Annotated in this window: 39 protein-coding genes (1 of these 39 running past the window's edge); 16 read left to right on the top strand and 23 right to left on the bottom strand. The window is 70.3% G+C overall.

The genetic code is table 11. The features are described 5' to 3' along the window. The 4 genes in view from WI697_RS04115 to WI697_RS04100 are tightly spaced (at most 11 nt apart) and all read left to right on the top strand, a layout consistent with a single transcriptional unit that may run on beyond the window. Positions 1 to 3,946, top strand: partial view of a non-ribosomal peptide synthetase gene (locus tag WI697_RS04115; RefSeq protein WP_345957492.1) — the 3' portion only. It extends 749 nt beyond the left edge of the window; the window shows 3,946 of its 4,695 coding nt (coding positions 750-4,695); the start codon falls outside the window, past its left edge; the stop codon is at positions 3,944 to 3,946. Next, positions 3,943 to 8,292, top strand: a complete 4,350-nt coding sequence (locus tag WI697_RS04110) for a type I polyketide synthase (protein ID WP_345957491.1) — start codon at positions 3,943 to 3,945, stop codon at positions 8,290 to 8,292. Before WI697_RS04115 ends, WI697_RS04110 begins: the two co-directional genes overlap by 4 nt. Positions 8,293 to 8,300: 8 nt before the next feature. Continuing rightward, complete coding sequence (locus tag WI697_RS04105) at positions 8,301 to 13,973, top strand: condensation domain-containing protein (protein WP_345957490.1); 5,673 nt, start codon at positions 8,301 to 8,303, stop codon at positions 13,971 to 13,973. An 11-nt stretch (positions 13,974 to 13,984) separates the two neighbouring features. Further along, positions 13,985 to 14,779 carry a thioesterase II family protein gene (locus WI697_RS04100; protein ID WP_345957489.1) on the top strand — a complete coding sequence of 265 codons (795 nt, stop codon included), beginning with the start codon at positions 13,985 to 13,987 and terminating at the stop codon, positions 14,777 to 14,779. Here WI697_RS04100 and WI697_RS04095 read toward each other — a convergent pair. The 3 genes from WI697_RS04095 to WI697_RS04085 are packed head-to-tail and all read right to left on the bottom strand — an operon-like array spanning position 14,748 to position 17,673. Beyond that, entirely contained in the window at positions 14,748 to 16,094 is a 1,347-nt protein-coding gene (locus tag WI697_RS04095; RefSeq protein WP_345957488.1) for a TRAP transporter large permease, read from the bottom strand. The genes WI697_RS04100 and WI697_RS04095 overlap by 32 nt on opposite strands. Beyond that, positions 16,091 to 16,618, bottom strand: coding sequence for a TRAP transporter small permease (locus WI697_RS04090; RefSeq protein ID WP_345957487.1), 528 nt, complete (start codon positions 16,616 to 16,618; stop codon positions 16,091 to 16,093). The genes WI697_RS04095 and WI697_RS04090 overlap by 4 nt, the downstream gene beginning before the upstream one ends. Next, entirely contained in the window at positions 16,615 to 17,673 is a 1,059-nt protein-coding gene (locus tag WI697_RS04085) for a C4-dicarboxylate TRAP transporter substrate-binding protein (protein ID WP_345957486.1), read from the bottom strand. The genes WI697_RS04090 and WI697_RS04085 overlap by 4 nt, the downstream gene beginning before the upstream one ends. 142 nt (positions 17,674 to 17,815) lie before the next feature. Between WI697_RS04085 and WI697_RS04080 the strand changes: the two genes are divergently transcribed. The 7 genes from WI697_RS04080 (at position 17,816) to WI697_RS04050 (ending at position 24,280) form a co-directional block, all read left to right on the top strand. Next, on the top strand, positions 17,816 to 18,517 hold the full coding sequence (locus WI697_RS04080) for a TetR/AcrR family transcriptional regulator (RefSeq protein ID WP_345957484.1): 702 nt from the start codon (positions 17,816 to 17,818) through the stop codon (positions 18,515 to 18,517). Between the two features lie 102 nt (positions 18,518 to 18,619). After that, a complete protein-coding gene (locus WI697_RS04075) occupies positions 18,620 to 20,308 on the top strand; it encodes an AMP-binding protein (protein ID WP_345957483.1) in 1,689 nt (562 codons plus the stop codon). A 31-nt stretch (positions 20,309 to 20,339) separates the two neighbouring features. Beyond that, positions 20,340 to 21,497 carry an FAD-dependent monooxygenase gene (locus tag WI697_RS04070; protein WP_345957482.1) on the top strand — a complete coding sequence of 386 codons (1,158 nt, stop codon included), beginning with the start codon at positions 20,340 to 20,342 and terminating at the stop codon, positions 21,495 to 21,497. Beyond that, positions 21,494 to 22,015, top strand: coding sequence for an acyl-CoA thioesterase (locus WI697_RS04065; RefSeq protein WP_345957481.1), 522 nt, complete (start codon positions 21,494 to 21,496; stop codon positions 22,013 to 22,015). The genes WI697_RS04070 and WI697_RS04065 overlap by 4 nt, the downstream gene beginning before the upstream one ends. Positions 22,016 to 22,022: 7 nt before the next feature. Then, complete coding sequence (locus WI697_RS04060) at positions 22,023 to 23,291, top strand: alpha/beta fold hydrolase (RefSeq protein WP_345957480.1); 1,269 nt, start codon at positions 22,023 to 22,025, stop codon at positions 23,289 to 23,291. A gap of 24 nt (positions 23,292 to 23,315) precedes the next feature. Then, complete coding sequence (locus WI697_RS04055) at positions 23,316 to 24,020, top strand: VOC family protein (protein WP_345957479.1); 705 nt, start codon at positions 23,316 to 23,318, stop codon at positions 24,018 to 24,020. Beyond that, on the top strand, positions 24,020 to 24,280 hold the full coding sequence (locus tag WI697_RS04050) for a hypothetical protein (RefSeq protein WP_345957478.1): 261 nt from the start codon (positions 24,020 to 24,022) through the stop codon (positions 24,278 to 24,280). Before WI697_RS04055 ends, WI697_RS04050 begins: the two co-directional genes overlap by 1 nt. A 43-nt stretch (positions 24,281 to 24,323) precedes the next feature. On the opposite strand, the gene WI697_RS04045 is transcribed toward WI697_RS04050, so the two are convergent. Continuing rightward, positions 24,324 to 25,082 (bottom strand): TetR/AcrR family transcriptional regulator, encoded by a 759-nt coding sequence (locus tag WI697_RS04045; protein WP_345957477.1) that lies wholly within the window; start codon positions 25,080 to 25,082, stop codon positions 24,324 to 24,326. Between the two features lie 148 nt (positions 25,083 to 25,230). Between WI697_RS04045 and WI697_RS04040 the strand changes: the two genes are divergently transcribed. Then, positions 25,231 to 25,983: a maleate cis-trans isomerase family protein gene (locus WI697_RS04040; RefSeq protein WP_345957476.1), complete on the top strand. Its 753-nt coding sequence runs from the start codon at positions 25,231 to 25,233 to the stop codon at positions 25,981 to 25,983. Here the strand turns inward: WI697_RS04040 and WI697_RS04035 are convergent. From WI697_RS04035 to WI697_RS03950, 18 genes are all read right to left on the bottom strand, one after another. Continuing rightward, on the bottom strand, positions 25,941 to 27,746 hold the full coding sequence (locus WI697_RS04035; RefSeq protein ID WP_345957475.1) for an ABC transporter ATP-binding protein: 1,806 nt from the start codon (positions 27,744 to 27,746) through the stop codon (positions 25,941 to 25,943). The two genes, WI697_RS04040 and WI697_RS04035, sit on opposite strands and share 43 nt — an antisense overlap. Then, positions 27,743 to 29,536, bottom strand: a complete 1,794-nt coding sequence (locus WI697_RS04030; protein WP_345957474.1) for an ABC transporter ATP-binding protein — start codon at positions 29,534 to 29,536, stop codon at positions 27,743 to 27,745. Before WI697_RS04030 ends, WI697_RS04035 begins: the two co-directional genes overlap by 4 nt. A 9-nt stretch (positions 29,537 to 29,545) precedes the next feature. Next, positions 29,546 to 31,918, bottom strand: a complete 2,373-nt coding sequence (locus tag WI697_RS04025; protein ID WP_345957473.1) for a TonB-dependent receptor — start codon at positions 31,916 to 31,918, stop codon at positions 29,546 to 29,548. Between the two features lie 196 nt (positions 31,919 to 32,114). Then, positions 32,115 to 32,423, bottom strand: a complete 309-nt coding sequence (locus WI697_RS04020) for a hypothetical protein (RefSeq protein ID WP_345957472.1) — start codon at positions 32,421 to 32,423, stop codon at positions 32,115 to 32,117. Between the two features lie 98 nt (positions 32,424 to 32,521). After that, the gene (locus WI697_RS04015) at positions 32,522 to 33,688 is read right to left on the bottom strand and encodes an SH3 domain-containing protein (RefSeq protein WP_345957471.1); all 1,167 of its coding nucleotides are present in this window, start codon (positions 33,686 to 33,688) and stop codon (positions 32,522 to 32,524) included. 53 nt (positions 33,689 to 33,741) lie between these two features. Beyond that, positions 33,742 to 35,988 carry an SUMF1/EgtB/PvdO family nonheme iron enzyme gene (locus WI697_RS04010; RefSeq protein ID WP_345957470.1) on the bottom strand — a complete coding sequence of 749 codons (2,247 nt, stop codon included), beginning with the start codon at positions 35,986 to 35,988 and terminating at the stop codon, positions 33,742 to 33,744. 11 nt (positions 35,989 to 35,999) lie between these two features. After that, positions 36,000 to 37,277 carry an FtsX-like permease family protein gene (locus WI697_RS04005; RefSeq protein ID WP_345957469.1) on the bottom strand — a complete coding sequence of 426 codons (1,278 nt, stop codon included), beginning with the start codon at positions 37,275 to 37,277 and terminating at the stop codon, positions 36,000 to 36,002. Further along, entirely contained in the window at positions 37,274 to 38,011 is a 738-nt protein-coding gene (locus WI697_RS04000; protein WP_385997727.1) for an ABC transporter ATP-binding protein, read from the bottom strand. Before WI697_RS04000 ends, WI697_RS04005 begins: the two co-directional genes overlap by 4 nt. Positions 38,012 to 38,025: 14 nt before the next feature. Then, positions 38,026 to 40,077, bottom strand: a complete 2,052-nt coding sequence (locus WI697_RS03995; RefSeq protein WP_345957467.1) for a vWA domain-containing protein — start codon at positions 40,075 to 40,077, stop codon at positions 38,026 to 38,028. Positions 40,078 to 40,084: 7 nt separating this feature from the next. After that, on the bottom strand, positions 40,085 to 40,789 hold the full coding sequence (locus WI697_RS03990; protein ID WP_345957466.1) for a hypothetical protein: 705 nt from the start codon (positions 40,787 to 40,789) through the stop codon (positions 40,085 to 40,087). 7 nt (positions 40,790 to 40,796) lie between these two features. Further along, positions 40,797 to 43,793: a tubulin-like doman-containing protein gene (locus tag WI697_RS03985; protein ID WP_345957465.1), complete on the bottom strand. Its 2,997-nt coding sequence runs from the start codon at positions 43,791 to 43,793 to the stop codon at positions 40,797 to 40,799. Between the two features lie 302 nt (positions 43,794 to 44,095). Then, positions 44,096 to 45,115, bottom strand: a complete 1,020-nt coding sequence (locus tag WI697_RS03980) for a FecR family protein (RefSeq protein ID WP_345957464.1) — start codon at positions 45,113 to 45,115, stop codon at positions 44,096 to 44,098. A 122-nt stretch (positions 45,116 to 45,237) separates the two neighbouring features. Next, positions 45,238 to 45,750 (bottom strand): RNA polymerase sigma factor, encoded by a 513-nt coding sequence (locus WI697_RS03975; RefSeq protein WP_345957463.1) that lies wholly within the window; start codon positions 45,748 to 45,750, stop codon positions 45,238 to 45,240. An 87-nt stretch (positions 45,751 to 45,837) separates the two neighbouring features. Further along, the gene (locus WI697_RS03970; protein WP_345957462.1) at positions 45,838 to 47,661 is read right to left on the bottom strand and encodes a glycoside hydrolase family 3 protein; all 1,824 of its coding nucleotides are present in this window, start codon (positions 47,659 to 47,661) and stop codon (positions 45,838 to 45,840) included. Between the two features lie 8 nt (positions 47,662 to 47,669). Beyond that, on the bottom strand, positions 47,670 to 47,984 hold the full coding sequence (locus tag WI697_RS03965) for a type II toxin-antitoxin system RelE/ParE family toxin (protein ID WP_345957461.1): 315 nt from the start codon (positions 47,982 to 47,984) through the stop codon (positions 47,670 to 47,672). Beyond that, positions 47,985 to 48,236, bottom strand: a complete 252-nt coding sequence (locus WI697_RS03960; protein ID WP_298647444.1) for a type II toxin-antitoxin system ParD family antitoxin — start codon at positions 48,234 to 48,236, stop codon at positions 47,985 to 47,987. It lies immediately after the preceding gene. Positions 48,237 to 48,327: 91 nt separating this feature from the next. Further along, complete coding sequence (locus WI697_RS03955) at positions 48,328 to 48,498, bottom strand: hypothetical protein (protein WP_345957460.1); 171 nt, start codon at positions 48,496 to 48,498, stop codon at positions 48,328 to 48,330. Between the two features lie 118 nt (positions 48,499 to 48,616). Continuing rightward, complete coding sequence (locus WI697_RS03950; RefSeq protein ID WP_345957459.1) at positions 48,617 to 48,967, bottom strand: hypothetical protein; 351 nt, start codon at positions 48,965 to 48,967, stop codon at positions 48,617 to 48,619. A 214-nt stretch (positions 48,968 to 49,181) separates the two neighbouring features. Between WI697_RS03950 and WI697_RS03945 the strand changes: the two genes are divergently transcribed. Continuing rightward, entirely contained in the window at positions 49,182 to 50,213 is a 1,032-nt protein-coding gene (locus tag WI697_RS03945) for a GNAT family N-acetyltransferase (protein ID WP_345957458.1), read from the top strand. Between the two features lie 261 nt (positions 50,214 to 50,474). On the opposite strand, the gene lanM is transcribed toward WI697_RS03945, so the two are convergent. Next, positions 50,475 to 53,675, bottom strand: coding sequence for a type 2 lanthipeptide synthetase LanM (gene lanM / locus WI697_RS03940; protein WP_345957457.1), 3,201 nt, complete (start codon positions 53,673 to 53,675; stop codon positions 50,475 to 50,477). Between the two features lie 94 nt (positions 53,676 to 53,769). Here lanM and WI697_RS03935 point away from each other — a divergent pair, with 94 nt between their 5' ends. The 3 genes from WI697_RS03935 (at position 53,770) to WI697_RS03925 (ending at position 56,198) form a co-directional block, all read left to right on the top strand. After that, positions 53,770 to 54,777 carry a GNAT family N-acetyltransferase gene (locus WI697_RS03935; RefSeq protein ID WP_345957456.1) on the top strand — a complete coding sequence of 336 codons (1,008 nt, stop codon included), beginning with the start codon at positions 53,770 to 53,772 and terminating at the stop codon, positions 54,775 to 54,777. A gap of 858 nt (positions 54,778 to 55,635) precedes the next feature. Beyond that, entirely contained in the window at positions 55,636 to 55,908 is a 273-nt protein-coding gene (locus tag WI697_RS03930) for a CopG family ribbon-helix-helix protein (RefSeq protein ID WP_345957455.1), read from the top strand. Further along, positions 55,896 to 56,198 carry a type II toxin-antitoxin system RelE/ParE family toxin gene (locus WI697_RS03925; protein WP_345957454.1) on the top strand — a complete coding sequence of 101 codons (303 nt, stop codon included), beginning with the start codon at positions 55,896 to 55,898 and terminating at the stop codon, positions 56,196 to 56,198. Before WI697_RS03930 ends, WI697_RS03925 begins: the two co-directional genes overlap by 13 nt. The last annotated feature ends 1,473 nt before the right edge of the window (positions 56,199 to 57,671 follow it).

Here is a 57,671-nt window from a genome sequence, read left to right as displayed (position 1 = left end):
CCGTGGCGACCGGCCGCGCCCGGCCGAACAGAGCTTCGCCGGGGCGGCCACCGGCTTCCGTATCCCCGCCGCTCTCGCCGCCGCGGCCGACCGTTTCGGCCGCGCCTGCGGCGCCAGTCTGAACATGGTGCTGCTGGCCGCCGTCACCGCGGCCCTCGGTCGGATCGAGGGGCTGGACCGCTTCGTGATCGGCGCCTCGGTCGCCGGCCGCACACGGCCCGAGGCCGAAGACCTGATCGGCTTCTTCGTCAACAACCTGATGATCCGTGCCGATCTCGCCGCCGCAGGCGATTTTGCCGGCCAGGTCGCCGCAATGCGCGACGAGGTGCTTCAGGCCCTCGACCATCAGGCGGTGCCGTTCCAGAAGCTGGTCGAGGCCCTGGCCCCCGAACGCGACCTGGACCGCAACCCCCTCTATCAGGTCGCCTTCACCTTCCAGAATGCACCGCTCGACCGGGCGGATGACGGCCCGCTCCGGCTCACCCCGCTGCCGGTGCCGGCGGCCGCGACCCATATGGACCTCGAAATCCTGGCCTGGCCCGAGGCTGACGGGATCTGGTGCCATGTGATCTATTCGACCGATCTGTTCCGCGAAACCACGGTGCAGCGGATCGGCGCGGCGGTGACCCGGCTGCTGGAGGCGGGGCTTGCCGATCCGGCGGCCCCGCTCGCGCGCCTGCCCCTCGCCGATCCGGCCGAAGCCGGGGCGGCCGCCACCCTCGATGGCGGCCCGGCGCTGGCGGGCGAGACCGCCGAAGACGATCTCTTCGCCCGGCTCGATGCCGCCCTTGCCGCCCGCGGCGATGCCCCGGCGCTGACCGGCGCCGATGGTACGGTCAGCGCCGCCATGCTGCGCGAGGATGCCGCGCGCTGGGAAGCGGCCCTCGGCCGGGCGGGGATCACTGCGGGCGAGGTCGTGGCTCTGATGCGCGATCCCGGCCGCGACTATCTGGGCGCCCTGCTCGGCTGCCTCCGCGCCGGGGTGGTGGGGGCGCCGCTCGACCCGCGCCGCCCGCCGCTCTCGGTGCGCGACATCGCGGCCGAAACCGGCATCCGCGCCGTGGTGGCGCCGGCTGCGATCGCGGCGGAACTACCGGGCCTCATCCATCTCGATCCGGCGGACCTGCCGCCGGTTCGGGGTGGCACGCCGGCCGCCCCCCATCCGGATGCACCGGCCGTGCTGATCCACACCTCCGGCTCCACCGGCCGGCCCAAGGCGGTGGCACTGGCACGCGGCGCCCTGCTCAACCGCCTGATCTGGGCGATCACGGAACTGCCCGCCACCCCTGGCGATCTCGCCTGTCTCAAGACGTCACCCGCCTTCGTCGACAGCCTGGCCGAGGTGCTGCACCCGCTGCTCGGCGGCTTTCCCGCCCTGGTTCCGGCGCCGGACGAGGCCCGGGATCCGGCAGCGCTGTGCGCGCTGATCCGCCGGCACGGGGTCACCCGGCTGGTGATCACCCCCTCGGTGCTGGCGGCCATGATCGATGCCGACGACGTCGCCGGCCATGGGGGGGCCGGCCATGGAGCACCCCCCTGGCCGCTCCGGGTGCTGCATGTCAGCGGCGAGCCGCTCGACCGGCCCCTGCTCCGACGCCTGCATCCAAAACTTGCTGACGGCACAATTATACTCAACCTTTACGGGTCGAGCGAAGTCACCGCCGATGCGACCGTGGCCCGGATCGACCCGGCCTCCGACGAGACCGACATCCCCATCGGCCTGCCGCTGCCCGGCTGCATCGCCCGGATCCTCGATCCTGAAGGTCAGCCGGTCCCGCCGGGCATGGTGGGCGAACTGCACCTCTCGGGCCGGGTGCTGGCGCTCGGCTATCACGGCGACGCCGCCCGCACGGCCGGCGTGTTCCGGAGCGGTCCCGGGGGCATGGAACTCGCCACCGGCGATCTGGTCAGCCGGCGCCCCGACGGCCAGCTGGTCCATCGCGGCCGGCGCGACCTGCAGATCAAGATCCGCGGCGTGCGGATCGAACCGGGCGAGATCGAAGCCCGGCTGGCCGATCATCCGCGGGTCCGCGACGCGCTGGTTGCCGCGGTGGAGGTGCGGCGCGAGGCCGATGCCGGCCCCGCCGCACCCGACCTCGCGACGCCCGCCGCACCCGACCGGCGGCTGGTCGCCTATGTCGTGCCGGCGGACAAGGGTGGCGATCCCGATACCACCGGCCGCGCGGTCGACCGCTGGCGCCAGGTCTATGACGACCTCTATGGCGCGGTACGCGATGCCGGCACGGCGGTGCTCGACGATTACCGGATCTGGGAGAGCAGCTATGACGGCCGGCCGATCCCGGCGGCCGACATGGAAGAATGGGTGGCGGCGACGGTCGCCCGCATCCGCGCGCTCAACCCCGCGCGGGTGCTGGAGATCGGCGTCGGCCAGGGCTTCCTGGCCGCACGGCTGGCGCCGGACGTGCCCTGCTATGTCGGCACCGATGTCAGCCGCCCGGCGCTGGATCTGCTGCGCGGCCTGGCCGGCAGCCGGCCCGACCTCACCCATCTGCGCCTGATCGAGGCAGAGGCCGCCGATCCCCTGCCGGCGGATGCCGTGCCGCCGGACGGCTTCGACGTGGTGGTGCTGAACTCGGTCGTGCAGTACCTGCCCTCGATCGCCCATCTCGACCGGGTTCTGGCCGCCCTCGCCCCCGTGCTCGCCCCCGATGCCCGGATCCTGCTCGGCGATCTGCGCAATCTGGCGGGGCTGCCGGCCTTCCATGCCGATGTCCTGCGCCACCGGGCGGAGGACCGGCTTGATGGTCCCGCCCTGCGCGACCGGGTCACCGCCCGGATCGCCGCCGAGCCCGAACTGGTGCTGCACCCGCGGGCGGTGCCGGTTCTGGCCGGCCGCCACTGGCCGGCCTCGGCGGTGGCGACCCTGCCCCGCCGGGGCCGGGCCGACAACGAACTCACTGCCCATCGCTACGATGCTGTCATCCATCTGAATGCCGCCGCGACTGTGGCGCCGGAGGGCGGTGCCATTGCCTGGGCGGGGCTTGATGCGCTTGAAACCGCCCTGGTCCGAGGGGCCGGTGCGGACAGGCTGATCGTGACCGGCATCCCCCATCGCCGGCTTGCCGCCGGCCGGATCGCCCATGATCTGGTCGATCCCACCCGCGACCCGGCCAGCCTGCCGGCCGATGCCGCCCGCTGGCGGCAGGCGGTCGCGGCCGCCCTCGGCGCCCTGCCGGATGCAGATGGCGGCACCGATCCCGAAACCCTGCACGATCTGGCCGCCCGCCATGGCTGGCGGCTGGATCTGCAGCTCGATCATGGCGAGGGGGCGGACGGCACCCGCTTCACCGCCATGTTCCGGCGCGCCGCCGGCGACGGCCGCCGGGACGACGACCTCCCGCCGGTCGCTCATGCAGCGATCCGGCCGGAGGCGTCGCCCGCCCTCGACGGTCTCGCCAGCCATCCCGAACGGCTGGCCGATGCCGCCGATCTGAAGCTGGCGCTGCGCGACCATCTGGCACGCACGCTGCCGCCGGCCATGGTGCCCGATGTGGTGGTGCTGCTGGATGCCTGGCCCCGCACGGCCACCGGCAAGATCGACCGGCGCCGACTGCCGCCCCCCACCGCCCGCGCCCATGCCGCCACCGGCCGGCTGGTCGAGGCGGGGTCCACGACCGAAAAACGTCTGGCGGCGATCTGGCGCGCGGTGCTGGGCCTCGACGAGGTCGGCATCGACGACAACTTCTTCGGCCTGGGTGGCAATTCGCTGCTGCTGGCCGAGGTTCAGGCGCGCATTGCCCGCGAGACCGGCCGGGATCTGCCGCTGGTCACCCTTTTCCGGCACCCGAACATCCGTGCGCTTGCCGCCGGGCTGGACCGCAGCGAAGCCGGGGCCGATGCCGCGACCGGCGAGGCCATGGCCCGCGCCCGCGCCCGGCGTGCGGTCCGGCTGCGCCCCACCCTCCGCCGCGGAGCCCCCCGATGACCGACAGGATCGACATCACCGAGACCGGTGGCCCCACCGAAGCGATCGCGATCATCGGCATGGCCGGCCGCTTCCCTGCGGCCGGCGATATCGATGCGCTGTGGCGTCTGCTCGAAGCCGGCGGCACGGCGATGAAACCGGTACCGGCGGACATCCTCGCCCGCTCGATCCATGCCCGCATTCACGACCGCCCGGGCTATGTGCCGGTGATGTCGGGGCTGGACGATCCCGATTGCTTCGACGCCGGCTTCTTCCGGATGCCCCCGCGTGAGGCGGCCTTCATGGACCCGCAGCAGCGCCTGCTGCTGGAAACGGCCTGGGCGGCGTTCGAGGATGCCGCGCTCATCCCCGGCGACCGCGACGGCCTGCGCACCGGTGTCTTCGCCAGCGTCAACATTTCAGGCTATCTGATCGCCAATGTCATGCCGCGGGTCCATGACGGCAGCATCGATCCGGTCGAGGTGGTGATCGCCAACGACAAGGATTACGCCGCCACCCGCATCGCCTATGAATTCGGCCTGAACGGCCCGGCGATCACCGTGCAGACCGCCTGTTCCTCGTCGCTGGTCGCCACCCATCTCGCCTGCCAGAGCCTGCTGGCCCGCGATTGCGACCGCGCTCTGGTCGGCGCCTGCACGGTACTGATTCCCAACCGGCTCGGCTATCTCTATACCGAAGGCGGCATCCGCTCGCCCGACGGCCTGTGCCGGCCCTTCGACGCGGCCGGCGACGGTACGATTTTCGCCAGCGCCGTTGCAGCGGTGATGCTGCGCCGGCTGGATGATGCCGTGGCGGCCGGCGATCGGATCATCGCGGTGATCCGCGGCAGCGCGGTCAACAATGACGGCGCCACCCGGGTCGGCTTCGCAGCCCCCGGCGTCGACGGCCAGGCCGCGGTGATCGCCGAGGCCCTGGCGGTCGCGGATGTCGATCCGGCCGATATCGGCTATATCGAGGCCCATGGCACCGCCACCCGGCTGGGCGATCCGATCGAAATCGCCGCCCTCGATCAGGCCTGGCATGCAGCCGCCGCCGAGCCGCAGGCGCTGGCGCCGGGGCTGGTGCCGGTCGGCGCGCTCAAGGGCAATCTCGGCCATATGGACACGGTCGCGGGGCTGGCCGGGCTGATCAAGACCGCGCTGGTGCTGGATCGCGGGCTGATCCCGGCCACCCCCCACACCACCCGTCCCAACCCGGCGCTCGATCTCGACCGCCGGCCCTTCCGGCTGGTGCCGCAGCCGATCCCCTGGCCGCGTGGCCGGGCGCCGCGCTATGCCGGGGTGTCGAGCTTCGGTGTCGGCGGCACCAATGCCCATGTCGTGCTGGAAGAGGCACCGCCGCCGCCCGCCCGCGCGCCCGCCTCGCCCGTCCAGCTGCTGACGGTCTCGGGCACCGACGCCCGCGCCGCCGATGCGGCCGTGGCCCGCCTCGGTGCCTGGCTGGCCGGTCGGCCGGAACTGCCGCTCGCCGATGCGGCCTGGACACTCCGTCATGGCCGCAGGGCCTTCGGCCATCGCCGTGCCCTGGTCGCGCGCGACCGGGCCGCGGCCGCAGATGCCCTCACCGCCGGCCGGGTGATGGCCGGTACGGCAGCAGCCGGCGGGCCGGTCGCCCTGATCCTGCCCGGTCAGGGCAGCCAGTATCCCGGGCTGATGCGCGGCCTGCTGGCGACGGATCCCGAAGCCGACCGGATTTTCCGGCCGCTCGCCCGGGCGGTGCACGATGCCGGCGGGCCGGATCTGGTCGCCCTGATCGCCGGCGGCGACGCGCCGACCCTGGCCGATACCCGCAACACCCAGCCGCTGCTGGTCGCGGTGGAACTCACCCTCGCCCGGCTGCTGGAGGCGCGCGGCCTCGGCTTCGACCGGGTGACCGGCCACAGCATCGGCGAGCTGGCGGCGGCGGCCCTTGCCGGCATCTTCACCGATGCCGATGCCTGCCGGCTGGCGGTGGCCCGCGGCCGCGCCATGGCCGCAACACCCGAGGGCGCGATGCTGCATCTGGCAGCACCCGAAGCACAGGCACAAGCGCTGATCGAAACGGCCCGCCGCGGGCTCCCTCCGCAGGCGATCCTGGACATAGCGGTGATCAACGCCCCCGATGCCGTGGTCGCGGGCGGCAGCCCGGCGGCGATCGCGGCACTGGAGACTGCCGCCCGTGCAGCCGGCATCGACACCACCCGGCTGCGCACCAGCCGCGCCTTCCACACCGCACTCATGGAACCCGCCCTCGACGCGATGGCGGCGGCGGTCGCGGCAACGCCGCGTCGGGCGCCGGTGCGGCAGCTGATCTCGTCGGTCGACGGCCGGCCGCTCGATGCCGCGCGCGCCACCGACCCCGGCTGGTGGGCCGGGCAGATCCGCCGGCCGGTGCGCTTCGCCGCGGCCCTCGCGGCACTGGGCGATGCATCCCTGCTGGTCGAGGCAGGCCCCCCCTCGGGCGCCGCCGCCTTCGCGGCCGCGGTCGGCGCAGCCCCGGTCGTCACCCTGCTGCCCGCGGCCAGGGCCGCCGCCGGTGACCCGCTCGCCGACCGGACCGCCCTGCTGGAGGCGGCCGCCCGGCTCTGGGTCGCCGGTCACGACATCGCCCTCGATCCGGCAGAAGACACAGCCGGGCCACGGCCGGTCTCTCTGCCGGGCTATCCCTTCGCCCGCATCCGCCACTGGCTGCCCAGCCCCGAAGACGCCGCCATCGCGGCGCTGGAGGCGGGTGAAACCGGTGTGGCGCCGGAGATGCCGGCACCGGCGTCCGCCCCGGCGGCCGTCCCGGCCCAGCCGCGCCCCGATCTCGCCAGTGCCTGGGCGGCCCCCGAAGGCCCGGTCGAAACCGCGCTGGCCGCCATCTGGTCGGAACTGCTCTACATCGCGCCGATCGGCCGCGACGACGATTTCGTCGAACTGGGCGGCAATTCGATCATGGTGCTGCGCATGGTCCGCCTCGCCGCCGAGGCGGGGCTGGCGCTCACCGCCAAATCGGTGTTCGAGGCCCGCACCATCGCCGGCCTGGCCCGGGTGGTGCAGCCGATCGGCAGCGCCGACGAGACGCCGGTCGACGGCCCGGTCACCGCAACCCCGGGGCTTGCCGCCTGGGCCCGGCGGGCAGAAACCGGTGCAACGGAGACTGATGGCACGCTGCATCTCCGCCGGCTGGACCTCGCCCGGCCCGTCGATCATGCCACCCTGATCACGGCGATGACCGGGCTCGCCCGCCATCATCCCATGCTCCGCCTGACCCGCCGGGACGGCGCGCCTGTGATCACCGCCGATCCACCGCCCGGCGCGCAGCTGGTGACCGGCCCCGTGGCCGATGACATTGCGGCCATGGCCGGTGCTGCGCGGGCGGCGGCCGGGCCGGTGCTGCTCGCGACGACGCCCCGGCCCGGCCGGCTCTGGCTGGCGGTGGATGCCGCCATCGCCGATGCCGCCTCCGCCGATCTGCTGGCCGCCGACCTCGACCGGCTGCTCGACCAGCCGGCGACCCGGCTGCCCCCCGCCGGACCGGGCTTCCCGGCCTGGGCCGCCGCCGCCGTGCCGGCCGCCCGGCAGGATACGGCGCTGCGCGCCGCACTCGACAGCCTCGCCGCCACCACCGGCCCAGTGCCCATACCCGTGCGCCCCATACCCGTGCAACCGGCACCGATCGGGCCGCAGGCCGTGGCCGATCTGTCCCTGGATCCGGAGATCAGCGCCAGCCTGGCCGGCGCCGCGGCACAGGCCTATCGCACCACCACCGAGGAACTGGTCTGGGCCGCCGCGGCATCGGTTCTGGCCGGTGATCTGCTCTGGGTGGCCTCGGCCGGCCGCGAGGCGGCGATCGACCTCTCGCGCGCCGTCGGCCCGTTCGCAACCAGCGTCGCGGTGGCGGTTCCGGCCGAGGTCGCCGCCGCCCCCGACAGTGCCATCCCGGCCGCCAAAGAGGCGCTGCGCAGCGCACGTGCCCGGCTCGGCTTCATGGATCTGCTCGACGACCTGCCGCCGCGGCTCTCGCCCGCCGGCCGGTATTGCGACCCGCGCCTCTCCTATCTGGGGCCGGTCGATGCCGCCCCACCGGGCCGGGTCGTCACCGCCATCGCGGCCGAGCTGGTTCGGGACCCGGCCGCGAGACGCGGTCATGCCCTGGAACTGCTCGCCTGGTCGTCCGGGGGCCGGCTGCATCTCAGGCTGGCCGCCACCGACCGTGACGCCGTGGCGCTGGACGCGCTCGGCCGGCAGATCCTCGACCGGCTGGCCGATCTGGTCGCCCATTGCCTGGATCCGGCGGCCGGCCGGTTCACGCCCTCGGATTTCGCCTCGGCCGGGCTCGACCAGTCCGGTCTCGACGACCTTCTCGCCAGCCTTGCCGAGTGAGCCGCATCATGTCGACGACACCCGCCGCCCCGACCACCTCCCCCGCTGCCCCCGCCAGCCCCGCCGGCCGCCCGGATGTCGAGGACATCCACCCGGTCACGCCCCTGCAACAGGGCATGCTGCATCACGTGCTGCAGGAACCGGGGGCTGCGATGTATCTGCAGCAATATGCCGCCCTGGTGACGGGGCCGTTCGACCCCGACCTCTATGCCCGCGGCTGGCAGGCCGCGATCGATCGCCATGCGGCGCTCCGCGCCTCCTTCCACTGGCAGGGCTTCGACCGGGCGCTTCAGGTGGTGCGCCGCAAGGCGGTGCTGCCGGTTACGATCGCCGACTGGTCCGACGATGCCGACCCGCTCGCCCGCCTCGACGCCTTCCTGGCCGCGGATCGGGCACGGGGCTTCGCGCTCGACCGCGCGCCCCTCATCCGTCTCGCCATCGCCCGGATCGGTGCCGAAACCCATGCGGTTGTGACGACGCTGCATCACGTGATCGCCGATGGCTGGTCGCTCGGCCTCGCCTTCGGCGATGTCGCCCGGGTTTATCAGGACGGGGGCACCGCCGCCCTCCTGCCGCCTGCACCGCCGCTCAGGCATTATGTCGACTGGCTGGCTGGCCGCGATACCGCCACTGCCCGCGATTTCTGGGCGCGCACGCTTGACGGCGCCACCCCCGCCCGTCTGCCCTTCGACCGCGGCCCGGCCGCCACGGCTGCCGATCCCGAGGATCACGGCCTGGTCGAGCGCAGCCTTTCTGAGGCCGAGACCACGGCCGTCACCACCGCGGCGCGCCGGATCGGCATCACCGAAGCCAGCCTGTTCCAGGCCGCCTGGGGCCTGCTGCTCGCCCGCCACGACGCCCAGCCTGCCGCCCTTTTCGGCATGACCTCGACCAGCCGGCCGGCGGAGATCCCGGGCATCGAGCAGATCTTCGGCCCCCTGCTCGCCATTCTGCCGGTGCCGGTCAGGATCGACGAAGAGGCGCATGCGGCGGACTGGCTGCGGCGCGTCCAGACGCTGCTGGTCGAGCTGCGCCAGCATGATCATCTGCCGTTGACCGCCATCCGCGACGCGGCCGGCATCGCCCCCGGGACCGAACTGCTGAGTTCGATGACCGTGTGGGAGAACATGCCGCTCGCCTCCCTCGACCCCTTCGCCGCCCGCGGCATCCGCTTCACCGAGCGGGCGACTTTTGAGAAAACCAGCTACCCGCTGATGCTCGCCGGCTTTCCCGGCCCGGAAATCCGGCTGCGCCTCGCCCATGACCCGCGCCGGATCACCGGCGCCGAGGCCGGGCTGCTGCTCGACCGGCTGCTCGGGCTGGTCCGGGCGCTCATTGCCGATCCGGATCGCCGGATGGCGGAGATCGGGCTGGAAGCGGCCGGGACCGCCATCATCGACGGCGGGCCGGCGCTGGTGCGGGCAGAGGACGACCTTTTCGACGACCTCGCCCGCAGCCTCGGCGCGCGGGGTGCGGCACCGGCGCTGATCGGGGCCGACGGCACGATCAGCGCGGCGGATCTGCTCACCGATGCGGCGGCCTGGGATACCGCGATGACCCGGGCCGGGCTGAAGACCGGCGACATCCTGGCGCTGGCCCTGCCCCCCGGCCGGGCGCTGGCCGGTGCCCTGCTCGGCGCGCTCGGCCGGGGAGTGATCGCGGCCCCGCTCGACCCCGCCCGGCCGGCAGCCTCGATCGCGAGCCTCGCACGCGACGCCGGCATCCGGGTGCTGGCCGGCACCGGCGACGTCCCGGGGCTCACCCGGCTCGACCCGGCCGCGATCCTGGCCGACCGGCGGGCGCTCGCCGGCCGCGCCGCCGCCCCGGTCCGGCCCGACGGCCGTGCACCGGCCGTGCTGATCCATACCTCCGGCTCCACCGGCCGGCCCAAGGGCGTGCTGCTGGCCCGCGATGCGCTGCTCAACCGGCTGCGCTGGGCGATGGACACCCTGCCCGCGATGCCGGACGACCTCGCCTGCCTCAAGACGTCGCCCGCCTTCGTCGACGGGCTGGCCGAACTGCTCCACCCGCTGGCCGCCGGCTTCCCGGCCCTGGTGCCGGCCCCCGAAACCGCGCGCGATCCCGCAGCCCTGCTGGCAGAAATCCGCCGGCACGGCGTCACCCGCCTGGTGCTCACCCCCTCGGTCGCCGCCACCATGCTGGCTGCCGACGCCGCGCCGGAAACGCCGTGGCCCGTGCGGATCATGCATCTGAGTGGCGAGGCATTGCACAGTTCACTCGTCCAAAAGCTGTACGACCGCCTCGCGCCCGACGCCGTGCTGCTCAATCTTTACGGGTCGAGCGAGGTGACCGCCGACGTAACCGCAACCCGCCTCCCGCGCACGAGCCGGGGGCCGGTGCCGATCGGCCGGCCCCTGCCCGGTGCCCGGCTCAGGGTGCTGGACCCGGCGGGCCGGCCGGTCCCTGCCGGGGCGGTGGGAGAGCTGCATGTCTCGGGCATCGTGCTGGCGCTCGGCTATCATGCCGATCCCGACCGCACGGCAGAAGCCTTCCGCCACACGGAAAGCGGCATCCGCCATGCCACCGGCGATCTGGTGGCGCTGGACGGCGACGGCCGGCTGCTCCATCACGGCCGCCGGGACGGTCAGATCAAGATCCGCGGCCTGCGGATCGAGCCGGGCGAGATCGAGGCCCGGCTGTGCGACCATCCCGAGGTCCGCGAGGCGGTGGCCGCCGCCATCGACCTCGGCCCGTTCAGTGCAGCCGATACGGCCGACAATGCCCCCGACCGCCGGCTGATCGCCCATGTCACGACCAGGCCCGGGCCGGATGGCGATACGGATCCTGCCGCCGATCACCGCCTTACCATCGATCACCGTCTTACCGTCGATCATTGGCGCACGGTCTATGACGGCGAATATGCCGGCATCGCCCGCGACGGCACCGACCCGCTGGCCGATTTCCGCATCTGGCGGAGCAGCTATGACGGCAGCCCGATCCCGGCGGATCAGATGGCCGAATGGGTGGAGACGACCACCGCCCGCATCCGGGCGCTGGCGCCGCGCCGGGTGCTCGAAATCGGCTGCGGTCAGGGCTTCCTGCTCGCCCGCATCGCCCCGGGGACAGAGGCCTATCTCGGCACCGACATCTCGGCCGCCGCTCTCGATACCGTCGGCACGCTCAAGGCCGGGCGGCCCGATCTCGGCCATGTCCGACTTGTCCTCGCCGAAGCGGCCGCGCCGCTGCCCGCGGAGCTGGTACCCGATGGCGGCTTCGATCTGGTGGTGGTCAACTCGGTCGTGCAGTACCTGCCGGGCGTCGATCATCTGGCACGCATGCTCGCCGCGCTGAAGCCGGTCATGGCACCGGACGGGCAGATCCTTCTGGGCGATCTGCGCAATCTTGCCGCCAATCCGGCGCTGCGGACCGACATCCTGTTCCGCACCGCGCCCGATGCCCTGGACATCGCCACGATCCGCGACCGGATCGCCGCGGCCGGGGCCGCCGAGGCGGAACTGGTGCTGCATCCGGCAGCGGTCGCGCGGCTGGCGGCCGGAATCCTGCCCGATGCCGACGTCCAGGTCATGCCGCGGCGTGGCCTGGCCGACAACGAACTCACCGCCTGCCGCTTCGACGCGCTGATCCGGTCAGGGGGTGCCGCTACCGCATCGCTGCCCGCCGCCACCCCCTGGCGGGGCATGGCGGCGCTCGCCGCAGCGCTCGCCGCCGGGCCGGACTCCCTGGCCGTGACCGGCGTCCCTCATCGCCGGCTGGCGGTGCCGCAACGGGCCGCACGGCTGCTCGGCCAGGCGACGGATGCCGGCAGCTGGCGGCGTCTGGTCGCCGATGCCGATGCCGATGCCGACAGCCGCGGCACCGATCCCGAAAGCCTGCATGATCTGGCCGACAGCGCGGGCTATACGCTCGATCTCCAGCTCGATACCGACGGTCTGCGGTTCCGGGCGGTGTTCCGGCGCGGCGCCGACACCCTGCCGGTGGTCTGGCCGGCCGCGGAAGATCCCCGGCCGCTCGACGACCTGGTCAGCCATCCCGAACGGCTGGCGGCGGCGGAACGGCTGACGCTTGCGCTGCGCGCCCATCTGGAGACGGCTCTGCCACCGGCCATGATCCCCGATCTGGTGCTGCTGCATGACGACTGGCCGCGCACGCCCACCGGCAAGATAGACCGCAGGGCGCTGGATGCCGCCGCACGCAGCGCCATCCGCCGCCGTGGCGGGGCGGGTTCGCCACCCGTCACCGCCACCGAACGCCGGCTTGCCGGCCTCTGGGCGGGTCTGCTCAAAACCGCCGGGGTCGCGCGGGAGGATGACTTCCTGGCGCTTGGCGGCAACTCGCTGCTCGCCACCCAGCTCGCCTTCAGCGTCGGCCGGGCCTTCGGCATCGATTTCCCGCTGAAGACGGCCTATGCCGTGCCGGTGCTGGCCGATCAGGCAGCCCTGATCGACCGGATGACGTCAGGCGGCAGCAGTGCCGCGGCCGCCACCGCCATCGTCGATCCGCGCGCGGATCTGTCGCTGGCGGACGACCTCTCCCCGCCGCCCGGGCCGGTTGCATCCTGGCCCGCCGGCCCGGCCCGGATCCTGGTCACCGGCGTTCCCGCCCTGGTCGCAGGCTGGATCCTGGCCCGTACCCTCGACGATCCGGCCGCACGGGTGACGGTGCTCGAAGACGCCGCCAGCGACGCCGCCGCCACCCGCGCGCTCACCGCCCGCCTCGGCGCCTGGGGGCTGTGGACGGCCGACCGCGCCCGGCGGCTGACGGTGATCGCCGGCAGTCCCGGCCGGCCCGGTTTCGGCCTTCCACCCGAAAGGCGGGCGATGCTGGCCCGGGACATCGATGTCGTACTGCACACCGGCGCCCGCATCCACTTCGCCGAGGATTATGCCCGGCTGCGCACCGACAACGTGCTCGGCACCCGCGAGGTGCTGGCCTTCGCGGCTGCGGGCCGGCCGAAGCCGGTACATTATCTGGGCAGTTTCGGCGTCGTCGACCACACGGCCCCCTGGACGGCCCCCTTCGACGAGGCCGGCGATCCGGGCGGGCCCGACGGGCTCGGCACCGGCTATCTCACCAGCCGCTGGGCGGCGGACCATCTGCTTCGCCGGGCGATCGCCCGCGGCTGGCCGGTGATGCTGCACCGCGCCACCACCATTGCCGGCGACCGGCTGGCCCACCGGGTCGATCCGGGCGAGATGACCTGGCGGCTGATCCGGGCCATGGCGCTGGTCGACGCGGTGCCGGAAAGCGGCCGGGTGCTGGATCTGGTCCGCCCCGACGACCTCGCCGATGCCTTCCTGGCCCTGGCCAAGGCCGGGCCCGGGAAGCAGGCCGCACCGGATGCCGGCCGCATCACCCATCTCTCGGGTGGGGCGCCGCTCGACTGGGGGGATGTCGCAGAGGTGTTGCGCGCCCGCGGCTTCCGGGCCCCGCGCATCGCCACCGCCGACTGGACCGCCCGCGTCCGCCGGCTGGCGGCGGCCCGTCCGGGCGATACCGCCCTCGCCGAACTGGTACCGCTGCTTTCCGACACCGACCACATCGACCGCCAGCGGCCGGTCGATGCCAGCCGGACCCATGACCGGCTGGCGGCATTGGGCCTCGGCCTTCCGGCACTGGATCAGGCCGGCCTCGGCCAGTGCCTCGACGCCCTCGCCGGGGCCGGGCTTCTGCCCGCCGCCGGCATCCGTGCCGCCGAATGAGGGCCGATATCATGACCTGGTTCCGTCATATCCGCCGCCATCCCGCCCCGGCCGCCCGGATGGTGGTTCTCCACCATGCCGGCGGCACGGCCGATCTCTGCCGTCCGACCGGCGCCCCGGCTGCGCACTGGACGGCCGGCGTGCCCGGGCAGATCGAGATCTGGCCGGTCGAACTGCCCGGCCGCGGCACCCGCTTCGCTGAACCGCCGGCCGGGTCGATGGCCGAGCTTGCCGCCGATCTGGCCCGCGAGGTGCTGCCGCTCACCGATCTGCCGCTGGTGGTGATGGGCCACAGCATGGGCACGGTGGTGGCGTTCGAACTGGCCCGCCGGCTGGAGGCGGCGGGCCGCGGGCCCGTGCTTGCGATCATGAGCGGCCGCCAGGCACCCCATCTGCCGGCCCCGGACGGTCGCCATCGTCTGCCCCGCGACGGGCTGGTGGCCGAAATGCGCCGCCTGGGCGGCACCCCGCCCGAAGTGTTCGAGCATGCCGAACTGCTGGACTGGGTGCTGCCGGTGCTGCGCGCCGACTACCGCCTGCTCGAAACCCACCGGGTCGATCCCGCGCCCAAACTCGCCTGTCCGATCCTGGCGATCGCCGGCACTGAAGACGCCGACGCCACCCCCGACCGTCTTGCCGCCTGGGCCGGCGTCACCACCGGCCCGGTCGACGTGGTGCAGGTGCCGGGCGGCCACTTCCAGATCCTGGAGCAGGGCCTGGCGATGCAGGCGCCGCTCAGGCAGGCGCTGGCCGGCATCACCGCCGGCCCCCGTCTCACATCATGCCGGGGATCAGCAGCGAGATGATCGGGAAGCCGAGCAGCAGCCCGGTCACCACCGCCTCCAGCACCAGGAAGGGGGCGATGCCGGCAAAGACCTCGCGCAGATCCACCGCATGGCTGCGCGGCACCGAGGCATTGACCATGAAGGCGTTCAGCCCCATGGGCGGCGTCACCAGCCCGATCTCCAGCAGTTTCACCACGATCACCGCATACCAGATCAGGTCGTAGCCCAGATCCGACACGATGGGCAGGGTGATCGGCACCATCAGCAGCAGAATGCCCGAGGGATCGAGGAACATTCCCAGGATCAGGAACAGCACGATGATCGCCGCCATGATCTGCCAGGGCTCCAGCCCGGCATGCTGGGTCCAGCCGATCAGGCCGGAGGTCAGGTCCGAGGCGGCGACCAGGGTGATCAGCACCTTGGCGCCGAAGGCCATGACGAAGAGCTGGGCCGATTGCGAGACCGCCTCCTCCAGCGCCTCGTACATGTCGCTGAGGCGGAGCGCGCCGCGGGCGATGCCGATCAGGGTGGCCGCGATCACGCTCACCGCCGCCGACTGGATGGTGGTGAACAGGCCGGTGAAGATGCCGACCGCGATGATCGCGAACAGCAGGGTCGCCGGCCAGAGGCCGAGGATCGCCCCCAGCATGTCGCGGCCCGAGACCCGCACCGCCCGCCCGGGCGCCGCTTCGGGGCGCAGCCGCACCCAGATCTGCACCGTGATCACATAGCCGAGCAGGGTGAGCAGCCCCGGCAGGATGCCGGCCAGCAGCAACTGGCCCACCGAAACCTCGGCCAGGATCGCGAACAGCAGGAAGGGGATCGAGGGCGGGATCATCGAGCCGACCGTGCCGCCCATCGCCACCGTGCCGGCGGCGAGCCGCCGGTCATAACCGTTGTCGATCATCTCGGGGATCGAGATCCGGCCCATGGCCGCGGCACAGGCGAGGCTCGATCCCGACAGCGCCGAAAACCCGCCGCAGCCGAAGATGCAGGCAACCGCCAGCCCGCCGGGCATGCGGCCCAGCAGCACCCGCATCGACCGGAAAACATCGGTGGTGATGCCCGATTTATGCGCCACGGCACCCAGCAGGATATAAAGCGGGATCGTGCTGAGTTCATAGCTGTGGACGAAGCGGAAGGGGACGTCGGCCAGCACCGACATCATCGGCCGGAGCGCGGCTTCGGGATCGAAGGCCTCGCCCGGATACCAGCCGTAAACCAGGAACAGCCCGGCCACCGCCCCCAGGATCAGGGCGAAGGCGATGGGAACACGCAGCCCCACGAAGCCGAGCACGGCCAGAAAACTGGCACCGATCGCATAGGCCGGGTTCATCTCCCGCTCCCCCCTTCCCTGGCCTGCCCTGCCGCCCCTGCCGTCACCGCCCGCAACAGCTCCAGCAGGCAGGCAGCCAGGCCGCCCGCCAGGCCGATGACCACCAGCAGCCGCCCCGGCCAGGCCATCAGTTCAAGCTCGCCGATATAGAGCGAGCCGCTGAGCCAGGCCCGGTCGAAGGCGATCCAGGCCGCCCAGCCCAGGATGCCGTAGGCGGCGATGCCGCAGAGCGCCGCGAAGATGTCGAGCGCCCGCTGCACCCCCGCCGGCAGGGCCCGTGTCAGCGCCTCCACCGCCACATGGCGCCGGCGGCGGACCAGCAGCCATTGCGGCAGGAAGGCCACGACCACCATGGCCTCGGCCACCAGAAGATCCTCGTCCGGCGGCACCACCCCCACCAGTGTGCCGGCCACCGCGATGCCGACATAGATCACGCTGAAGGCAAGCGCCGCGACGCCGATCGCGCCCAGCGCCTTTTCGGCGAGGTCGAGCCAGGCCACCGGCCGTGCGGCGGCGGTGCTCATTTGCGCGTCCACGGATAGCCCTCCGTCGCCAGCTCGGCCTGATACTTCGCCTGCAGCGCCTTGAACTGGTCGAGCACCGCCGGATCGCCCTTTTCGAGGAAGGCATCGACGGTGATCTTCCCCGCCTCCAGCAGCCGGGCGTGATCCTCGGGCGAGAGGGTGTGGAAGATCACCCCGTGGCTGCTTTCAAGCTCGGCCCGGGCCGAGGCGATCGTCTCGATATTCAGCCGGGCGCCGGCGGTGGACAGCGCGTCTGCGGCCTTGAGCAGCGCCGCCTGGCGTTCGGCCGGCAGGCGGCGGAAGCTGCGCTCGTTCATCACCACGCCGAAGGCCAGATTCTGGCCGAAATCCAGGATGGTGACATGCTTCGCCACCTCGAAATGGCGGAAGGGGATGATGGCGTTGACATAGGTCTGCGCGCAGTCGATCAGCCCGCGATCCAGCGACTGGTAGACATCGGTGAAGGCGACCGAGACCGGGATCGCGCCGAAGGCTTCGAATGCCAGCGAATGCGGCGGGTTGGCGCGGACCTTCCGGCCCTTGAGATCGGCCAGGCCGGTCACCGGGCTGGTGCAGATCAGCACCACCGGCGTGGTGGTGAAATTGGCGATCAGCCGGACGTTCTGATCGGCGAATTCCCGTTTGATCGTCGGGTTGGTGGCCGCCAGTTCCTGCATCACCTTCATGCCGACCCAGGGATCGGAACTGCCCATCGGCAGATCGCCGACCCGAAAGTTGAACAGCTCCGCCGGCGTGCTGACGCCGACCACGGTCCCCATATCGGCAACCCCGTCGCCCACGCCGCGCAGCACGTCGCGCAGTGCGATCAGCGCAGCACCATACGTGATCCGCACATTCAGCTCGCCATCGGTGGCCTCACGCAGCTGGTCGGCGAATTTCACCAGCACGATGCCCTGAACGCCGCGTTCGGTGCCGTATTCGCTGTAGGTGAGCGTCTGGCCCGCCGCGGCCGGCGCCGCCAGGCCCAAGGTCGCCAGGGTGAAGCCGGCCGTCACCACCGCAGTCCTGCGGAGGCGTTTGTATGTGCCCATCATCTTCGTTTTCTCCCGTCAGGTTCCGCGAATCTACGTTCGCGTGAAACTTTTAACTATCTCGTTTAAAATCTGCGAGGATGTCAACAGCCGCGACACGGCGCGGCGCAATTTCCCACCCAGAGAGAGACGAGGCCGGACAGGGATGAGCGACACGGACGGAAGCGAAGCCGGCACGGTGCGGGAGCGGCGCAAGGCCCTGCTGGAGCGTGAAATCAAGGACAAGGCCTGCACGCTGTTCGCGCGCAAGGGCTTCGACGGCACCAGCCTGACCGACATCGCCGATGCGGTGGGGTTGAGCCGGGCGGCGATCTACTACTACTTCGAGAACAAGGAGGCGCTGCTGGAAGCGATCGTCGCCGAGGTGTCGGAACGCCCGATCCAGACCCTGCTTGGCTGCCATGACCGCGCGGCTGCGGGCCCGGCGGAAGAACTCCGCGACATGGTGCGCCGCCATGTCGTCAGCGTCATCGACCGCCAGGTGCTGATGCGGATGATCGCGGTCACCGAGGCCGCCCTGCCGCCCGCGCTCGCCGCGCGCCATGCCGCATCGAAGCGCCGCTATCTGGAAGATTGCCGCCGGATCATCCGCGACGGCATCCGGGCCGGCCTGTTCCGCCCGGTCGACGACCGGGTGGCGGCCCTCGCCGTGATCGGCATGGCCGCCTGGACGGCGCAATGGCACAGCCCCGACCGGCCGCCGGCCCCGGCCGAACTGGCGGAGATCTTCGCCGACATGGCGGTCCGCGCGCTCGAAACCGACCGCAGCGACAGCCCGGCCGGCTCGATCGATGCCCTGCTCGACGGCATGCGCAACCAGATCGGACGGCTGGAGCAGATGCTCTGATCGGCACGATTCTACGAGTCTGAAGAATAATCTACGTTATCGTTGATTCCTGACACCGGAGAGCGCTATGGTCTGATCAAAGAACAGACACGGGAGGAAACCATGCCCAGCGTCCGGACCCCGATCCCGGGTGTCGTCTATCCGTCGGCGGCCGACACCGCCCGCTACGATGCGCTCGGCCTCTTCGACACCCTCACCATGCCCGAAGCCTGGGAGCAGATGGCGGCACGCCATCCCGACCGGGTGGCGGTCACCGATCCCGACGGCAGCTGGACCCTGGGGGAGCTGGATGCCCTGTCGACCCGCCTCGGCGGCGCCCTGCTCGGACTGGGGCTGCGGCCGCTCGACCGGGCGATCTTCCAGATCGCCAACAGCCGCGAGCTGGTGCTCTCTCTGCTCGGCTGCCTGAAGGCGGGCGTGATCCCGGTCTGCACGCTGACCGCGCATCGCGCCCTGGAGATCGGCTATCTGGCGCAGCATTCCGGCGCCCGGGCACATTTCATCTGCACCGACGAGGCCAAATTCGACGCCGCCGGCTTCGCCGAGGACATGCGGCAGGTGGCACCCGGGCTCGACGACGTGATCGTCGCCCGTGGCCCGACCGGAAATCGCCCGGGCTTTCACGGCCTTCAGGCGCTGATCGAAACCACCGACCTCGCCACGGCGCGCGAGCGGCTGGCCGGGGTGGAGCGCGATCCGGCGCAGGTGGCGGTGTTCCAGCTCTCGGGCGGCACCAGCGGCGTTCCCAAGATCATCCCGCGCTTCCACAACGAATATCTCTGGCAGATCCGCAGTGCCGGCGCCTTTCACGGGCTGGATCACCGGACGGTGTCGTTCTCGGCCGCACCGATGATGCACAACGCCCCCATCGTCTGCTACTGGGGCTCGACGCTCTGGGCGGGTGGCGAGGTCGTGTGCATGCCGCATCCCACGCCCGAGATCATGGCGGATCTGATCCGCGCCCGCCGGCCGACGCTGATGGCGGTGCCCGGCCCGCTGATGTACCGCCTGCTCTCGGCCGATCTTCTGGAGGTCGGGGATCTGCGCGCCGCCCTGCAGATCGCCGCCGGAAATGCCCGGCCGCTGGCCGAGAAGCTGGGCGCGCCCACCGTCACGCTCTATGGCATGACCGAGGGCATCATCTGCTACAGCGCCGCCGGCGACGGCCTCGACATCCTCTCGGACACGGTCGGCCGGCCGATCGATCAACACACCGACATCCGTATCCAGGATCCCGAGACCGGCGAGCCGCTGCCGGACGGCGTGATCGGCGAAATGGTCTTCCGCGGCCCCAGCTCCACCCGCGGCTATTACGACGCGGAAGAGCGCAACCGCGAGGCCTTCACCGCCGACGGCTATGTCAAATCGGGCGATCTGATGAGCATCCGCCATATCGGCGGCGTCCTGCATCTCACCTTCGACGGCCGGGTGAAGGACGTGGTCAGCCGTGGCGGCGAGAAGATCAACTGTTCCGAGGTCGAACGCGCCCTGCTCGGCCATCCGCAGATCGCCGCGGTGCTCTGCGTGCCGATGCCCGATCCGCTCTATGGCGAGCGGATGTGCGCTTTCGTCGTGCCGGTGCCCGGCACCACGGCCCCCGACCTGCGCGAGACCGGTGCCTTCCTCGAAAACCTGGGCATGGCGAAGTTCAAATGGCCCGAGCGGATCGAGACGGTGGCCGATTTCCCGCTCACCGGTTCGGGCAAGCCCTCCAAACCCCTGCTGAAGGAACGCATCGCCCGGATCCTGCGCGAGGAGCGCGCCCCCGCCGCCTCCGACGCGCTCGCCTGATCCCGGCGGTGCGAGTGAAGGAGCCTCAGATATGAAGATCGCCATCGTCGGCGGTGGTCCCGCCGGCCTGTTCTTCGCCCGGCTGATCAAGCGCAGCCGCCCGGATGCCGAGGTGCGGGTGTTCGAACAGAATCCGCGCGACGCCACCTATGGCTTCGGCGTGGTCCTGGCCGGCACCGCCCGCGACCGCCTGCGCGAGGTCGACCCCGAAACCCTCGACCGCCTCGCGCCTGCGATGACCTTCTCGGGCAGCCAGAAGATCGGGCTGAACGGCGACAGCCTGATCCTGACCTATCCGGGCTCGTCGGGCGCCATCGCCCGGCTGACCCTGCTGCAGATCCTGGGCCGGCTCTGCGACGAGGTCGGCGTCGAGGTGGTCCACGACCGCCGCATCGCCGGCGCCGCGGATCTCGACGGCTACGACCTGATCGTCGGCGCCGACGGTGCCAACTCGGTCATCCGCACCATCTGGCCCGAGGCCTTCCCGGTCAGATCCCACCAGCTCGGCAACCGCTTCGCCTGGTATGGCGTCGATCGGGCCCTGAAGCCCAATGCGCTGATGTTCCGCTATCACCGTGGCGGCTGTTTCATCGCCCATTACTACACCTATGCCGACGGGCTCAGCACTTTCGTCGCCGAATGCGATGCCCTGACCTGGGAGAGCTGCGGCCTGGACCGCATGACCGACGCCCGGCGCAAGGCCCTGATCGAAGAGATCTACGCCGATGTGCTCGACGGCGGCCGGCTGCTGGAAAACAAGTCGGTCTGGCGCCGCTTCGATGCCCGGATCGCCGAGCGCTGGACCGACGGCCGGGCGGTGCTGATCGGCGATGCGCTTCGCGTCGCCCATTTCTCGATCGGCTCCGGCACCCGGCTCGCCATGGACGATGCCGTGGCCCTGCACGATGCCCTGATCGAGGGCGGCCCGGTCGCCCGGGCGCTCGACCGCTATGTCGCCGCCCGCCGGCCGGTACGCGACCTGTTCACCGATGCCACCGCCCGCAGCTACGACTGGTATGAAGGCGTGCGCCAGGCCATGCAGACCGATCTGGTCAGCTTCGTTCACGACTTCCTCACCCGCACCGGCCGGGTCGACGACGACCGGCTGAAGGCGTATGCGCCGGAGTTCTATGCCCGCCACATCGCCCCGCGCCGTGCGCAGGATGCCGGGCTGGAGCTGACCGCATGATCGCCGCCCCCGACCATCTCCCGGTCCAGGAGGGCATCGTCTCGATGCACCCCTTCGTGGTGCGCCGCACCGCCCGCTGGTCGGATTGTGATCCGGCCGGCGTGGTCTATGCCGGTCGCTTCCCGCTCTACATGCTGGATGCCTGCCATCTCTTCGGCGAGCAGGTGCTGAAGCCCGCCCTGCCGCCCGGCATCAGCCATCGCGCGCCGGGCAAGGGGATCGAGATGGAGTTCCTGAGCCCCCTCTGGCCCGGCGACGTCTTCGATGTCGAGGTCCATCCCGGCGGCACCGGCACCCATACCACGCATCTTCTGATCGCCGCCCGGCGTGTCGATGACGGCCGGCCGGTCTTCATCGGCCGGGTGAGTTCGATCCGCGTCTCCGACGAGGACCGCACCGTCACCACGCCGGTACCGCCGGAGCTGCGCGCCGTGCTCGACGATCAGGCGGCACGGTCGGGCCCCCTGCCCGACATCCTCCACAAGCTTGCCCCCGCCACGCGGTTCGCGAAGGGATGATCTCCTGATGACCAGCCCCGACACAGCGCCCCACCGCCAGGCCACCACCACGGCCGGGCTGCGCGGCACCACATGGGATCCGGCGCGCCTGCCGGCCGGCACACGGATGACCGCCCATGCGCTCACCACGGCGGACGGCGCGCCGGTCACCGGTTTCCTGTTCCGCCGCGGGGCCGAGCGGAGCGTGGTCTGCCTGATGCACCCGCGCGAGCTGGGCGTCACCCAGTATATCGTGCCCGACCTGCTCGCCGCCGGGGTCGCCGTCTGGGTGCAGGGCTCCCGCGCCCCTGGCAACGATATCCGCCTGGAGCACGAAACCGCCCTGCACGACATGGCCGCCGGCCAGGATTTCCTGCGCCGCGAGGCCGGCTTCGCACAGACCGTGCTGCTCGGCATCTCGGGCGGCGGGCCGCTTGCCGCCTATTACTGCCAGCAAGCCGCCCGCGCGCCCGAAGACCGGGTCGCCCGCTCCCCCGGCGGGCGGCCCACCGGGCTCGACCGGGCGGCGATGCCGGCGCCCGACGGGGTGGTGCTGGTGTCCTCGCATCTGGGCCAGGGGGCCCTTCTGCTCGCCTGCATCGACCCGTCGGTGACCGATGAAGACGACCCCCTCTCGGTCGATCCGGCGCTCGATCCCTTCTCCCCCGACAACGGCTTCCAGCCGGCGCCGGACTCATCCTCCTACGCCCCCGATTTCCTGACCCGCTATCGCGCCGCCCAGGCCGCGCGGGTGCGGCGGATCGACGAGAAGGCAAAGGCCCTGCTCGCCCGCAAGGCGGCGGCACGCAAGGCGACCAAAGCCGGCGGCAGCCGCGAGGATGCGATCCTTGCCGCCTTCTCGCCGATCTTCCAGGTCTGGCGCACCGACGCCGATCCGCGCTGCTTCGACCTCTCGCTCGACCCGTCGGACCGCGCCTATGGCACGCTCTGGGGCGCCAATCAGGTGGTCAGCAATTACGGCTCGGTCGGCTTCGCCCGGGTCTGCACGCCGGAAAGCTGGCTGTCGAACTGGTCGGCCTTTTCGACCAACGCCTCGATGGAAGCCTGCGCGCCCGATATCGGCCAGCCGGTGCTGATGATCGAATACACCGGCGACAACAGCGTCTTCCCGGCCGAGGCGGAGCGTCTCTTCGGCCTGATCGGTGCCGCCGACAAAACCCGGCTGCGCGTCCACGGCAATCACCACGGCCGCGCCGTCGCCCCCGACAAGCCCAATGGCCAGATCGTGGCCGGCGACGCCGTCGCCGCCTGGCTGGCCGACAAGGGTTTCGCCTGATCCACCTCGAGGAGGAGCGTTCAGATGACCGCAGACACCATCCATCAGAAGGCCCGCCAGGATACCGCCTTCTCCACCAATCGCGCCTACCGCACCCAGGATCCGGATGTGCAGGTGCTGAAGCCTGCCGCGGAAGACGGGGTGCAGCTCTGCCTGCACGGCGTCGACCACACCGCCCGGCCGACCTGGAAGCTGCGTGAGACGGTGACCTTCTACCGCGACATCCTGGGCCTGAAGCTGATCCACACGATCAGCGCCCGCGGCTGGGGCCAGCAGAACCATCCCGACTTCCTGCACTTCTTCTTCGATGCCGGCAATGGTGCGACCATCGCCTTCTTCTACTATATCGGGACCGACCGGCCCGAGAAGTACATGTCCGAAGACCACTATTTCTATGCGGCCACCCACACCGCATGGGGGGTGGAAAGCCGTGAGGAGCTGGAGCGCTGGAAGGACACGCTGGAGGCCCGGGGCATCATCGTTTCGCCCTACACCCGGCATGAAGGTATCGAATCGATCTATTTCCTCGACCCCAACGGTTATCCGCTGGAGGTGACGCTGCGTCTGCGCGCGATCGAACGGATCGATGCCGAGGACGCCGAGCTGACATTGCGTGCCGCCATCGAGCTTGAGGACGCTGCCCGCGCCTCGGGCACGCGGATGACCGATATCGATGCCGTGTGGCGGCGCAAGGCCGCCCTGGTCGACGCCTGGCTGGAGGAAGCGTGATGCCCCGTCTTTATGTTGTGGATGTGCCTGAATTCAGGCCGCTGGTCGACGTGTCGCGCGGCCGTGACGGCTATCGCATCTCCGAGCCCCGCAAGGGCTACTGGATGATCGAAACCGATGGTCCGATGACGTTCGAACGCAAGGCATTGGGGATGAAGCCCGCGCTCTGGTACGGGATGTTCACCGGCGGCCTGGACGGCGAAGTGGCCGAATGGGGCCGCGACACCGTTACGGTGATCGGCACCAACCAGCCGGCCTGAAGGAGACCGAACCGGGGGGAGCGATCCAGAAAGAACCCGCGGATCAGCCCTTGCGATCGGCCGCCAGCAGCAAAGCCAGCTGTTCGACATCGTCGCGCAGCGCCGCCAGCGCGGCCTTCGGGTCCGACAGCCGGTTGCGGTCGCTGCGCGCCGAGATCACCGATTGGACCGCCATGTCGGCGATCTGCCGCGCCACGGCGGCGAGATCGGCACCACGGCCGGGGGCGAACCAGTTCACCGTCCAGTTCACCATGCCGATGATCGCGAGTGCGGCCACGCGTTCGTCCTGGGCCCGGAACGCCCCCGCCTCCATGCCCTCGCGCAGGATGGCGCGGTATTCCGCCAGCACCCGGCGCTTCGCCTCGATATGGCGCGCGGCCATATCGGGCGGCAGCACGGCCTCGGTCACTTCGATCATCCGCATCTTGAGCTGACGGGTGAGCACGCCCCGCACCCGCATCTCGACGAAGCTGCGCAGCCGCTCGACCGGGTCCTCGGGCGCCGTCTCGCGCCAGGCGGCGCTTTCCGCCAGCGGCGCCGCGGTCGCCTCGACCACGATCGCCTCCAGCAGCGCTTCCTTGTTGCGGAAATAGTAATAGACCGCCGCACGGGTCAGGCCGACGGCATCGGCGACATCGGTCAGCGTGGTGCCGTCGAAGCCCTTGCGGGCGAACAGGATGCAGGCCTGCTCCATGATCTGCTTCTCGACCAGCGCCTTGCGCATGTCGCGCGGGGCATCGGTGGTCTGCGTCTCCGGCGCCTCGGGCGTTCCGTTCGTCGCGGCCTTCGCCGTCCTGGCCATGCGCCTGCCTCTCCTTCGTCGATCCTCGATGACTGTCCTTTTCCTATCACGCCGCAGCGCACACACGCATCGCCTTTCCTGCGCCTGCGTCAGAAACCCTGCGGCAGCGTCTGACGACCTGCCCCCCAAAGCCTGCGAAGGATGACCGATGACCACCCCCAGGATCCACCGGATCGGGCAGATCGTGCCCAGTTCCAACACCACCATGGAAACCGAGATCCCCGCCTTCCTGAACCGCTGGTCGGCGGCGCGCGACGATCTGCGCTTCACCTTCCACGCCTCGCGCATGCGCATGAAACACGTGACCATGGACGAGCTGGCGGCGATGGATGCCGACAGCCGCCGCTGTGCCGCCGAACTCTCGGATGCGCCGATCGATGTCGCCGGCTATGCCTGCCTGGTCGCGATCATGGCGATGGGTCCGGGCTATCACCGCCGCTCCGAAGCCGCCCTCGGCGCCATCGCCGCCGAAGGCGGGCGCCCCTTTCCGGTGGTGACCTCGGCCGGCGCGCTGTGCGACGAACTCACCCGGATGGGCCACCGGCGGGTGTCGCTGCTGATGCCCTATGCCGACGGCCTGGCCCGCATCGTCGCCGATTATGTCGCGGCCGAAGGCATCGAGGTGGTGGACTACCGCAATTTCGGCGTGACCGACAATCAGGAGGTCGGCCGCATCCCCGGCGACCGGCTGCTTGCCGCCCTGGGCGACCTGGATACCGCGGGGGCCGATTGCGTGGTGATGTCGGCCTGCGTCCAGATGCCCAGTTTCGACGTGCTGCAGGCGGCGGGCCGGACGCTCGGCAAGCCGGTCACCTCCACCGCCGAATGCACCGCGCGCAGCATGCTGCGCCGGCTCGGCTACGATCCGGGGCCGCTCACCGCAGACGCCGCGGCCGGCTGATCCTCCGCCGCGCGCTCTGCCCGCCAGAGTGCCGCATAGCGGCCGCCGAGGGCCAGAAGCGCGTCATGGCGGCCGCGTTCCACGATCCGGCCGCCGTCCAGGACCACGATCTGGTCGGCGGCGGTGACGCTGGCCAGGTTGTGGGCGATCACCACCAGCGTGCGGTCCCGGACCAGCTGGTCCAGCCCCGCCTGGACCGCGGCGGCATTGGCGGCATCCAGCGCCGCGGTGGCCTCGTCGAGCAGCAGGACAGGGGCGTCGGCCAGCAGGGCGCGGGCGATCGAGATCCTCTGGCGTTCTCCGCCCGACAGCCGCTGGCCACCCTCGCCCGCCCGGGTGTCATAGCCTTCGGGCAGGGTCAGGATGAAGTCATGGGCCGCCGCCGCGCGGGCGGCGGCCTCCACATCGGCATCCGACGCATCGGGACGGCCCAGGCGAATATTGTCGCGGATGCTGAGATCGAACAGCCAGACATCCTGAAACACCATCGAGATCCGCGCCGCCAGGGCTTCGGGCGGCAGGCAGCGGATGTCGACACCGCCCAGCAGAATCCGGCCGGCGGTGACATCGTGGAAGCGGGCGATCAGCTCGACCAGTGTCGACTTGCCGGCGCCGGACGGGCCGACCAGGGCCACGAAACCGCCGGCCGGCACGCTGAGCGAGATGTCTTCCAGCACCATCGGCCCCCGGGGGCCGTCATAACCGAAGCTCACCCCCTCGAACCGGATGTCGGGGTCAAGGTCAGGCGCAGGCGGAGATGTCCCGGGCGTCGACCTGTCGGGCCCCGACAGAACCGGCATGGGCGCCAGCGCCAGCAGATCCCGCACCCTCTCCGCCCCCCGGCCCATATAGAGCATCTGCACGCGGTGGACGGCGGCCCGGGTCAGGGCATCGTACCAGCGCATCGCCAGGATCATCAGGGTTGCAAAACCGGCAAGACCGAGGCCGCCCGACAGCGCGCGTTCCAGATCCACCGCCACCAGCACGACGAAGGCAAGCTCCGTCATCACCGCGAACAGACCAAGGGCGATGCCGGCGCGCATCTCGACCCCGATCGACAGGTCGCGCAGCCGGCCGAAGGCGGCCGCGACCCGGCCTTCCCGGGCCCGGCCGGCGGCGAAGATCCGGATCGCCTTCAGCGCCTGGACATGTTCCACCAAAAGGGCGCCGGCCTCCGCCGCCAGGGCCAGACGCCGCGCGGCGCCGCCGGTGAAGGCCCTCTCCAGCCAGCGGCTGGCGAGCAGGCCGGCCGGCGGCCCCAGAGCCAGTATCAGGGCCGAGAGCGGATCGATCGCCAATACCAGAGCCAGCACCACGGCCGGTACCGCGATCATCGCCACCAGCTGCCCCAGCGCCTGGGTCAGCATCTGTTCCAGCAGCTGGACCTTGTCGGTGGCGGCATCGGCCAGATCACCCACCCGCCGGGTTACGAACAGGCCAAGCGGCAGCCGGTCCAGATGGGCGATCAGCCGCAGGCGCAGCCCGGCGGTCATCGCATAGACCGCGCCGTGAACCTCGTGGCCGGCGCGCACGCCGCAGAACCACTGCACCGCCAGCGCCGCCACCATCAGCCCCGCAACCCACAGGATCCGCAATCCGTCGAGGGGGCCGGTCACCGCATCGGCGACCGCCCGGTACAGCACCAGGAAGGGCACCGCCGCGGCCAGCCCCTCGGCCACCGTCCAGGCGATGCCGCGCCAGAGCCGCCGCCGCTCCGCCGCCGGGGCCTCATCCAGCACCAGTTTCACGGCTGCAAACATCATGGCCGGTGCTCTCCATCCCCGGTTCCATCGGGGGCCGCCCGCAGCCGCCAGCCACGTGCCGCCGTCTCGGTCCGCCACATCCCGGCATAAAGCGGGCAGCGCGCCAGCAATTCGTCATGGCGGCCCTGATCGACCACCCGGCCACCCGCCAGCACCACGATCCGGTCGGCATCGGCAATGGTCGCCAGGCGATGGGCGACCGCCAGGATGGTGGTCCGACCGCGCAGGCGGCGAAGCGCCGCCAGGATCGCGGCCTCGGTCTCGGGGTCGGCATGGGCCGTCGCCTCGTCCAGCACCAGCACCGGCGCATCGCGGAGCAACGCCCGGGCCAGCGCCAGGCGCTGGCGCTCTCCGCCCGACAGCCGCTGGCCGCGTTCACCAAGCGGCGTGTCATAGCCCCGGGGCAGGCGCATGATCACCTCGTGGATGCCGGCCGCGCGCGCAGCGGCGGCCATCCCGGCCGGCGTCGCATCCGGGCGGGCCAGGCGCAGATTGCCGGCGACACTGTCGTTCAGCAGCTGCACCTCCTGGGTCAGGATCGACACCAGCCGTCCCACCGCCTCGGGCTCCAGCCCGGCCAGATCGACACCGCCGATGGTCACGCGGCCGCGATCGGGGTCGGCGAAGCGCGCGGCCATCTCGGCAAGCGTGGTCTTGCCGGCCCCGCTCGGGCCGACCAGGGCGACGAAATGCCCGGCCGGCACCTCGACGCCGACATCGTCGAGCACCGTCCGCCCGTCGCGGTCCAGCCCCACCGCCTCGTAGCGAAGACAGGGCTCCAACCCCGCAGGCACATCGGGGCGCCCGGGTGTCACGGGGGTGTCGATCAGGGCCAGCGGCGCCGCCAGCCCCGCCTCCAGCAGCTTGAGCAGGGATGCGAGCGTGGTCAGCGCCAGCAGCGGCTGGGCGACGCCGATCCCGGCCATCAGCACCAGCACCATCTCGGGCAGGGTGATCGCACCGCCCGCATGGCGCCACAGCGCCACCGGCAGCATCACCGCAAGACCTGCGCCCAGCGCCACGCGGAACCCGGTCCAGCGGCCGGTGATCGCCGCCCCCATGGCGGTCATCGCCTCGCCATAGGCCCGGACTCTCGCGGCCAGATCGCCAACCGTGCCGCCGCGGCCGGCAACCGATTTCACCACCGCCATGCCCCGGATATGTTCGACCATCGCGCCGTTCATGGCCCCGGCCGCCATCACATAGCGCAGCACCACATCGTCGATGCCGCGCCACATCGCCTTCTGGAACCAGAAGGCCGCCGGCAGGGTGACCACCGCGGCCAGCGCCATCATCGGGTCGATCCAGGCGATCAGCGCCACCGCGGCGAGGGGGGCGGCAATGGCGCCCGCCGCATCCACCGTCTGATGGCCGACCACCAGCTCGATCCGATCCAGATCCTCGTGCAGCGCCTTGCGCAGCGCGCCCGATCCCTCGGCCCCCACGCGGGCGAGCGGCAGCCGGCCCAGCGCCTCGACCACCGCCAGACGGAAGCCGTGGATCACGTCATAGGCGACGGCATGCGACAGCCCGCTTGCCGCCAGCATCAGGATCCAGCGCATCGGCATGGCCAGCACCAGCAGCAGGACCGGACCGGCCAGCCCGACCGCATCCATGGCGGCGGGATCGGCCGCAATCGCCACCGCCCGGCCGACCGCGACCGCCGGCGCCAGGCCGGTGATCGCCGCCAGCGCCGCCAGCGCCACCGCCAGCCACAACCGGTAGCGCCGCCCGCCTGCAAAAGCCAGCAGGCGGCGCAGAAGCCGGACCGCGCTTTGCACCGCGCCCATTGGTCTGCCTCAGAACTTCAGCCGGCCGCGGACACCGAAGGTCCGGGGCGGGCCCATATACCAGGCGGCGCGGGGGGATGCCTCGACATAGCCCCACTGGGCGTAATCCTCGTCGAAGACATTGCGGACATAAGCCGCCAGATCCCAGCGCGGCGTTTCGAGCCCCAGGCGCAGATTGACCACCGAATAGGGCGACTGAGAGATGGTGTTGCCGACGTCGAAATAGCTCCGCCCGGTCAGGGCCCATTCCGCCCGGCCGACCAGATCCATCCCGTCCTCCAGCGGCTGGACATAGCGCGCCGCCAGGTTCAGGTCGTAATCCGGCACCTGCTGGACCTTCTTGCCCCTGGCCCGGATGCCCGACACCTCCTCGGCGGTATACTCGGCATCGATCAGCCCCAGCGCCGCCGAGACGTCGAAACGGTCGGTGATCCAGGCGCGGGCCTGGACCTCCGCCCCCCAGATCCGGACATCGGCATTGTCGTAGAGGAATTGCAGGGTGGCGCCGTCAAAGGTCTGGTACTGCTGGTCGGTGACGTCGCTGTGATAGAGCGCCACGTCCAGATCCAGCCGCTGATCGAACAGATGGCTCTTCATGCCGATCTCGTAGGTCACTGCGGTTTCGGACGCGAAACCGGTGTTCTTCGTGCCGGCGATCGGGTCGCCCAGCCCGTAGACCACAAAACCACCCGGCTTGAAGCCATGGGCGATACGGGCATAGGCGGTGATGTCGGGCGTGACGGCATAGCGGGCCGAGATTGCCGGGCTGAAAGCGACGAAACTGCCCTGCTGATGCTCGATCGCCCGGCCTTCCAGGCCGAAATAACTGCCGTAATCGTCCAGGGTCAGCTCCTTCTCCTCGTGGGTGTAGCGCCCGCCGAGGGTGAAGGTCAGCCGGTCGGTCGCCCGCCAGGCGACATCGGCGAAGGCGGCGTAGCCTTCGATGTCGTAATCGGCCGTGGTGATCGTCTGGCTGGTATAGGTGTCGAAGACATCGTAATAGTCGTACCGGTTGTCATAGCTGGTCCGGTACCAGGTGCCGCCCAGCGTCCAGTAGACCCGCCGTCCGTCATCCGGGGTCGAGAGACGGATTTCCTGCGAGATTTCCTTCGTCCGCTCCGCCTCGTCGCCATAAGACCCCGGCAGACGGCCGAAACCGGCCGTGGCGTTGGAGGTTTCCAGCACATCGCGGGTCTGTGCGAAGGCGGTGATCGAGGTCAGCTCCAGATCGTCGCTCGCCTGCCAGGATGCCCGGAGCGACAGATCGGTCCGCTCCCGCACCGAGCGGAAATCACCCTCGTCATAGATCTTGCGCTTGCCGGGCAGGCCCGTCGACAGCAGCGGCAAGGGAGAGCCGCCGGTCTCGTTGGTATAGGCGATCACCGGTTCCAGCCGCAGCCGGTCATTGGGGGTAGCGACCAGCTTCAGGCGCACCGCTTCGCTGCGCAGCGGATCAAGCTCACCCTTGCCGGGTGCGGTGTTGTCGACATAGCCGTCACGATCGCGCAGGGCCACGGTGACGCTGCCGGCCAGCCTGTCCCTGACCAGCGGCGCCCCCAGATAGAGCCGCGCCTCCTTTGCGGCATAGTCGCCGACACCCAGTTCCAGCTCGGCTTCCGTCCCGGTCATCGACGGGTTGCGGGTGGTGACGTTGATCGCGCCGCCGATCGAATTGCGGCCGTAAAGCGTGCCCTGCGGGCCTTTCAGCACCTCGACCTGCTCGACATCCAGAAGGTCCATCTCGGCCGCGGTCACCGGCCGGAACACCTCGTCGACATAGACGCCGACCGAGGCGGAATCGGGGTTGAAGGTGCGATCGCCCAGGCCCCGGATGGTGAAGGTGCTGTAGCGCCGCGACTGAAGGTTGTCGGCGATCTCGACGCTGGGGACCGCCCGCGACAGGTCACCCACCGTGCCGATGCCGGCCTCTTCCAGCTCCACCCGCGGCAGTACGGTCATGGCGAAGGGCACCTCGTCGGGTGTCTGCTCCCGCTTCTGGGCGGTCACGGTCAGCGCGTCCAGCGTCACCGCGGCGGCGGGCACCGTGCCGCTCACCTGGCGGAGCGTGATCCCGCCACCGGCCACCGCCGCCGCTTCCAGCCCGGTTCCGGCCAGCATGCGCTGCAGCGCCTCGGCCGGGGACATCACCCCCTGAACGGCCGCCGAAGTCCGCCCCGTAACCAGATCGGTCGGATAGACCACGTCCAGCCCGGTCTGGGCGCCCAGATCGGCAAGCGCCTCGGCCAGTGGCCGGGCGGGGAAGCTCAGGGGTCGTGCCGCTGCCGGGTCGGCCAGCGCCTGGGCCTGGGCCGTCCCCGTCATCGCGCTGCCGGCCATCATCGCCGTCGCCGCCCACACCCCCAGCACGATCGGGCACACCACGCCCGCCGCTCCGGCTTTCGAAGGCCTGCCCCGGCTCCGCTGGCCGTCTACATCCCGCTGGCTGTCCATGATCCCGCTGGTTCCTTTCCCGGATGCATCATCCCGTCTGAAGGGAAAGACGTCCGGCAGGGCGGGAACCCTGACGTTAATGGTCCGGGATTTTCGGACATGAGGCAGGTCATGAGCCCGCGACCGGTCAGAGCCGGTCGAGCCGCCCCCTCGGGCTGCGGCCACCGCCGACCGGCGGGCGGGGCCGACCACCAGCGCGGCCGCGGCCCGATGCCAGGGGCAGCTGCCGGCGGCGGGTCGACACAAGGCAGAGCAGCAGGCCCGGCACCAGCAGCGCCAGTCCCACCAGTACCAGCGGGGCCAGAGACGCCATGCGCAGCCCCAGCACCGGCGGCAACATGTCGACCATGAACATCGACACGATCCATAAAAACAGTGCCGATGCCAGGAAGACGATACCAAGGATCAGGAACAGCCATCGCAGGAAGACGATCACTGCATACCTCCAGCCGAAACCACATCGGTGTTGAACGATCGGAGGGGCCGGGCGCCCCCTGAACCGATGGCACCCGGCCCCGGATCACCCCGCCCGGATCAGCCGACCAGATCCAGCGCCATCGCCAGATCCTGAGAGGTGCGCTGGCTGAGGCTGCGGGCCATCGCCTCGGTCTGCTTCTGCTCCAGCACCATGGCCTGGGCGGGGTTTTCCGCCGCCGGCGGTGCGTTGACGATCACCGCTTTGGCCGGCGTCAGCGCGGGCCTCGCGGGGGTGTCGTCCTCTTTCTCCACCGGTGCCGCCGGGGCCGATGCCGCCGCAACCGGCTGATCGGCCAGCAGCGAGGCCAGGACATAGCCGGTCTGGTCGCCCAGGGCCACCTCGGCCCAGCGGTTGCCATTGCCGGCCCGGCCGGTCACCCGAACCTCCTGGCCCTGGCTCAACCCGCCGATCACCGCGTTGCCGGTCGACGGTCCGCTGCGGACATTCACGCTGCCGCGGGAATACATCGTGGTCACGCCCGCCGGCGTCGCCGCGTCGGGATCAGCCCATCCGACCTGCGGCGTCCAGCTTGCCGCCTGGCCCAGATAGGCGTCGGCGCTGCTGTAGCCGCCGGCGCTGGCACGGGCCGAGGCGATCTCCACCACCCGCTTTTCCGAGGTGCCGAGCGCCTTGTTCAGCAGCTCGTCATCGGCCGCGATCGCGGTCTGGATCCGGGTCAACTCTGCCTTGGCCTGCGGGCCCGACAGAATGCCGGAGCTGAACTGTTCGGTGACCTTCGCGATCTGGCTGCGCCGGCAGTCGTAAAGATTGGTGATCGAATTGCGCAGGGTGCTGCTGCGCGCGCCGTACAGCCGGGCATCGGCATCCACTGATGACAGCAGCTCTTCCCGGCTGGATGCCTGATCCTGCTTCGCCTGCAGATAGCCGGCCCCGGCGCCCAGCGCGCCACCCACGGCCGCACCGCCCAGAACCGCCAGCGGATTGACCCTGCCGCCGCTGTTGTGAGAGATCAGCGCCCCCGCCAGCGCCCCAACCAGAGCACCGGTCGCGGCCCCCTTCACGATCGGCTCGTTGAACTTCTCGACCATCTGGATCATCGGCTCCCGCCGGGCCGAGCATGCGTCCGCAGGATCGCTATAGGTGCTGCGCACCCCTGTGGTCACGCAGCCCTGCATCGCCAGAGCGGCGACCGTCACCGCCACCAGACCGGCCCGCCCGGCCGTTTTCCCGGCGCCGCGCGCGTCTCGCAGTCTCGTCTTCATGCCCTTGGTCTCCCTCTGCTGATGCGCAGTCATTGCCCGACAGCCCATCCGCGTCATGATGTCCGCCCCACTGCCGTAATGTCGTCGCGCCAGCGCTCCGTCACCGCTTCGGGCAGCGCACCCCCCGCCTGCACCGCCGCACCCAGATGCCGTTCCACCAGCGCCACCGCCTGATCCAGCACCACCACCCCCTGGGCGGCCAGATCGGCCCGCACCGCCGCCACCGCGTCGGCCACCCCTTCGGCCGTGCCGCGCCCCAGCGACAGCACGACGCCCAGATAGAAGCGGAACTGCGCGCGGTTGGTGTCTTCCAGCACGGCGATCCGCCGCGCGATCTCGGCCAGATTGGCTTCCGCAGCCGCCCGATCGGCGGCGGGCAGGCCGCCCAGATTGGCCCGGGCCCGATCGGCCAGCCCGGTGGCCGAGCGGATCATGCGTTCGGTCATGTTGATCGCCGAGATGGTCAATGCCGCCGACCGCACCCGTTCCCGCCGGACATCGCGCGCACCCCGCTCCGCCTCGACAGAGGCCGCCGTCAGCTGCCGGCGCACGCTGTCCAGGCTGCCGGTGATCTCGGCATTGCGGGCCAGAACCTGCCGGTAATCGGCCTCCAGCCCGGCCAGGCGTGCGCCCGGATCGGCCGTCGCGGCCGCCGTCTGCGTCGGGGGCGCGGCGGCCGCCTGTGCGCGGCTCAGCTCGGCCTGCAGGGCGCGGTTGCGCTCGACCGCCTGGTCATAGGTCGCCTGCAGCGCCGCCAGCCGGGCATCGCTTTGCGCCCGCCCCGCGCCCTCGGCCTGCGCCCGGTCCAGCGCCGCCTTCAGCCCGGCGATCTCGTCGCGCGCGCGGGCATGTTCGGCCGTCAGCGCCCCCAGCCGCGCCTGGGCGGCCTTTGCCTGCTCCAGTTCTGCCTGCAGGGCATCGGCGCGCTGCTGCGCCGCCTCGGCCGCTTTCCGGTCGGCGGCGCTCTGCTCCTGCAGGCGGCGCAGTTCGTCCATGGCCCGGGCCTGATCGGCGGCGCCGGGCACATCGCTGCCCCTCCGGTCGATCAAGGCGAAGGCGCGACGCAGCTGTTCGTCCAGATCCGGATTGCCGGACAGCGGTCGCCAGTTGTCGTCGCGCTTGGCCATGAAAACGGGGGCCGAGATCACCAGGCGGAAACCGGTCTCGGCGCTGCGCAGCGGCCGGCCGTCCAGATAAAGCGGCACCTCGCGTCGTGCCCCAACCCCCACCCGGTCGGCCGCGTCCGATGCATTGCCGCCCTTCACCAGAAAACCGCCGATCTGCCCGCCGGGCGCGTCCGGCCGCATCGGCCGGAACAGGTCGAGCATGATTTCATCGGCATTGCCGACCACGTCGTACAACCCCAGAAGATTGGGTGCCCGCCGTCCCACCGGATAGACCGCCTCGCCCCTGGGTGGGGGCGACTGGCTGTCGCGCAGGCTGGCGATCTGGTCCAGCCGGCCGGGCACCACCCGGCCGGTGGCCTCGCGCATATCCGGCAGCGCGGCATTCTGCGTGTCGGCCCCGGCATGGCCACCGCGGGCGGCGAATTCCCATTCCGCTTCGGTCGGCAGACGCACGAAGCCGGGGGCGCTTTCCTCCCACGGCAGCAGGGCCGGCTTGCCCTTCGCCCGCATCCCGGCGTCTTCCTGCAACAACCATTGCGAATAGGCATCGGCGAAATTGATCGCGTCCAGCCAGTTGACCCGCGTCGCCGGCTGAACCCGGGTCGCCTTCACCCCGGCGGCGGCCGTCTGCGCGTCGGCGCAGGTGACCGCACCGCCGGTGAACACGGCGTATTGCGGCGCCGTCACCTCGTATTTGCCGATATAGAAGGCCCGGCGGATCAGCCGCCCGCCATCGTCGGTGCCGTCGCTGAACCCGCCGCTGACCGGCGCCGTCCAGGCACCGTTCGTCGCCTGGACGGTGGGCTGCACCCCCTGTTGGGGCACCACCATGCCCAGATGCGCCTCCACATTGTCCAGAATATGGGCCAGGTTGAACGTCACCTTGCGGAACACCATCCGGCGGTCGCAGGGCATGGGCAGGATCAGCTCGTCCGGCAGGCTGAGCGCAGGCGCGGCCGCAGGGCAGGTGAACCGGGCATCGATCTCCCTGACATTGATGCCCGCCGCCGCCACGGCATCCGCCGTGGCGGCCGGGTCGTCGATCCGGCACCAGATGCCGGCCGCGGCCTCCCCCCCGCCTGCGGCGGTGGCCGCTGCGGCCGGCGGAATGACCGCCGCGGCGCCAAGAGCCGCAGCGGCTGCAGCAGCGATGATCGCCCGTAACCCCGACATGAAGCTCTCCGTCATTGATCGCGCAATCCCTCGGCCGGCGGAACCCGCATGGCGCGCCGGGCCGCGGCCATCGAGGCCAGAAGCGCGGCCGCAGCCGACCCGGCCACCGCGATCGCCAGATGGGTGCCGGTGATCCGGCAGATCACCCCGTCCAGCGCCAGCTGGTTCCGGAACACGTTGTTGATCACCGGTTCCATCAGGTAATAGAGCCCGATGGCCAGTGCCGACCCGGCAAGTGCGGTGACCACCGCATGGATCAGCGGAAACAGGCCGATCGCGGCCGAGCTGAACCCCACCAGTCGCAACAGGCCGAACTGGCGGGTCTTGGTCTCCATCGCCGCCACCTGGCTCACCCCCAGGCTGACCAGATAGCCGCCGCCGCCCAGCCCCGCGACCACCAGGAAGATGATGGTCAGCCCGGCATCGAAGCGCTGGATCAGGCGGATGTCGTACAGCCGGGTCTGGGTGTCGATGTGCAGCAGCGCCAGATGGTCGCGCAGCCCTTCGACCTGGTCGATATCGCCGGCATAGATCCGGAAGCTCGCGAAACTGCGTGGCCCCTCGGGCAGGGGCCGGCCCTCGCCGCCGATCAGGGGGGCTGCATAGCCTTCGCGGTAATCCTCGGTCGCCAGCAGCAGCTCGATGGGCACGAAGGCCGCGTCGCGCTCGAAGGCGGCCACCGGCAGCACCCCGGTCACCGTCAACTCGGGGCGCACCGCCTCGCGCTGTTCGTCCATGATCCGGCCGATGGTGGCGCCTGCCACATCCCCCGGCGCCAGCCGCAGTTTCTCGGCCGCACGCTGGCTCAACACCACGTCGAGCGGGCGGATCGGAACCGCAATGTCCTCGGGAAACAGCGGATCGCCGGCACGGGTCGGGATCAGCTCCACCTCTACCCGCGCCCCGCCATCGGGCCCGCGCAACTGGATGGAGGTGGTCAGATAGCGGGTGTTCGGCGCCAGAAAGGCCACATCCGGACGTGCCGCCAGTGCCGCGAACCAGGCGTCGTCCAGCCGGTACTGGCCGATGGGCCGCAGCTCGCGCATCTGGGCATTGTTGCGCAACTGGTCGCGCATGCTGCTGACGATGCCGAATTTCAGGCCGAACAGCACCAGCAGCGGCGCCAGCACCGCCGCCATGGCCAGTGCCATGCACAGCGTCAGCCGCAGATCCAGGCGGATGTCGCGCAGCGCCAGCCCCGCCGTCAGCAGGGTCAGCCGCAGGGTTTCGGCCAGCCGGCCGGCCAGGGATAGCGGGGGAAGGGGGGGGACGGGGCGCCGCGCCGTCATGTGTCGAACCGGGCGCGCACCGCTGCCCCCTCCGCCCGGGCGCCGTCAAGGCCGGCATCGACCATCCGGTGGTGGATGCGGCGCAGGCCCATCCGCTCCACCCGGTCCCAGTCATGGGTGGCGATGATCGCGGTCACGCCGTTGCGCCGTGCCTCTTCCACGAACAGCTCCAGCACCAGATCGGCATTCGCCGGGTCCAGTGCCGCGGTCGGCTCGTCGGCGATCACCACATCGGGGCCATGGGCCAGGGCGCGGGCGATCGCCACCCGCTGGCGTTCCCCCACAGACAGATCCGCCGGGCGTTTGGCCAGCTGCGGGGTGATGCCCAGCCGCTCCACCAGCGCCAGCACCTGGCGGTCGTCCGTCTGGCCCAGCAGGGCCGGGCTCAGCATCACATTGCGGCGCACGTCCAGAAAGGGCAGCAGCCCGCCCACCTGCGGCACATAGCCGACATGGCGCCGGCGCAGCACCGTCAGCGGATCCATCCCGCGGCGCCGCGCCAGGCCCCAGACATCCACCAGCGGCCCCCGGCGCGGCCGGAACAGGAAGCGCCCGGCCACCTGAAGCGGCGGCAGGATGAAGGCCAGAACGTCCAGCAGCGTGCTTTTGCCGCAGCCGCTGGGCCCCGTCACCGCCACCACCTCGCCCTGCTCCAGCGTGATCCGGCCGATCTCCACCTCGAAGACCGCGGTGCCCGACCGCCGCTGCACCACCACACCTGCAAGATCGAACAGCGACCCGGCCGTCATCAGGGTAACAGGCTGAAGGGAACCGCGTGGACCTCCAGGCCGCGATCGCCCGCCCCCAGATCCTTCCACACATCCGATGCCGCGATGTCGCGATAGCTGGTCGATTTGTAGATCAGCTCGTCGATCACCGCCTGCTGGCCGGTGAAACCCTTGTTCAGCCAGTCGGCAGGGCGCATGTCCAGCAGCTCGGTCGTATAGGGCAGCCGCGACAGATAGGCCGGCAGCAGCCCCAGTTCGGCGATGCTGCGATAATCGGCGCCGTGGCGGCCGGGATCCTGGGCGGTGGCGGCCGCCAGGCTCTGCAGCAGGTCGAAAAAGGTCTCGGGGCTGGTCGAGGCCGCCTTGGCCTGGGCGATGATCGCATCCAGCCGCTGGCCCAGCTCGTTCAACTGGTTGCGGGTCAGGAACACCGACACCTTCAGCGCCAGACGGTCGGGATCCTGCAGATCCTTGTCCGAGGCCCAGGCCGCGAAGAACTGCGGCACCTTGTTGTTTTCGATCCGGCCGATATAACGCTGCTCGGCGTTGAACATGTGATTGGCGATCAGCTTGCCGATATCGACCGTCTCCGGGTCCGGATTCAAGGGCAGATCGACCTCCGGGGTCAGCTTTCCCTTGTCCAGGTTGTTCACCGTGTCGGCGATGACCGAGGTGATTCGTGACGCTTTCAGAAGAAATTCATCCACGGAAGCCGCTGGCACGGCGGTATAATAATTCGTCAGTCCATCTGCCTGGCCAAGCACCTGATACTGCTGGCGCGCACCCGCCACATTCCCGGCGCGTTCGGCTTCGGCCGAGATCAGATGTACCGGAAACAGGCCGATATTCTTCTGCGCGGCCAGTTCGCGGATGTTCAGGATATCCACCCCCTGATATTTCGCTCGCGGATCATTGCCCCGCAGCGCCCCGGCATCGGTCACCAGGATCACGAAGCGCGCATCGAAGCTGTCCCACGACATGTCGGTGATCGCTTCGTACAGCCCCGCGACCGCATCCTCGCTGAAATCATGCGTGGAGACCGTCGCCTCGTGCACCTCGCCCAGCCGGGCGACCAGCCGGCCGGGATCGGCCCCGGGTTCCAGCTTCTGGAAGACCCGGGTTTCGTATTCCAGCCGCGATTTCTGCGGTTCCCGGCTCATGTCGCTGCGAAAGGCGACCAGGCCGAAACTGGTCCGGTCCAGCAGGCCGCCGGCACGCAGTTCTTCATACGCCACGCGCACCGCATCGCGCACCCGTTCGATATAGGGGCCCATCGAAATCGTGGTGTCGACGACGAAGACGATGCCGATCCGGAGCTTCGGCAACGCTTCTTTGATCCGCCTCTCGCGCTCTGCCTCGGCAGTCCGGCGGTTGGCCTCGTCGATCCGGCGCTGCTGGGCTTCGGCCTCGCTGTTCAGGCTGGCGATCTTCAGCAGGGTGACCGGAACGCCGGTCGCGTCGACCTCGGTACGCTCGAAATCCAGAATCGGCATCAGATAGCCGCCTTCGGTGGATCCGACACCGCCGGTCACGCCGCGGGCCTCTTCGAACGAAACCACCCCGCCCTCGGGGGTGCCCCGGCGGGCGGCCGTCAGCAGGCCGGCCACGGTCTGCTGCGGGTCGGCGGCATTGACCGCCGCACTCAATGCCGGCGCCTCGTCGAAGAACAGCACCGGCCGGCGCTGCCCGACGGGGGTGTATTCCATCACCAGCATGGTCGACCAGTCCTGCACCTGATCGGCGGCAAGCCAGCCATCCACGCGGCCATAGGCATCGGCGCCGACCTGCACCCAGTCGCGGCCGCCCGCCTGGCGGCGGTCATAGACGTAATAGATGCTGAACACCGCCGGCCGGCCGATCACGCGCCCGCCCGCATCGGGGGCCGCCTGCAGGCTGGCGCCCGGCAGGGTCAGGACGCGCTGATAGAATTCGGTCTCGCCGTCCACGGGCAGGGGCGCGCGTTCCTGCGCCCGCCCGCTGCCCGGCGGCAGCAGCGCGACCATCAGGCCCATCAGCAGTGCCGCCGCCAGCGGGCCCCTGGCCGCCCGTCTTATCCATCCGTATCCGGTCATACGTCCGTCACCCACCGCTCGACCCGTTCCTGATCGGTGTCTCCTGCCAGCGCGACACCAGGTCCCGCGCAGCCTGGTCGCCCTCGGCGGCGCGGCGCTCGGCCCAGGTCTTCAGATCCCGCAGCCCCTCGCCCGCCGCCCCGGCCGTCTCCTGCCCGGCCAGCGCCCGCCGGTACCAGGTCTGGGCGGCCCGGGCATCGACCAGGCTGTTGCGCACCGGCACATCGCTCGGCCGCGCCGGATCGTAAAGCTGCGCGATCTCAAGCGCCGACTGCAGGTCGCCCTGATCGGCGGCGGCGCGCAGCAGGATCAGCGCGAAGGCGACATCGCCGCAATCGTCGCGCAGACCCGCAGCGGCCTGCCGGGCCGCCGCGGGGTCCAGCGCTTCGGTCTTCATCTGGCGGTCCAGCGTCTCACGCCGCTCTTCGGGCGACATGGCGCAATAGTCCACCACCTCGGGCCCGCCGAACATCGTCCAGGCGCCATAGCCACCGCCGACCAGGATCAACAGACCCACCACCCCGGCGGCGATCGGCAGCACCGGCAGGCCGCCCTTGGGCGCGGGCACCAGCCGCGCACCGCATTCCGGGCAGACGAAATTGCGGTCGGACGCGCTGATGATCTTCCTTGCGGCGGCCACGCTGCAGGTTTTGCCGCCGTCATAGGGCCGGGTGTTCAGGCACCGGCCGTACTTCATGGTTCCGGGAGCCATCGGCCGGTCACTCCACGTTCAGGATCTTCTCGAAAGTTTCCTGCGCCGCCGCGCGGTGCAGGCGATAAAGTTCGCTGCGCCGGCCGTCGGGTTCCGACGCGGCCACATCCTCCAGCCGCTTCACGATCCCGGCACGCAGCTCCCGGCGGGCATCCATATGGCGGTAATCCGTGTCCAGCAGCCGCTTGCAGTGGTCGCGGATCTGGATCAGTTCGGCATATCTGATCCGCTCATGGGCGGTGAACGGGTTCTTGCCCAGCACGATGTCGTCATTGGGCAGGCCGTCGGGTCGGTTGGTTTCGGCCACCACCTCGGCCACGCCGCGGCTGTTGGTCACCACCTTCATCACCTGCAGCTGATCGGCAAGGATCAGCCAGGGCAGGCTGTTCAATCCGCCGGCCTCGGCGATGAACAGGTCGGGCAGTTCGGCGGCGGCGTCCTCGGTGTGCAGTTCCAGCCGGGCGACATCGCCCTTGTCCTGCATGCGCCTGTTATAGCGGTCGCGCAGCTGGCCCAGGATCCCCAGATGCCTGAGCGGGAAATTGCCGACGAACGAAATGATCGACAGTTCATGCGGCCGGGCGCTATAGGCCTGGGGCGGCAGCAGATCGGTGCTGGCGGCCTGGAAGGCCTGGTCCAGCCGGCTCAGGAATTCGGCATGATCGGGCGCTGCCGGGCGGTTGACGATGATCGACGGCCGCACCGCCATCTCGCCCGATCCGGCACCGGCGGCCGGGCCGGTCTTGCCACGCTCCACCGCGTTGAACGGGGCGAAGACGCCGGCGGCATTGACCAGATCGACGGCGAATTTGGTCAGTTCGTGGTCGTTGGCGCCGAAACGGTCGCGCAGCCGGCGGATCAGCGACACGTTCAGGATCCGGTCCCGATCCAGCTCGACATTGGCGTCATGGGCGGCCTTGGCCTCTTCGGCCGCAACCTGGCGAACGACACTCGACAGCGCGCCGCGCACCAGCGATTCGTTCAGCAGCTCGAAGCGTGGATCGTCGCCCAGACGCTCCGCCCCCAGCAGGGCCTCGCGGACATGCTGGGCCAGCGCCTTCATCGCATCCGGGTTGATGCACAGCCGGTCGACGACCTCCTTCACCCGCCCGGGGTCGTAGAACTTGACGAAGACATTGGTCAGATCGCCGGCATGGCGATCGTTCAGCCGGGCATCGATTTCCTTGCCCAGCTGCTCCATCTCGTCGTCGAAGCGCGACAGGGCACGGTTGATCGCCCCTTCCAGGCCGATCAGCTCGTTGGCCGTCTGGCGCATCAGCCCCTGGCCATAGGTCACCGCCTCCACCTCGGTCTGGAAGCGGTAGAGCAGGGTGCAGACCACGGTGTAGCGCTCATAGGTCGTCCGCCAGCGCAGCGGCCGGGTGATCATCCCCAGGCTGCTCCAGCCCGCCATCAGGCCGACCAGCTCGTTTTCGGCGTCGCGGATGTCCTCGCGCAGCGTCCGCAGCACCTCATCGGTGCGCGACAGACGTTCCTCGATATCCGCCCGCAACCGTTGGATGATTGAAACGAGATCGGTCAGCGAATAGGTGCCGTCCTGCCAGCGGGCGATCATCTCGCGCTCGATGCCGCGCACGATGAAACGGGCGGTATCGGCACGGCCCTTGCCGCGAACGTCGTAATATTTGGTCACGCCTTCGCCGCGATAGGCGGACCGGTATTCCTCGTCGAACTGGTTGCGCAGCTCGTCGAAGGTGCGGGATTTTTCCAGCTCGGCCACCGCCGGTGCCGTGCGGGCGCTGAACACGCCCCATTCGCTTTCGATGGAACTTTCCCAATAGCCCAGGCGCGCGGCCTCGATATCCTGCTCCAGCACCGGCACCACGCCCAGGAAATGGTCGGCGGTCACCCGCCACCGGGCCTGGTTGTCGGCATTGCGGGCGATCTGGTCGTAATTGCGGTCCGGGGCCTCGTCGCGGAAACCGAACGCGTCGCTCCAGTTGTTGTAGCGCAGCTGGCGCAGCGCCGCCCGGGCGAAGCGGTAGCTCAGGAATTCGGTGATCTCTTCCTCGGGCACCGCCACGCGTTTGATGCCGAAGGCGAAGAAGTTGCGCGCCCGCGCCGGGATGTCGGTGCCGGGCACCTTTTCGGGGTCGGCGCCGTGATTTTCCAGCGTCTCGGCCGGCGACCCGCCGACGGCGGTGATCTTGTCGAACAGATAGTCCGACACGATCATCGGCAGCTCCTGCTGCACATTCACCGCCCGGCCGCGCTCGTTCTCGTTGGTAACGACGTACACGCCCTTGAAACGGTCTTCCTGGCAGAGGATGCGTTTGCCCGACCCGCAGATGTCGAAGGGCCGGTACTGGCCCAGCATCATCGCGTTCAGCTCCATCAGCGCGGCATAGCCGTTGGCGTGATACGAGCCGTTGTCCCAGTTGGGCTGCGGGTTGGCATCGGGCAGGATCGCATAGACCACCACCCGGTCCTGCTGGCTGGTGGATTTGTCGAGCAGCTGGGCGACCACATCGACCACGGCGCCGCTGCCGGTGCCGCCGGCCAGGCCGCAGACCACGTGATAGGTGACGCCCAGCTGCTGATGCCGTTCGGTCAGTTCGCGGGTCAGGTGCAGAACCTTGTCGCGGAAGGCCTCGGCATTGCAGGCGAACAGAAACCGTCCCAGCCGCCGGCGCTGCCCGCCGGCCCCGGCACTGACCACGTTCGACGGCACCTGGTCCCACAGCTTGCGATCGCCGATCCAGGGCTGGATGCCGGGATAATTGTCCAGGCTGGCCAGGCGCGACGTCAGATCCTGCTTGCCGATCTTCAGCTGGCTGGCCGGGCGCAGCTGGACATTGGTGCCCAGCACCACCCAGCTCTTGTCGTCCAGGCTCATCATCTCGTCGCTGGAGTCGACATACAGATACTCCAGGCCGACATCCGGGATCCGGTGGCCGCCGAAATCCTGGAAGATTCTTTTACGTAACGATCTGATAACGCGACCGCCAGTACCACCGATACCGATTACGAAATGATTTGCCATCGGCAACCTTCGCCCCAGCCCATTGGTATATTCGGGGATGATCGCCTAAAAAGGTAATTTTGGAAACCCATATCGCATGAACAAATGCATACGTCATCACGTTACCATACCATTGCATGGCTTCCTGCGACCTGCACGATGCGCCTTATAATATATTTTAACGGAAAATTATCCCGTTTTAGTAGAAATTTATGCCTGGATGATTTCCTCAGGGTCGTATCGGCAACCGAAAGCGAACCATTGCATGAATTTCAGGTTCTTAAGTGCCTGCATTCCCGATATATTTCGTCGGAGCACTGCAATTATCGACGCGTAATCACCACCGGCCCGCCCGGCAGGTGGTGTGCCACCAGGCCCAGCGCCGCCGCCAGGCGGTCGAGTGCGGCATCGCCGCCGCCGTCGAGATTGAGGCTGGCGCTCACCCGCATGCCGGCCAGATCGGCCTCGGGGATGAAACTGGCGCCGCCGCGATAGGCATCGATCATCGCCACCGCATCATCCAGCCGGCGGCCGTCGATCAGCAGCACGCCGCGGGTCCAGGCTGCGATCCGGTCGGGATCGATCCGGTCCAGCGCCACGTCGCCATGCCCGAAGGTCAGCCGGTCCCCCGGCCCCAGCGGGTAGCGGCCGGGGTCTTCAGGCCGCTCGTGAGGAACCGCCACCTGTACCCGGCCACGAAGCACGGCGACCGAGACCGTGCCGCTGGGCCGGCGCTCCACCGTGAAACTGGTACCCAGCACCATGGCGCGAACCGTGCCGGCGGTCACGGTGAAGGGACGGTCGGGATCGCGGGCCACGTCCACCAGCAGCCGGCCACGGGCCAGGATCACATCGCGCCGCTCGCCCGCCATGGCAAGATCCACGGCCGAGGCCGCATCCAGCATCATGCGGCTGCCATCGGCCAGCAGCAGCTCGCGCCGCTCGCCCACGCCGGTTGCGACATCATGGGTCAGGCTCCGGATCGCCCCCTGCCAATGGCCGCGGGTGGCGAGCGCGCCATAGCCGATCACCGCCGCCGCCAGCACCGATGCGGCCAGCGCCTTGAGCACCACGGCAGCACGCCGCTGCCGCCCCTCTGCCGGCCGGTCGGCCACCTCCACCGCCAGGGCGTCTGCGTCCGACCACACGCTTTCGATGCGGCGGGCGATGGTTTCGTGAGCGGGAGACAGGCGCCGCCAATCGGCCCAGGCACGGGCTGCGCGGCCGTCGGGGTCATCGCCCGAGGTGGCGCGGGCATAGAGTTCCCAGCCCTGCTCCTCGTCGACAGGAGCCGGCCGGCCGTCTTGTCCGTCGCCTTGGGGAGAGGAATGCTCGCCGGCCATGCCCTCGTCGTCGCCGCCCTTACTGGTGGCGGACCCGGCAAGGGGGGCGCGGGTCCGGCGGCTCCAAGTTCTAGCGGAAGGTCCGGATCACCGCAAGCAACCGGCGGGCGGCCGCCGCCGTCTCAGCTCTCATGGCCGGCGGCGTCCAGACGGTCCCGGAAATGGCGCATGGCGCGGATGACGTGCTTCTCCACCATGTTGCGGCTGATCCCCAGCCGGTCGGCGACATCGGTATGGCTCAGCCCGTCGAGCTTGTGGAGCACGAAAACCTCGCGACAGCGTGGCGGCAGCTCGTCGATGGCACCGCGCAGCAGGGCCAGGCGTTCACGCTGCTCGATGCTGCGTTCCACCGACGGCACCGGCACCTCCACCGCCTCGGGCGCATCGTCCAGCGCAACGAACCGGCGGCGTTCGCGCGTTTCGCGACGCAGGATGTCGAGTGCGATATTGGTCGCGACCCGGAAGATATAGGCACGCGGATGACGCACCGTCCCGATCGCCGGCCGGGCCGTGCCCGACAGCCGGACGCAGGCGTCCTGCACGGCCTCTGCCGCCAGCATGTCGCATCCGAAGCGCTGTCTCAGATAGCGCCTCAGTTCCGTCTGGCTGTCGACGAGCAGTTGATCGAGCGTCATGCCGCCGCTCCGGTAATCATGGGGGCTCTCGCCGTCAGCGACTGTGCCTCTTTTGAGAATGATTATCAATAGCGAGAATTAGCATCCTCATTCCGGAATCCGGACCTCTTCGCCCTCCATCGGCCAGGCCATCGGCAGACGGCCCGTGACGGGATGGGCGATGGTGCCGTCGGCCGTCCGGAACAGCACGTCCGACACGCCCGCGCCCTCGCTGCCGGGCAGCCAGGCCAGAACGAAGGCGTCCGATGCCGCCAGTTCAGGGCCCACGAACAGGGGCCGGCCCGACAGGAAGACGCTGACGACCGGCAGGCCCGCTGCCTTCAGATTTTGCAGCATCGCCTGTGCCCGGCCGCCGTCGCTGCGGCCGAAATCCAGATCCGGGCGGTCGCCGGCCATTTCGGCATAGGGGGTTTCGCCGAAGACGGCGATCACCACGTCCGGGCGGGTGGCGAAGCGGCCGTCGGGCGCCAGTTCGGCGCTGCCGCCGGCACGGGTCACGGCCTGCGCGATCCCGCCGAAGATCGAGGTCGCGCCGGGGAACAGGTCGTTGCGGCCGGTGCCGCCCTGCCAGTCCAGCGTCCAGCCGCCGGATTGCATGCCGATATCATCGGCGCCGGGCCCCGTCACGCCCACGCGGATATCGGCGGGCAAGGGCAGCAGATCGCCGGCATTCTTCATCAAGACCAGGCTGCGGCGCACCGCCTCGCGCGCCAGGGCGCGATGGGCTGCGGCCCCCGGTTCGGGCAGGCCGGCGGCGCGTTCCGACGGGGCGGGCCGGTCGAACAGCCCATAGCGCAGCTTGACCCGCAGGATCCGCCGCACCGCATCCTCCAGCCGCGCCGCCGGGATTTCGCCGGTCTGCACGCGCCGGACCGTATCCTGAAACAGCCCCCGCCAGTCGGTGGCGGCCATGAACATGTCCAGCCCGGCGGTCATCGCCGCGGGGCAGCTGCCCGGGGTGCAGCCCGGCAGCGCGGCATGGCCGTCCCAATCGCCCAGCAGGATGCCGTCGAAGCCCATCCGATCCTTCAGCACCCGGGTCAGCAGCCCGTGATGGCCGTGCAGCGCGGCGCCGTTCCACGATGAAAACGAGGCCATCACCATCTGCACCCCGGCGGCCAGGGCCGGCGGATAGCCGGCGCCGTGGATGTCGCGCAGCGCAACTTCTGGCAGTTGCGTATCGCCGCGATCAATGCCTTTGGTGGTGCCGCCATCGCCGATGAAATGCTTGGCGGTGGCGATCACCCGGCCATCTTGCAGGAAATCGGCTCCCACCGGCCCCTGTAACCCTTCGATCGCCGCCCCCGCCAGCCGCGCGACCAAAGCGGGGTCGCTGCCGAAGCTTTCATAGGCACGCCCCCAGCGGGCATCGCGGGCCACCGCCAGCGTCGGGCCGAAGCTCTGGTCCAGGCCGGTCGCCGCCACCTCGGCCGCGATCGCCCGGCCCACCCGGCGCACCAGATCAGGGTCGCCCGCGGCCCCCAGCGCGATGTTGTGCGGAAAGACCGTGGCGCCGATCAGCCGGTTGTGGCCGTGCACCGCATCGGTGCCCCAGATCACCGGAATGCCGCTGCGTGCCAGCGATGCCGCATGATAGGCATCCGCCGTCGCCAGCCAGCGCTCGCGCGGCACCAGCCCGGTCCCGCCGGGGGAGGAATTGCCCCCGGCGAACAGCGCCCCCAGCGGCCAGCGCGCCAGATCGGCGGGGGTCACCTCCGCCACATCGGCCATGATCGTCTGGCCGACCTTTTCCTCCAGCGTCATCCGGCCCAGAAGGGCATCGATCCGCGCCTCCAGCACCGGATCGGCCGCCAGCGCCCGCGCCGGCACCGGCCAGATCTCCGGCCGCACCGTCCCGGCCGCCCCGGCACCGCCGGCCGTCAGCACCAGCGCCATCAGGGCTGCGGCCAAACGCGCCCTCAGAGCGGCAGCTCTTCAAAAAAATGCCCGTCGATGTCGCGATGGCCTTCCAGCACGGTCACCACCTCGAACCGGTCGTCGATATAGCGGAAGAAGATGACATAGCCGCGATGGACAAAGCTGCGCAAGCCTGCGGCCAGCTCGGGCCGGGGCCGGCCCATCTGGCCGGGCAGGCTGGCCAGATGCTCGCACTTCATCACCAGATCAGCGGCGAAGGCTTCGGCCATCGCCGCATCCTGGCTTCGCTGCATCACATAAGCCGCGATCGCCGCTAATTCCCGCACGGCTGGGGTCAACAGAATCAGGCGCGGCACTCAGCGTGAGCCCTGATCGGATCCGATCTCCGCCACCGCCGCAGCGATTGCCCGGCGGGCATCATCAGCACTGTTCTCTCCGCCTTCGGCGATCGCCGCCTGAATGGTGTCGCGCAACGCCTTCAGCCTGGCCTCGCGCTCTTCCACCAGGCGCAGGCCTTCGCGCACCACCTCACTGGCCGAGGCATAGCGGCCTTCCTCGACCACGCTGTCGACGAAACTTTCCCAGCGCGCACCGATCGACACGTTCATGGGAGCTGACCCTCCGGAGGATTGGCCTTCAATCCTAACAGGATGTCAGTTTTTGCACAATTAATAGCATCGAACCGCAAGCCCCTTGCGCCTACCTGCCTGCCAGACCTGCTGCCGTTCGTGCCGGCGCCTTGCGCAGCCGCTCCTGTTCGGCATCCAGCAGGCGATCCATCTCGTCTTCGCCGACACCGTCGCCCTCGGCAATGGCGGCCTGGATGGTCTCACGCAGTGCCTTCAGCTTCGCCTTGCGCGCCTCGGTCATGGATGCCGGCCCTCCGGATGGGGTGGATCCCGATCCTGGCAGGCGGGCGGTGACGGCGCAATCGGGGCAGCGGCCCGCGAGACGGCCGGCGCCGTCGTCGGGCCGGCGGGCGATCCGGTCAGGCAGCGCCCGCGGGGCGGCACACGCCGCCATGCCAGCTGATCGCGGCGGCGGAAACAGATGCATCGACATCGATGTACTCCTCCGCCACGCAGCCGGGCACGCGGAAGGTCACTGCCGCGGCAGAAACAGATGCATCGGCATCGATGTTCCAGCACAGCGGGCCGCGATAGCTGGACGACGACGCCGAGACAGATGCATCGGCATCGATGTAATTCTCCGCCGCGCAGCCGGGCATGCGGAAGGTCACTGCCGCGGCGGAAACCGATGCATCGACATCAATGCAGGTTGCGCCGATCCGGCGGCCGGCGGCGGACGGAACGCCGCCGGTCTGGCGCCAGGCGGCCATCATGTCGGTGGTGGTCTGCATCATCATGACTCCCGGGTTCGACAAAGGGGCGCGGGCGCAGAAATCTGCGCGCCTGCGCAGCGCGCATCTTCGATCGGGGCCGGGCCGGATGCAGCGGCCACGTGGCTGCCGGGCGACGACGGTTTACCAGCCTCTGGCCCGCCGCCGGCCGGGTCGTCATGCTGGGCCCCTCACCCCTCTGGAGGATCACGGGATGACGGCCCTGACCCGCGTCGACGACACCACGCTGCCGGCCTTCGCCGCTTTCCTGATGGCCAGGGCGGCCCCGGATGTGCGGGACTATCTGGCGACCACCGATCTTCGGGCGCTGTTTCTGGACCGGCAGGGTGCCGAGGCCTGGCTGCAGGGTGCCCCCGCGGCCCCCGCGGCGGCGGTGACGCTGGCGCGGGCGCCGCGCCATGACGGCTGCATCGTCGTCTCGGCGCAGATCCTGACCGCCGGGGGCGGGCTTGCGGCGGCGGAAGCCTGTCTTGAGGCGTTTCTGGACCGGGAAGACCGGATCGCCCCGGTGGCGCGGCTCTACCGGATCACCGAGCAGACCCACCAGCCGACCCCGGCCGCGCGGCTCGCCGCCCGGGGCTTCACCCGCATGCCCGGGCTTTGCGAATACCGCCGCCCGGCCGGCCCGCCCCGGCCGGGGGAATTCGTTCTGGCGGACCAGGCGCTCGGCGCCGGCTATGGGCTTGCGCTGTTCGACGATCCGGCACGGCCGCCGGACCGGGCGGTGGCGGACCGGGTGGCCGCCATCCACAACCATACCCTCGGCGCGCGCGGCTCGGTTGCCGACTGGACCGCAGATGTGGTTCAGGGCCGTCTGTCACAGCCGGGAAGCGGGCTGATCGTCGCCCGGCGGGGCGGCGAGATCGCCGGCCATATTCTGTTCCAGCAGATGGCGGGCGGCATCCTGGTGATCGAGGCCTGTCTGGCCCGCGCCCATTGGCGAAGCGGCGCCATCGATGCCATGTGCCGGCTGATGGCCGAACGGGTCTCTGCGCCGCGCGGGCTGGACGTCGTGGCCTGTGCCGACGTCACCAACGCCGCCTCGCGCCGCGCGATGGAGCGCGCCGGCATGACATTGGCCGGCGAACATCATCTCTGGGAACGACATGTGGCGGCCGGGGCGTCGCTCCGCCCCGGCCCACAGGATCACCGCCGCCCGGACGATCAGCCGCGGCGGCCGGACACCGACGGCGCCATATCCTCGCCCAGGCAGCCGGAGATGTAGGCCGTGGCACTCGCTGCCGCCATCGGCGCATCGCCGCCCGTGCCCGGCGCCGCCGCAACGCAACCGGCGCCGCCGGTCTGCCGCCACAGGGCGAGTGCCGCGGACCCGGTCGTCTGGTTCATGCCCGTCATCGACATGGATCATCTCCCGTCTGATCATCCCGCCGCCCGCCGGCGGGGCGTGGCCCCAGTTCAGCGCCGTCGCAGGCCGTCATCAATCGAAAGCGGTGCCGGTCTCGACGGTCATTGACTCACCCGGGCATCACCCCAGGGCCAGAACCGGGCGGATCACCTGCGGCGACAGCCGTTCCAGCAGCACCTGCCCCACCCCCGCCAGCCCCTGCATCAGCCCGGGGCGAAGATGCCGGCCGGCGCCGGCCAGGATGAAGCCGTCGGGCGTGGCGGCGCGCGCCAGCCAGGCCGCCAGCCGCCGGTCGGCCAGCTGCATCAGCCCGCCATCCCCCCGCGCCCGCGCCGCCTGGATCAGCAGCGACAGCCGCCCGGCCTGGCCGCAGCACAGATTGTCGCGCCCGCCGTCGGCCGTGGCGCAGCTGCAGGCGATGGCATGGTCCAGATCCCGCGCCGCCGCGCCGTCATCCAGAACCCCATTGTCCAGAATGGCCAGTGCCGCAAGCCGCCCGAAGCCGATGCCGGTGGCGCCATGGCACCATTGCACCGGAAAGGTGATCCGGTCCGGGCGGCGCAGATCGGGCCAGTTGCCCCGCCCGGCATCGAACAGCCGGTTTTCGAAAGCGAGCCCCTGACGCGCGGTTTCGGCGAAGCCCGCCTCCCCCGTCGCCGCGGCCAGCGCCGCCAGGGCCTGGACGATGCCGGCCGCACCATGGGACTGGCCGGCAAGCGCGCGGCCCGCCACCCCCGGCCAGCCCGCGCGGCCATCGGCCGGGATATGGCGGCCGCAGGCGACCGCCCGGGCCAGCACCGCATCGTCACCGGTCGCCCGATAAAGCGCCAGCAGCCCGCAGATCGCCCCGGCCGCACCGCCGATCAGGTCGAACACCCGATCGGCGGCGATGGCCTGGGGCGTGATCCGGGCCGCCGCGCGGCGGGCATCCTCCAGCAGATCCGGCCGGTCCAGCAGGCCGGCGATGCGGGTCAGCCCATAGACCACCCCGCCCCAGCCGTCGAAACCGCCGATGCCCTGCAGGCCGTCGGCCGCTTCGGGCAGCCCCGCCGCCAGCCGGTGGCGGAGCGGTGCCAGGGCTTCCAGCGCCAGTGCCTTCAGCGCCAGCCCGCCCGGCATCTTGCGGCCCGCCTCATCCGTCGCCGCCGCCCCCGCCAGGAACAGGGCGATGCCGATGCGGCCGTCGTAAAGATCATCACCCAGAACGGCCGGCTCCAGCGCCTGGCCATCGGCAGAGATCCGGGTGCCGATCCAGGCCGCCGCCCCATCGGTGCGGATGGCATCCTCCGCCAGCCGGGCCGCGATGGCATCGACCATCCGCCGGGCCGCCGCCGGGTCGAAACCGCCGGCCGGCACCGCCCAGGGCCTGGGCTGCGGCAGCGCCGGCAGATCGGCCCCGGTCATCGCCTGGCGGATCAGGCCGGTATGCATGTCCAGCTCGGCGCAGATCCGATCCAGCCGGGCCGCCAGGCGTGGCAGCACCGCCGGCTCCAGCAGGCCCTTTGCCACCTCTCTGCCCTCGGCGAAACAGCCGTCGGTGGCGCCGGTGCCGGTGAAGACCGGCACGTCGTCGCGGGCCAGCGCCGCGCGTTCAGGGGCGAGCAACTCCCAGCCGGCATCCTCGCCCGGTCCATCGCCCAGATCCCAGCGGGCCGTCCGGATCGGGCGTTCGAAATGGCGGCTCCAGGCGATGCCGTCGGTCTGGGCACCGGGATGGCGCGCCGCCTGGCGCAACTGCTCGTAATAGCTGGTCGGGCGCAGCACATGGCGGATGCGGGCGGCGGCGAAACCGGCAAGCGGCCCCTCTGCCGCCAGCAGCGCCCCGCGATGTGCGGCCAGAAAGCCGATCATCGCGCGATAGCCCGCCACCAGATCCGCCGCCCCGGCCCCCGGCATCGCCGGCCGGCCGTCGATGGTGATCGGGATGCCGGCGGTCGGCCGGGTGACCGTCTGCACCTCGAAGGCCATGGCGTCGCGGTTGACCGCCGTCCACCCGGGCAGCCGCACGGTCTCTTCGCCCACCGGCGCCAGCGCGCCCATCCGCACCGGCCGCCCGGCCAGCCGCTGTTCGCGCGGCAACAGCCCCACCGCCAGCACCGAGCTTTCCAGCCGCCGCCGGGCCGCCTGGTCGGCGCAGAGCACGGCCGCGGCCGCCGGCACCAGGGCCAGATCGGGCTGGAGCATCGCCTCCAGATCCACCGGCACCGGCACGCCATCGACGATGTGAACATTCTCGTGATGCAGGTCGCTGCCGCGCAACACATGCATCACCGCCAGCAGCCCGCCCGCCCGGCGCCAGAAATCCGGCGCTCCGGCCGCGGTCAAGGCAGGCGCCTGGGGCACGAAGCCCATCCAGCCATGGCTGCCGCAATCCAGCACCGGGGCCGCCCCAAGCGCCACCGGCGCGCCATTGGCCGCACACCATTGCACCAGATCATGCCAGGCGGCCTCGGCGGCCAGCGATCGCGGCTTCCACACCAGGCGGGCGCCGTTTTCGAAGGTCAGCACCATCACCCGCCGCCCGCCCTCATGCGGGTCCGACAGCTCGGTCGCGATCGCGGCCACCCGCCCGGCGCCGCGGCCGATCAGCCGGTCGAGCCGGCCCCGATCCGCCGCCAGCCGCGCCAGGAAATCGCCGGTCGCGGCGATCCACTGGCCGCGGATCGTCGCCGCCAGGCGCAGCATCACCGGCCGGGCGGCGATCAGGTTCAGCAGCGGCCCCGCGCGCAGGGCGGCGGCAAAACCCGCCACCAGCCCGCACCCTTCCGGTGCCTCTTCTGCCGGCCCGCCGCCGGCGCGGCGGTAGAAATCGAAACTCTCGAACAGGCTCTGTCCGGTCACCTCGCTCAAGGCCCGCAGCAGCGCGATGTCCAGCGCCGCCAGCGCCGTCTCGGTGATCAGCCCCACGGGCGGCGCGCCCCGGGCCCGGCGCGCCTCCACCACCGCCGGCCAGAGCAGCCCGGCGAAGGGGATCTCGTCCCAGGCCGCCGCCGGGCAGGGCCGGCCGCCATCCCGGCCATCGATCAGCGCCGCCAGCAGCGGCCGGGCATGGCGGGTCCAGCCGGGCAGCGCGCCCCCCGCTTGCAAACGCACCGGTCCCAGCAGCGGCAGCACCGCCTCAAGCGTCAGCCCCCGGCGGGTCAGCATGCGGTCGAACCGCGCCCGGTCGCCGGCGGTCGCCGCCTCGACCCAAAGATCCAGCGCCGCCGCGGCCCGCGCCGCCGCGTCGGGGGCATCGACGGGCGCGAAACCGCCCGACAGGCGCTCGTCGAGGCTGGCCGCCGCAGCGGCCAGGGCGGACCAGTCCAGGTCAACGGCCATCACATCCCGGTATCCATCTCGTGGTTGGCAGGGCGTGGCGATCATATACTCACGATCGGCCCTTCCCTGCAGCAGCCCCAGGATCACGACGCCGATGGCGGTTTACCCCCATGGAACCTCCCCCTGTGGAACCTTCCCCCGTGGAACCTTCACCCCGCTGACCGCCGACACCGCCGCCATGCTTGCAGCCTTCCTCGCCGCCCATGCCGACCCCGAGACGCGCCGGATGGCCGCCGAGCCGGGCGCCGCCGAACGTCTGGTCATCCGCAACACCCGGACGCAGGATCCGGTGCGCGACGAATTCTGGCATCTGGACGGCCGGCTGCGCGCGGTGCTGACCAGCATCCGCACCCGCCGCCCCGACGGCCGCGGCCTCGTCAACCTGGTAATCTGGTGCCCGGCCGACGACCCCGAGGCGCTGGCCGCCTGCCTGGACCAGGCCCTGAACCGAGAAGCCCTGGCAAGGGAGAGGGACAGGCCGGAAGGCGCCGCCTGCGACACCCGCTACACCCCGCTGCCCGGCCGGACCGAGCCTCTTGCTTTGCTCCGCGCCCGGGGGTTCCGGGAACGCGCCGGCCGGGTGCGCTATCGCCGCGACCCGGCCCCGCTTCGTGCCACAGAGGTGCCCCATGCCGACCGGGCCCTGGCGCGCGGCTATGCCACACGGCTGATCACCGCGGCCGAGGCGGAGGCCTGCGCCGATCTGTTCGACCGGGTCGCCCATATCCACAACCGCTGTTTCGGCGCCCGCGGCGACGGCGCCGGCCTGACCGGCCGGGTGATCCGCGCCGCGCTCAGCCCCCCGGGCAGCGGCCTGATCCTCGCCAGCCGGAACGACGACCTCGCCGCCTATCTGCTGTTCACCGCCGGCCATGACGGCCTGCTCGGCAGCGAATGCGCCTGCCTGCGCCGCCACTGGGGCTCCGGCGCCGCCGACCTGGTCTGCCGCGAGATGATCACCCACGCCTGGACCCATGGCCGCCAGGCGATCACCGCCTGGGCCGACGCCACCAACACCGCCTCACGCCGCATGCTGGAACGGGCGGGGTTGCAGCTGACGGACAGTTTCAACCACTGGGTGCGACCGCAGACGCCGCCGTGAACACGCGACCGCCCGCCCGGCCCGGGCACCTTCCATGACCGGAGCAAATGGCCAGGCCTTCCGGCCTCTATGTCCGATCCAAACCTCGCCACCCACAGCACACCCCCTCTACCGTCATCCCGGCGAAGGCCGGGATCCAGGTAGGCGTCCACGGGAATGGACAGGCGACCGGGCGTGCGGACCACCATGTCGGCCATCACCACCGGACCAGGGCGTTCAGCGTTCTTTGTGGGGGAACGAACCTGGATCCCGGCCTTCGCCGGGATGACGGTGGGGAGGATGTGCCGGGACTGGCAGCGACAGCGCCGGACATCAACGGCGCGGCGCGGGGATGGTCAGAGGGCTGAATCGACCGTCAACCCGGGGGGACCGGGTTGCGCGGTTTCCATGACCGGAGCAAATGGTCATGCCTTCAAACCTTAATGAGGGTTAAGCATGAAGACCAGGATGAAGTTTCCATGACCGGAGCAAATGGTCATGCCTTCAAACAGAAGCAGAAAACCATCTGGTTATTCTCTGGTTTCCATGACCGGAGCAAATGGTCATGCCTTCAAACTCCCCTCCTTCCAAACCCTTGTCAAGAGACCTCCGAAAGCACGGTTTCCGTCGGGTCGTACCCATTTGCATAACGGGTTATGCACTCCAATTCTTGTCGGCGTTTTCAATCATAATATCAATATCTTAGCATTTCCACTAGGCGATTTCCATCCGTTCACGCGCCCCATCCGCCGCGGCACAGCCGAAAGGCATCCGCCCGTTCAGCGACGGCGCCGGGACCGCCGGCAGCAGGCGAAGAGGCTGGATTCCCGTCCCACAGGGGCCTAAATTATCAAGGGATCGTTCCGGAAGGTGAGTGTCATGTCGACCTCTCTCAAGATTGATGACGACCTCGAACGGCGCCTCCACGAGGTAGCAGGCCGCCGCCGTCGCTCCGTCGATGCCGTCACGGTTGAAGCGATCCGGCAATATGTCGAACGCGAGGAAGCCCGCGACGACTTCCGACGGGAGGCCGAAGCCTCCTGGGCCGCGTATCAGACGGACAGCCTGCACCTGACCGGCCAGGAAGTCAGCGATTGGCTGAACAGCTGGGGCACTGAGGGCGAGACGCCGGCGCCGCGGTGCCACAGGTAATCGTCACCAGGAATGCCGTTCGCGGCATCCAGCGCTGCCAGGCCTTTCTGGCGGCCAAGGCGCCCGATGCTGCGCGACGGGCAGGCCAAACCATAGATCGATACCTGGTGTCGCTGGCTTCTCACCCGGATATCGGTCGCCCGTTCTCCGACGGCTCGGATCTGCGGGAATTGCTGATCCCGTTCGGTCACTCCGGCTATGCGGCGCTCTACCGTCATGTTCCGGGCGAGACGGCCGTGTATGTGCTGGCTTTCCGGCACCAGAAGGAAGCCGGCTATCTGCTGCCTTGACCACCCGGCCCTTACAGGCCCCCCACCTCCCACCCGATCCCATGCTCCGCGGCCACCCGCCGGAACCGCTCATGCAGCCGGTCGAAGCTGGCGGCATCGCAGCCGGCCGGCCGCACACCACCACCCGGCATGGGCGCTGACGATGGCCTTTCGCCGCGATGACGGTAAGGAGGATGTGCCGGGACTGGCAGCGCCAGCGCCGGACATCAACGGCGCGGCGCGCGGATGGCCAGAGGGCTGAAGCGGCCGGCAACCCGGGGAGGCCGGGTTGCAGGGTTTCCATGACCGGAGCAAATGGTCATGACCTCAAACCTCTATGTCCGATCCAAACCTCGCCACCCACTGCACACCCCCTCTACCGTCATCCCGGCGAAGGCCGGGATCCAGGTAGGCGTCCACGGGAATGGACACGCGACCGGGCGTGCGGACCACCATGTCGGCCATCACCGCCGGACCAGGACGTTCCGCGGTCTTTGTGGGGGGACGAACCTGGATCCCGGCCTTCGCCGGGATGACGGTGGGGAGGGTGTGCCGGGACTGGCAGCGACAGCGCCGGACATCAACGGCGCGGCGCGGGGATGGTCAGAGGGCTGAATCGACCGACAACCCGGGGAGACCGGGTTGCGCGGTTTCCATGACCGGAGCAAATGGCCAGGCCTTCCGGCCTCTATGTCCGATCCAAACCTCGCCACCCACAGCACACCCCCTCTACCGTCATCCCGGCGAAGGCCGGGATCCAGGTAGGCGTCCACGGGAATGGACAGGCGACCGGGCGTGCGGACCACCATGTCGGCCATCACCACCGGACCAGGGCGTTCAGCGTTCTTTGTGGGGGAACGAACCTGGATCCCGGCCTTCGCCGGGATGACGGTGGGGAGGATGTGCCGGGACTGGCAGCGACAGCGCCGGACATCAACGGCGCGGCGCGGGGATGGTCAGAGGGCTGAATCGACCGTCAACCCGGGGGGACCGGGTTGCGCGGTTTCCATGACCGGAGCGATTGGTCACGCCTTCAAACCCACCGTGTAGACAAGTGGTGGGGCACGAGTTTCCATGACCGGAGCGATTGGTCACGCCTTCAAACTGAAAAGCCCGAGTATACTACTATGACGACCGGTTTCCATGACCGGAGCGATTGGTCACGCCTTTAAACCGACCTCCGGGGCGCCGACAAAGACGCCGATTTAGTTTCCATGACCGGAGCGATTGGTCACGCCTTTAAACTCCCCTCCTTCCAAGCCCTTGTCAAGGGCCCTCCGAAAAGCACCGTTTCCGTCGGGTTCAAGCCATTTACATAAGCGGTTATGCGTCTCGGTCCGTTATTTCTTTTTCCACGATAAAATCAATAGCATAATAATTCCACTGGGTTATCCGCAGTCGGCCGCGGCCCACATACCCCCGCGACCCGGGATGCCCCCGCAAAACCACCCCCAAAAGCCTGGCCTCTATGTCCGATCCAAACCTCGCCACCCA

It is taken from the genome of Tistrella mobilis (assembly GCF_039634785.1).
In the GTDB taxonomy this organism is placed as follows: Bacteria; Pseudomonadota; Alphaproteobacteria; order Tistrellales; family Tistrellaceae; genus Tistrella; species Tistrella mobilis.
The sequence above is the reverse complement of the archived record's forward strand: the minus strand, read 5'-3'. Positions and strand labels throughout refer to the sequence as shown.

Bases quoted from the DNA above. Each gene is read 5' to 3' on its own strand.
- WI697_RS03985 (WP_345957465.1), bottom strand. From the start codon at position 43,793: ATGGCAAATCATTTCGTAATCGGTATCGGTGGTACTGGCGGTCGCGTT.
- WI697_RS04060 (WP_345957480.1), top strand. From the start codon at position 22,023: ATGACCAGCCCCGACACAGCGCCCCACCGCCAGGCCACCACCACGGCC.
- WI697_RS04100 (WP_345957489.1), top strand. From the start codon at position 13,985: ATGACCTGGTTCCGTCATATCCGCCGCCATCCCGCCCCGGCCGCCCGG.
- WI697_RS04075 (WP_345957483.1), top strand. From the start codon at position 18,620: ATGCCCAGCGTCCGGACCCCGATCCCGGGTGTCGTCTATCCGTCGGCG.
- WI697_RS03935 (WP_345957456.1), top strand. From the start codon at position 53,770: ATGGCGGTTTACCCCCATGGAACCTCCCCCTGTGGAACCTTCCCCCGT.
- WI697_RS04085 (WP_345957486.1), bottom strand. From the start codon at position 17,673: ATGATGGGCACATACAAACGCCTCCGCAGGACTGCGGTGGTGACGGCC.
- WI697_RS04065 (WP_345957481.1), top strand. From the start codon at position 21,494: ATGATCGCCGCCCCCGACCATCTCCCGGTCCAGGAGGGCATCGTCTCG.
- WI697_RS03990 (WP_345957466.1), bottom strand. From the start codon at position 40,789: ATGGCTCCCGGAACCATGAAGTACGGCCGGTGCCTGAACACCCGGCCC.
- WI697_RS03980 (WP_345957464.1), bottom strand. From the start codon at position 45,115: ATGGCCGGCGAGCATTCCTCTCCCCAAGGCGACGGACAAGACGGCCGG.
- WI697_RS04035 (WP_345957475.1), bottom strand. From the start codon at position 27,746: ATGATGTTTGCAGCCGTGAAACTGGTGCTGGATGAGGCCCCGGCGGCG.
- WI697_RS03995 (WP_345957467.1), bottom strand. From the start codon at position 40,077: ATGACCGGATACGGATGGATAAGACGGGCGGCCAGGGGCCCGCTGGCG.
- WI697_RS03960 (WP_298647444.1), bottom strand. From the start codon at position 48,236: ATGAACGTGTCGATCGGTGCGCGCTGGGAAAGTTTCGTCGACAGCGTG.
- WI697_RS04105 (WP_345957490.1), top strand. From the start codon at position 8,301: ATGTCGACGACACCCGCCGCCCCGACCACCTCCCCCGCTGCCCCCGCC.
- WI697_RS04090 (WP_345957487.1), bottom strand. From the start codon at position 16,618: ATGAGCACCGCCGCCGCACGGCCGGTGGCCTGGCTCGACCTCGCCGAA.
- WI697_RS03930 (WP_345957455.1), top strand. From the start codon at position 55,636: ATGTCGACCTCTCTCAAGATTGATGACGACCTCGAACGGCGCCTCCAC.
- WI697_RS03975 (WP_345957463.1), bottom strand. From the start codon at position 45,750: ATGACGCTCGATCAACTGCTCGTCGACAGCCAGACGGAACTGAGGCGC.
- WI697_RS04015 (WP_345957471.1), bottom strand. From the start codon at position 33,688: ATGAAGACGAGACTGCGAGACGCGCGCGGCGCCGGGAAAACGGCCGGG.
- WI697_RS04005 (WP_345957469.1), bottom strand. From the start codon at position 37,277: ATGACGGCGCGGCGCCCCGTCCCCCCCCTTCCCCCGCTATCCCTGGCC.
- WI697_RS04080 (WP_345957484.1), top strand. From the start codon at position 17,816: ATGAGCGACACGGACGGAAGCGAAGCCGGCACGGTGCGGGAGCGGCGC.
- WI697_RS04070 (WP_345957482.1), top strand. From the start codon at position 20,340: ATGAAGATCGCCATCGTCGGCGGTGGTCCCGCCGGCCTGTTCTTCGCC.
- WI697_RS04010 (WP_345957470.1), bottom strand. From the start codon at position 35,988: ATGTCGGGGTTACGGGCGATCATCGCTGCTGCAGCCGCTGCGGCTCTT.
- WI697_RS03955 (WP_345957460.1), bottom strand. From the start codon at position 48,498: ATGACCGAGGCGCGCAAGGCGAAGCTGAAGGCACTGCGTGAGACCATC.
- WI697_RS04095 (WP_345957488.1), bottom strand. From the start codon at position 16,094: ATGAACCCGGCCTATGCGATCGGTGCCAGTTTTCTGGCCGTGCTCGGC.
- WI697_RS04055 (WP_345957479.1), top strand. From the start codon at position 23,316: ATGACCGCAGACACCATCCATCAGAAGGCCCGCCAGGATACCGCCTTC.
- WI697_RS04050 (WP_345957478.1), top strand. From the start codon at position 24,020: ATGCCCCGTCTTTATGTTGTGGATGTGCCTGAATTCAGGCCGCTGGTC.
- WI697_RS04040 (WP_345957476.1), top strand. From the start codon at position 25,231: ATGACCACCCCCAGGATCCACCGGATCGGGCAGATCGTGCCCAGTTCC.
- WI697_RS04030 (WP_345957474.1), bottom strand. From the start codon at position 29,536: ATGGGCGCGGTGCAAAGCGCGGTCCGGCTTCTGCGCCGCCTGCTGGCT.
- WI697_RS03950 (WP_345957459.1), bottom strand. From the start codon at position 48,967: ATGGCCGCCTGGCGCCAGACCGGCGGCGTTCCGTCCGCCGCCGGCCGC.
- WI697_RS04045 (WP_345957477.1), bottom strand. From the start codon at position 25,082: ATGGCCAGGACGGCGAAGGCCGCGACGAACGGAACGCCCGAGGCGCCG.
- WI697_RS04110 (WP_345957491.1), top strand. From the start codon at position 3,943: ATGACCGACAGGATCGACATCACCGAGACCGGTGGCCCCACCGAAGCG.
- WI697_RS03945 (WP_345957458.1), top strand. From the start codon at position 49,182: ATGACGGCCCTGACCCGCGTCGACGACACCACGCTGCCGGCCTTCGCC.
- lanM (WP_345957457.1), bottom strand. From the start codon at position 53,675: ATGGCCGTTGACCTGGACTGGTCCGCCCTGGCCGCTGCGGCGGCCAGC.